This window comes from Nostoc sp. ChiQUE02, assembly GCF_034531305.2.
Taxonomy (GTDB): Bacteria; Cyanobacteriota; Cyanobacteriia; order Cyanobacteriales; family Nostocaceae; genus Nostoc.
The window spans coordinates 57672-115342 of the sequence record NZ_JAVRBN020000007.1 but is presented as its reverse complement, the minus strand read 5'-3'; the positions used below and the strand labels follow the sequence as shown (position 1 = coordinate 115342).

Here is a 57671-nt window from a genome sequence, read left to right as displayed (position 1 = left end):
AGAAACCTGAAGGTAAAGCGCGAAATCACCCGAAAGACCGTGGTAGTATGCTCTCGGTAAATGTGAAGATTGGGAGAAAGACCTTTGACACTACGGGTTGCTGTTATTGGGTCAGGCCCTGCTGGTTCATCTGCCGCTGAAACACTGGCAGCCTCTGGGATTGAAACCTACCTGTTTGAGCGGAAGCTAGACAATGCAAAGCCTTGTGGGGGTGCAATTCCTCTATGCATGGTGAGTGAATTTGACCTACCACCAGAGATTATCGATCGCCGAGTACGGAAGATGAAAATGATTTCACCTTCCAATCGGGAAGTTGATATCAATCTGATAAATGAAGATGAATATATAGGAATGTGCCGCCGGGAAGTGCTAGATGGCTTTTTGCGCGATCGCGCGGCAAAAGTAGGCGCAAATTTAATTAATGCCACTGTTCATAAACTTGATATACCAGGAAACAATACCGATCCCTATACCATCCATTACATTGACCATACAGATGGGATATCACAGGGTATTGCCAAAACCCTGAAAGTGGATCTAATTATTGGGGCGGATGGAGCTAATTCCCGCGTTGCCAAAGAAATGGACGCTGGGGATTACAATTATGCGATCGCTTTCCAAGAGCGGATTCGCTTACCCGAAGACAAAATGGCTTACTACAACGACCTCGCCGAAATGTATGTCGGTGATGACGTTTCTACCGATTTCTACGCTTGGGTTTTCCCCAAATATGACCACGTAGCTGTCGGTACTGGTACAATGCACATCAATAAAGCCAGCATCAAACAGTTACAAGCTGGCATCCGTGCTCGTGCTTCCGAGAAATTGGCAGGCGGTAAAATCATCAAAGTAGAAGCCCACCCCATTCCTGAACATCCCCGTCCCCGTCGTGTTGTCGGTCGCATCGCTTTAGTGGGAGATGCTGCTGGTTACGTAACCAAGTCCTCTGGTGAAGGTATTTATTTTGCCGCTAAATCTGGGCGGATGTGTGCCGAAACCATTGTAGAAGCATCTAATAGTGGTAGCCGTATTCCTACAGAAGGCGACCTCAAGGTTTACCTGAAGCGTTGGGATAAAAGATACGGACTCACTTACAAGGTGTTGGACATTCTGCAAACCGTGTTTTATCGTTCCGACGCTACCCGCGAGGCGTTTGTGGAAATGTGTGATGACCTCGATGTGCAGCGGCTAACATTCGATAGCTATCTGTATAAGACGGTTGTTCCAGCTAATCCCATCACCCAACTAAAAATTACTGCCAAAACCATTGGTAGCCTGATTCGAGGTAACGCCCTTGCACCTTAACTGAGTGTGGAATACAGGGACTTTCAACAAATAAATTACCCAATTTTGTGGGGTGGACATCCTGCACGCTCATCAATCAGAGTAGGCAAGACGCCCACCCCACAACATATATGTTAATTAAAGCTTTTTCTATTTGGAAGTCGCTGCTCCTAAAAATTGTGTGTACTTTACGCCATTGAAAACTGCTAAATTTAGCCTTTCTCAACTGCATCGAACGTTTTTGGTTTAGTGCGATTTCTGATAAAACAGATGTTGAACTGAATCTGCTGGGGCAAAATAGAAAACATGACGATTGAATCCAATTCCTCTAATCTACCAACCCCAGAACCAGACCCCGAAAATGATTTGCAGCCGGATGACTTTGACGGGAGTGCAAATGAGAAAAACCTAGCCTCAGAAGCACTAGCGACACAACAAGCACTAGCAGCAATCGCATCTTTGAGATCTCCGCAATATACAACTGCTCTACAACAAGCCCGTTCTGAGGTCAAGCAACCCACTAGCAAGCAATTTATAGTTAAGCCAAGGGCATTGCTGATTACTCTAATCGCGATCGCCATCACCTTCATTGGAGTTATCCTCAATAACTGGATCATCGGCATTATCGGAACGCTGATAACTTTGTTGTTATCCCTAGCGATATTATTGCCTTGGTTGCAAGAAGTTTTAGACGAGTGGTTTTCAGCTCAAGAACGCACACTGTTTGTTGCCTTTTTGGGACTAATAGTAGCAATCATTGGCTTGATCAGATTCACAGGTATAGGCGATCGCTTGCTGCTTTTAGGACGCCAGATTAACTGGGATATTGCTGGTAGCCTAGCAGAATGGTTTGGCGCTTTGGGGCAAATTCTCATCGCGATCATCGCCGTTTACGTGGCATGGCGGCAATATGTAATTTCCAAAGACTTGACAATTCAGCAAAACCTGCTCACAGTTCAGCAAAATATTATCACCCAGCAACAGACAATTGATTCTTATTTCCAAGGCATTTCAGACTTGGTGTTAGATGAAGAAGGATTATTAGAAGATTGGCCTCAAGAAAGAGCGATCGCTGAAGGACGCACTGCGGCAATTTTAAGTAGCGTTGATGGTAGTGGTAAAGCGAAAATTCTCCGCTTTCTCTCACGTTCCAAGTTGTTGTCACCCCTAAAACGCGATCGCCTATTAGGTCGAGCCATTCTCGACGGAACTGGCGGATATGCAGAAGACCGCCTCGAAGGTGTGCGCGTCATCGATTTAGGCGTAATGCTAGCCGCAGCAGACCTTTCTGGTACTGATTTACGTTGGACTGACCTCAGCGAAGCTAATCTTGTCCGCGCTAACCTGGCCGGTTGTGACTTAGTAAAAGCCAACCTCTCACGCACAATTTTATATAATGCTAATCTCAATGGTGCCGATATCAACGGGATTCGCCTATTCTATGGCGTAGCAGATAAAGCCTCACCCCGCAGTCGCACTGAACCACCAGATTATGAAACCGGCGAACAAACTGGCGCTGTGGTGGAAAATGCCGATTTCAGCAATGTGCAACGGATGTCTGAGTCTACGCGTAACTACTGTTGCACTTGGGGTGGCGAAAAAACTAGAGGTACTATTCCTGGTGGTTGTGAAGGTATTCCCAATAAGTTGGGAAGATAACTATACCAATTTTGGATTATCTTTAACCAATTTAAATACTTCTCCCCAGACAGGGGTAGATGTTCCCTAATGTCTAACTATAGCGGCCCGCAGCAAATATCTGTTCTGCGGTCAAATTCAGGTCTGGAAATGTTTGGGATATGAGGCGTTCTGTTCCCCTAAACTGCTGTCCTTCATAAATTCCATCCACTAACTGATAAATCGTGATTACAGGTTGTTTGGATAAGCCAATGTAGCGTTTGCCTCCTAGCCCTAGATAATCTGCGATCCAATACTCATCAATGCCTAAAGCTTCGTAGTCTTCCACTTTCCGGGCATAGTCATTCTGCCAATTAGTACTGACGACCTCCACGACCAATTTGACAGACTTGCCTAGTGTAATCACTGGCTCAGTTTTCCATAATGGCTCATTCGCCAAAGCCGTCTGATCGAGAATCACAACATCAGGCCTAAAGGCTGAATTTTGACCTAATGGTTTAATCAGGCATTTCATGGGAATAAACCAAGGCAAGTTGAGCAGATCAATTGCTACGTTGAGCTTACGATTAATCAACCCAGCTACCTGTTCATGAAGTCCAGTGGGTTCCAAGTCGATTAGTTCTCCGTCGATTAACTCGTAGCGTACATCATCCAGATAGCCAGCAACGAATGCCTCAGAGCTAAGAGTACCCGTATTAAGAGTGGCTGAGACCATAAAGATTTGTCCTTTCAGGTTCAGAACTAGAGCAGTAATATCTGTTTTTAATTATTCTAGCTAGCTCTACTGATGGGCTATCGCCTCAGACTACTGGCTTTGGTTTATCCCAAGCGAAAGAGGTTTTTTCGTAAGGTGTTATTATACAGCCCAGTAATTCTCGCCTTCTGGTAGGGTGAGGATTTCAACGCCATCTTCAGTTACAGCTAGGGTATGCTCGCATTGAGCAGAAAGCTTGCGATCGCGCGTTACAGCAGTCCACTTATCGCTGAGAACCTCGACTTCGTAAGTACCTTCGTTAATCATTGGCTCAATGGTAAAAACCATCCCTGGTCTGAGGCGCTTGCCCTTACCGCGTGTGCCATAGTGGGGAACATCCGGTGCGGTATGGAAAATGTTACTGATGCCGTGTCCAACGAAATCTCGCACCACAGAAAAGCCTTGTGCTTCAGCATACTCTTGAATGGCTGCACCAATATCGCCAATGCGTCCCCCAGGTTTAACTTCAGCAATACCCAAGCGCAAACACTCTTCTGTCACTTCTACCAGCTTTCTAGTTTTTGGGGAAGGAGTACCAACAAAGAATGTCTTGGATGTATCGCCGTGATAACCCTCAACAATCGGCGTTACATCAATATTAATAATGTCACCTTCTTTGAGGATTTGCTTGGCGTTGGGAATACCGTGACAGATCACCTCATTTACACTGGTGCAAATCGATTTAGGATAACCCTTATAGCCAAGAGGTGCGCTTTTTGCTCCATGCGCTTGCGTCCAACGTTCGGCTTCATCATTTAGTTCCAGAGTGCTAACTCCTGGCTTCACAAACGGTTCCAAATGCTGGAGAAGTTTAGCAGCTAAACGCCCAGCTTGACGCATTTTGTCTAATTCTCGTTGGGATAAAATAACAATTAGTTCGGTTTTCATTAACTTTTATCTAGATATCTTTTATAAACATAGTTAACCCTGTCTGTGCAGCTCTTTGTGCAGCATCAGCAACCTTTAGGGTATACAAGCTCTCCTCTGGAGTAACGTACAAAGGAGTCCCGTCAAAAAGATGGTCTAACACCATACTCGTGTCTTTGGCAAACAAACCCCGGCGAGGGCCAACCTCTATAGGTGTTGTTTCCCCTGGCTGGATGAATATTCCTGTATCGCCATCAAAAATTAAACCACCTTTTTCACCGTGAACTTCAAACTTGCGTTCTGATTGCCAAATACTTTCGCCTTTGCCATACACTACTTGGGCTAAAAGTCCATTGTTAAAGCATAGTTCACTAGTGCAGAAACAGGTTTGGTAGTATTCTGGTTCTATTCCCCAATATCGCTGGTGACAGTTAACAGTAAATACTTTACCAAATAAATCGGTGAGACGATGTAGGCGAGACAGGGCACCAATTAAGGGAAAGCCGAAAAATTCGTGGTTATAAGTCCATTTACGGGGTGCAGGATTTTGGGGATTGATGGTGCTGTAGCGAACATAAAACACTTCACCAATTTTTTCTAAGTTTTGCTTCAAAGCTTGATGCAAACCACCCAAAAGTTCCAGATGTTCAACGTGCAGAAGTTTTTGTTGTGCTTTGGCTAAGGTAATCAGTTCTTCAGCTTCGACTACATCCAATGAAAGAGGATACTCTACAATTACGTGTTTGCCGTTGGTAAGGGCTGCACGAGCGATCGCACCATGATCTCGATTAATAGTAGAGATTACCACTAGGTCTATATCTTCACGCTCTACTAGCTCTTGCCAAGAACTCAACGCTTCAATCTGGTAATCTCTGGCAAAGGTTTCGGTTTTTTCTGGGGTATGACCAACAACTGCGACTAAATGCGATCGCACTTGCTCATTATGGAGAAATGCCTCAGTCCGAAACTTTGCCGCATACCCAGTACCTACCAAACCTACACGCACTCTTGCTTTTTCCAAAGCTGCTTCTGAATTATACATGATCTTCACTAGTTCTATGTTTTGATCCTCCCACGCTTCTAGTAGTGAGATTCTTTGTTCATGGTGAATCCTATGATTTCACCAGTCTAGACTCTACAACATTCGTCTTACTCCCTCAAGGACGCATGAGACTTTATCGAGGAAGGCAGGAGGCAGGGCAGGGCTGTTTATCTCTATAACGTAGGATCTTTATCAAGATGAGGATCAAAAAAATTTGGGAAATTGGGAAAAAGAAAAATTACCGTTTCAACCAGAAAATTTGAGTACGATCTGCGATCGCGGTAGAGCATCTCTATAAAAAAGCGTTGCGATCGCCATACAATTGTCTAATCAGATTTTTTAATGATTTTTTTGCTAATAACGCTTGTAAATCAGCGCCTTTTAGGAAATGAAACAGCCCTGCTTTTTAAGGCAGTTGGAGGATCTCTTGTGCGTAAGTCCTACAAACTATAAGATACATTAATCTTATTCATGTTTCATTTTACATAACATAAATTTTACTAATTACAACCTGATTAGGGCAGAAAGATATATAAATAAAACTTATCGGTATTAAGCAACTAAATTTCATTACTAATCGGGTTCAATTTCCAGTTACATCGTTTAATTTTTCTCGTAGTATCAGAATTGAAGCAAATTTGAACCAGCGGCTAATTCCACAGAACAGCCGTGATCTTTGCCTTAAGATAACTTATACTGCCGTTTGCAAAAGAGAGGATTACTCAATGCCAACTTATAAAGTGACACTCATCAACGAGGCCGAAGGACTAAACAAAACACTTGATGTTGAAGACGATACCTATATTCTAGATGCCGCTGAAGAAGCTGGTCTTGACCTGCCTTACTCTTGCCGCGCTGGTGCTTGCTCGACCTGTGCCGGTAAACTGATATCGGGTACTGTCGATCAGGGTGACCAGTCATTCTTAGATGATGAACAAATAGAAAAGGGATATGTACTGACTTGTGTTGCTTACCCAACCTCTGACGTAACAATCGAAACTCACAAAGAAGAAGATCTTTACTAAGAGTTAAGCGACTCAACCATAAACCTCTTGCAAGAGTTCATAATGTTAACAAAATAGAAGCAGGGCGTTTAGGCTCAACACCCTCCAAATGCCGTGTGTGCTTCCAAAAGCGACTTTGACAAAAAGCCTAATTTTCCTGGCAAGCAGGAACACAGTAGATGTTGTGTTCCTGCTTAATTTTTTAAGTATGAAGTTCCTCTTTGCCAAAGGTAAGATTTATAGCATTGATTTAGGGCTGAAACACTCTTAATGTGGGTAGTTTACAGCTTAATCTCTTTGCTGAGAATTTGAATCTGAGTACCAGGATAGTAAAATTGGAGAATTTTTGGACTTGACCAACCTAGTTTAGCTAAATTTTGAGCGCCAGTTTGACTCAAGCCGACTCCATGACCCAATCCACCACCAATAAAAGCGTATCCCCAGAGTTCCGGTTTGCCTTTGTTCAGGGGTTCTATGTAAAAAAGCGTACTTGTGGGAGCGGCAAAGGCACTGCGAACTTCGTCTTTGTGCAGAATAAAGGTGCTGCGATCAGTTTTAACCGCAAGTTCAAGGATACGTCCACTTTCGCTTCGCTTGACTACTGCCATAGCCTGAATTGTCTTAAATTTGGCATGGGGACTGTTTTTCACCTGCAAAAATTTCTGCAAGTCTTTGGTAATATCCTTTAAAGGGGTTTCCTTGTGCCAACGAAACATATCCCACTTGCTTTCATTAAATCCTTGTTTCGTATTAATAAATTTTTGGAAGTTCTTTTCATCTGCTAAACTCTGCTTAGACAAATTCCAAAAATTAGTTGCAGCATCTAGTACAGGGCGCAGATAGGGACGATCATCGCCATTCCAGACATCGCTGAAGGAAGCGGTGACGCCACCAGTGGTGGAAGAATACAGAGCATCTACTAGTTCATTTTTATAAGTTAGTACTTTACCCCTAGTTGAGGCGATCGCTTGGTCTGTTTTAGCAGCTGCTCCCTTCAGCCCATAATAAACTTGGCAGTGAGTATCAGCACACAACTGATAGTTGTCTGCGGCAAACCTGCGTAAATTTCTCAAGGCATAAGTCCGGGCGAGAATTGCTTGGGCTTCCAGCGCCGCTTTTGGTGCATCTGTGCCTATTTCGTAAGGTACAACCCCACGCAAATAAGTTTCTAAAGGTACTTGATTAACTAGAGTGTATGTGCCGTAGGAATTTGGCTGCAAATTCAGTCGCCCGGCATAAAGACGAGCAAACTCTTGTTTTTCGGTTTTATTTACCCGAATCAAGTTTTTATCAGTGCTAATTTCCAAATCATTCGGGCTATAGCGGTTACCATCCACCACCCAACTCACTCGCGGCACTTGTTTCAAAATCTTAGTATCAAGATATACTTTTTCTTTGGTAGAAGCTTGGATGTTTTGTAATAGCAAGCGTCGCAGTAAAAAAGTGTTGTAAACATCTCGTTTTGCCCAAACCTGCCAGCGTTCTGGCTGGGCTATTTCCACTTCTATTCCCTGAGAACGCCATTTATTAGCACTGTCTTCCGCAGTTTCAAAAGTGCGGTATGTACCCAAAACTACCACTTCTTCGACTGCTGGCTGGGGTAAAGCTTGCATGACTGTTTCCAGCTTTACAGGGTTCTTGGTAACCAGGGTTTGCTGCTTGTTGCCTGCTTTAAATTTTAGCTTTAAGCGATCGCCTTTTATGGGTTCTAGTTGTAGTTTGGCTGTGGGTTGATCGCCAAATCGCTGCACAATCCCAATTTTCAGTTCCATATCCTGGATATTGCTCTCAGGTCCTGATGCAGCAGTCAGCCCCAATAGACAAAATGTTGTCAGCACAGTGTGGGAAAAACGCCAAAACGAAAATTTCATGACTACCTGATAGCGTTCGCGGAGCGTTTCGTAGAAAAGCGATAGCGAGTAATCGTTCGCGCAGCGTCTCGTAGAGAGCGTCTTCTGCCCCTTAATACGGCGTTGGAGCTGTTTTTCCAATTGCTTTGTAGCGCGGTTTTTTTGTCGCATGAGTGCTCCAATGATACCATTACCAATTTTGCCCCCAAATTAGTTGCAAAACGAAGTCATAATGACTATGATTTATTTAGAGGCACAAAACAGAACTAGTTGGATAAACTCCTTATGGTTAGAGTCCAAGAAATTCCATTAAATCAGATAAAACGGCCATTGCCCCGTGCAAACGATCCAAATAAAGTGCAAGCTTTAATGGAATCGATTGCGGAGATTGGGCAGCAAGAACCGATTGATGTCCTAGAAGTAGATGGACAATATTATGGCTTTTCTGGTTGTCATCGGTATGAAGCTTGCCAGCGTTTAGGCAAAGAAACCGTTTTAGCCAGAGTCCGTAAAGCACCCCGCAGCGTTTTAAAGATGCACTTGGCATAGAGAATGGGAGTAGGAACTAGGGAAGAGTTTTTCAAATCCCCAGTACCCAATACTCAATCCCCCATTACATATAACCTAATTAGGAGAAAAATATGTCATCGAAAGTAACAGTCAAAAATGTAAATATCGGCATTGACGAGGCGAGTAGGGCTAAAATTGCCGAGGGTTTATCTCGCCTGTTGGCTGACACTTATACACTGTATCTGAAAACTCATAACTTCCATTGGAATGTAACGGGGCCGATGTTCCAAACACTGCATTTGATGTTTGAGACCCAGTATACAGAATTAGCCTTAGCAGTTGATTTAATAGCCGAGAGGATTAGAGCACTTGGCTATCCTGCACCAGGAACTTACAGCGAATATGCCAAACTGAGTTCGATTGCAGAAACTCCCGGAGTTCCTAAAGCTGTGGAGATGATCGGCTTACTAGTAGAGGGACAAGAAGCCGTAGTCAGAACTGCACGGTCTATTTTCCCCGTGGTAGAGGAAGTTAATGACGAACCTACCGCTGATTTATTGACTCAGCGGATGCAAGTACACGAAAAGACAGCTTGGATGTTGAGAAGTTTACTGGAAGAATAAGAATAGGGAATAGGGCATAGGGAATAGAAAAACTTAATTGCCAATGCCCAATACCCCATGCCCAATACTTCTTTACGAGAGGCTGCGCCCTAAGCGTAGCTATGCCGCAGGCTTTACGGCTTCTCTATGAGACGCTGTTCGCGTTCGCTCAGTACAAGTGCCCAATGCCCAATATTGACTTCACCCAAAAGTTGCAAGATTTAATGCAACAGGTGGGTATTTCTAGTTTTAAAGCGCTGAGTCGCGCTGCTGGTGTCTCAGAACGCCAACTTTTGCGGTTACGCCAAGGAAAGTTAGAGCAGACGCGGTTAGATGTGCTCCTTAAGCTGTCGCCAGTGCTACAGATACCATTGATTGAATTAGTCACAACTTTTTCAGCCGTCAAGTTATTACAAGAGAAAACAGCACCTACTCAGGAATTGTTACAAGAAATTACAGATTTAAGAAAAGAGTATCAGCGATCGCAGCAACAAATAGAACAGCAGCGAGAGATATTACTACAAGAACTCCAGCAGTCGAGTTTGCAACTGCTGGAGTCTTTATTATTGCAATGGCCAACGGCAGCACAGAAAGCGCAAGAAAATCCACAGCTAGCAGCAGTCAAAATAGTACCGTTGGTGCAGAAACCCCTGGAAAAGCTTTTACAGGCGTGGGGAGTGGAAGCGATCGCACCCGTGGGAGCAGAATTACCTTATGACCCCCAACTGCACCAATTGATGGAGGGAACAGCACAACCTGGAGAAAAAGTCAAAGTGCGCTACACTGGCTACCTTCAAGGTGAAAAGCTGCTTTACAGAGCCAAAGTGAGTGCTGTTTGAGGGAGTTAGGAATTAGGGTTGAGGGGTTAAAAATTCATAACTCTTTACTTTTTGTATTGTCTGTTAAGAAATGAGAGATATTGGGAATACTAAAATAGCACAGGCGATCGCCTCAGAGAACTTCTGTTAGAGCGTTGGTGTAGGTTTGAGCTTGCTTGGCGCTGTTGAAAGCGAAATTTTTGGCTCTAGAGCGGCAGTCCAGAGGTAAATTCTTTCAATTATGTAAGTAATTGGACATAAATAAACGTAAATGCTAGTTACTATCATAAATACTCAATAGTCAAGAAATAATTATATCTTCTAATGATTCCGATATGAAACCCTGATAGTTGAGTAATTTTCATAGTATTTTTGCTTGTAGTGCCGAATTGGGGGCTGAAGACTGGCAAAATTTGGTGGGTGATGCAGACCCGCCACAAAATTGCAGATAATCTATACCCACCACCCAGTATTCAGGCAGAGGAACACTGCTGCTAGACTCGGTTTAGCTGCGCTATCGCTCCAACCTGTTGAATTTTTAATTGTTTAATGACGGTTATCATTATGAGGTTTATTGGAGAATCTTAGTTTTGCAAAAATATTTGGGAAATAATCTGAAAAGCAGTAACTTCAACTTGTAGATCAATATATATCTATACCAATCAGATGCAAGCAAGTCGGCGTTAAAAAATCAACCCACATAACGAAATAACAAATCTGTGAACACCTTATAAATCGGTTATTCTACTTTTTTACTAAACATACATGAGTTTTATCGTGCTGACTTACTTACCAGGTTTATTTATAATTGGTTTGTTACTAGTAATAAAGCTATAGTTAACTAAGCTAATATGTTTTTTGTCTTCCCAAAAAACTAGATGAAAATGTTTATAATTAATCTCTATATGTCCTAATTAATTACAAATTATTACTCACTATTTAATCTTCGCTTTTATTTTACAAGCAATTTTAAATGTTCTATGATGGGTATATAATAGCGAAATCAGAGCATCATTTACACAAATTAGCGTGACATAATTATGAAAGAACAAGTAAAAGTTATTAAGCTCAGTGGTAATTTAAACGCCACAACTTCACAAGATTTTCGACAAAATATCACTAATATTTTAGAAAGTGGTGCGAAAATTGTGTTAGTTGATTTTAAAGATGTAACCTTTATGGATAGTTCCGGTTTGGGAGCTTTAGTCTTAGCGTTCAAAACCTTAAGAGCAGCAGATACTAAGCTTGTTCTGTGTTCAATTAATGAGCAAGTCAGGATATTATTTGAACTGACTAATATGGATAAAGTCTTTGAAATATTCCCAAGTCAAGACGCATTTAATCAGGTTTTGGTTTCCAAGACGTAATTAATCAAACTTCATTTGCAAAATAGATAAATCATCATCAAAAGCATCTTTGGAGTTCAGAGCGATTAAATAACTCAGTACGTGATCGAGTTGGCAATCAGCAGGATCTTGTAAGCTAACCAATAGCTGAATAAAAGCATCCAAACTCCAAAGCGTGCCATCTGATTTAGTGATTTCATAAGCGCCGTCACTAAAAATATAAAGCGTACTGAATTTTTCAATATTGCAAAACCCATCAACATATTTTGCCTCTGGAAACATCCCAACTGGCATACCTGGGGTTTTCAAAAGTTTAACTTCAGACTTTCTTGGAGATGTACCGGTCACTAAAACTGCTGGTGGATGACCGGCACTAGCATAAATTAGTCGGCGGTTGATTCGGTTGTAAACTCCGTACCAAATCGTAAAGTATTTATCATTTTGATAATTCATCTGAAAAGTATCATTCAAAGCCTTTAATACATCACTAGGTTGATAATAATTCAGACTTTTAAGCGCACGGGAACGTAATAGATTCAGTACTGAGACAGAGGGAAGAGTCGCTTTGAGTCCATGTCCGGCAGTATCGAGTAAGTAAATTGCGAGATAATCGTCATCGAGCCAATAGTAATCGAAACAGTCACCGCCGAGTTGTCGCGAGGGAATGAATCGGAAATTGATATTGAAGGGTTCGCTCATGGAAAGAGGCAGCAGCGATCGCACATATTCTGCTGCTTCTGACATTTCTGATTCCAAAAGCAACTTTTGAGCCTGCAAATCTCTACTCAACTGATGCAAGCGTAATCCCGCTCTTACCCTTGCTTGTAATTCATTGTGTTCGATAGGTTTGGAGATAAAATCATCAGCTCCAGCATCTAGACCTTTGACGCAATCAGCAACGGAATCTAAGGATGTTAATAAAATAAAGAATGTGGTATAAAATTTGGGGTCTGTCTTAATGCGGTGGCAAACTTCCAGTCCAGTCAAACCCGGCATGATCCAATCACAAATAATTAGTGCTGGACGATAAGCCAGTGCCTTTTCTATTCCTTCCTCGCCGCTACTGGCGGTAACTACCTCATAACCCTGTTTTTCCAACATCCTTTTCAGGAGTATTTTTATTGAATAGTCGTCATCAATTACTAGTATTTGAAACATATAAACTTGCAAGAAACACTCATTAATAATTTTTTGTACAAATAGAGAATAAAAATACGATAGGGGTAATTAGTTAGTAGGATCATCCAGATATACTACTAACTAATTTATCTTTTTATATCAAATTTATGACTGTTTAACAGTCATAAAACATTATGGCGCTGCCAGAGGATTTAGCCACAAGAGGATGCTGCTTTTTAGCTGGTTTAAGTCGCGGTATGCTTCTTGCTTAAACCATTGCCCTAAGGCATCAAAGGGGGTGAAAGATGTCCCAGTTTGCCATTTAATATCTTGACCTAGAGGTGTTGTGTGAGTTCCTGGTAACGTTTTTGTTGTCACCATGTCATCAAAGCGTTCTTGTAAGATTTTGGTTAAAGCTGCCGATTGATCAATGGTGTCATTGCTAAATTTTATTAATAAATTGCGTCGGATATTGTAGCTCTCTTGGACAAGCTTGTTAGTTTCCAATGGTGAAGGGGTAAACTCGATCGCAAAAGTAGAATTGAACTGTTCTACTAGGGGAATAGCTTCTTTTGCGGCGTAGTTGTTGAAGGATATTAAAATATTGCCTGCGCGTTCTACTTTAAAGAGGCTACCAATCAACAGGTGAAGTTTACAGCCCATGCTGTGTCCAATGCCGTAGATGGGGTAGTAAAGCTTGCGTAATGCCCCAGAGTCATGTAGGCGTTCGAGGGTGCGGTCAAAGTTTAGCAGCACAGATTTTGCGATCGCAGTATGATCCAATGTATTGACGAAAGGGGTAGCAATTACAACATAACCTTTACTTGCCAGTTGTTCGAGCAACCAGCGATAAGTGATGTGCGGTGCAGTTGCGACAAATGCACCTCCTAAAAAATGAACGATACCTATGGGATTTCGGGGAATGATTACCCAGTTACCTCTGACTTCTTTCCAGTCCATGCGGATGAGCGATCGCTTTAGGAATATTCTTTATGTTAGACCGGGGATCGCAACCGTGGGAAGGATTATGGAAAAAGCCATTGAGAATATCTGGCGAGTAGCTTGGAAGCCAACCCATTCAGCAGCATCTATCGATTTATTGGAACCATCTACACGTTCTCCAACTCTTACTGAGTGCTGAGTGAATTCAGGAATGCTTTCTAAATCCCCATTACAAAACTTAATTATGTTAGCGATAGCGTAACCCTAGGGGGAAGCAAGCTACGCAAAGCGTCTTGTAGAGAGGAACGAGCGTCCCTAGGAGCGTCATTACGAATTACGAATTATTTCAACGCTGAGTCTGTAATCTTTTCATTTCGTGTTGCACATCTAATGCTATTTGTAATGCTTCATTGAGTAACCTTCCATGCTCGCTAGCCTGTTCAGTTACTTGCATGGCTGTTAAAGTTGCTAAATTGTTGACGAATAGTTCTGTATTACTCAGGATAAAGCTCTTATTCTCCCTCAAAATCTTTTCTGTCTTCAAAGCACGAACTAAATCAGCTTTGGTCAGTTTAAGCGCTTCGAGAACACCCTCTCTTTCCTTTATAACTACTTCTGGATTACCAGCTTCTTCTATTTGATCGTTGATATCTATTACTTTAATAACAGTATTATATCTATTGACCTCATTTAACAAAATTTGCAGAGATTTTGTCATATTGTTTTTGATAATTTTATTTTTAGTTTTCCATATTAAATATAAAATAGTTTGCGTAAGACCACCAACCCAAAGACCTAAAAAAATTAACAATATCCAAGATGGAATTGTTATCCAATTAACAAAAACTTTAATAATTATATCAAATAGAATATAAACAAAAACAAATGTAGAGAATCCAATAAAAACTACAGTTGCTCCTTCAGAGCTTTTAAGTTTTTGTATATATGTTTTTGCTAATATTTGCAAAGGATTTGTAATGATTAAAAGTTCCTCATTGACAGGCAAATTAGTCAGATTTTGCAGTTCTTTCTGACTAATTTCCAAGCCCTGTAAATCATCCCGCACAGCTTTTCAACCCTTGCCAGAATAGTTATTTAATCTAATATAGCAATCAAATTTCTGGAATGCTGGCATTTTGTCTAAACTTTTCAGGCAAGTTAATACTTCTAGACAATGTAAAGATTTTTTGTACAATATGATACTCTTTTGCGAAGATAACTATTTATACTATAAGAGTAACTAGAACGAAACTAAATCAATTGCCTGTAAATGTAATGTAAATGCAACAGGTTATTGTCCTGGTAAACAGCCATTTACAACTACAAGAAAGACTAATGGAAAAGTCCGCAAAAACGAACTTTGTTTGTTTAGTTATAAATAATCGTGTCTCACTAATTACATTAACTTCGCTTTGGAGAAAATTGTTTCTGTTTTGAAACGCCACGCTGAGGGTTTAAAAATGGCGGGATGGGACAGTCTAGCGTCATGGCGATCGCTCTGAGTAAATCTCCTTCTGAAGGAGTAACTTTGTTATCCAGCAGTACTGTGTGGGCGCAAGCATCAACAATAGCTTGCTTGAGTTTGGGACTGGCAAGGCGGAGGCGATCAATACTTTTCTTGAGTTCAGTGAAATTACAAGTAAGTGGTATTTCTGGTTTTTCTTGCTCTCCGGCTTTGGGAAGTCGAAAAACTCCAGAACGAAAAGCATAGGCGATGTCTTCGCTGGACGCATCGGGTTGAGAGTGTCCCACGCGGGCAATTACGGACAGTACTAATAGACTATCTGGCCAAATCTGTTCGATGGAGGTGAATTCTACCGTTGTAGCCGAGGTGGGATTTATACTAGGTTGGAGCCGATGCCACAGTATTAACTGCAACACAAAATGCCACAGCGATAAACTTCCAGTGGCTACAACTAAACCGTGGACGCATTTGCACAGCCTTTGGCATTCTTTGGCAGAATTTTGGCGTAATACGGGTACTGCCAAATCCACAAGTGGCAAGCGAATGCTGGAGTCTAACTGGCTAATTTCGCTACTCAATTCCAGGGTTTTTTCTACCAAATCAGCAGGCTGCACCTCGCGTAACCAAGCAATTTGACGTTCTTGGATCTGGAGATTTTCCGTATCTAAAGCTAGTGCAAAAGCGATCGCCATTGCACTTTGCTGCTCCCGTACACCCAAGCGCAGGGATTCTGGTAACTGCGATAACAGGGCTTGAGCATGGGCAAAATGCTCTGGTGTGACACTTCCAACTTGGTTTATAACCTGTGCTGGTGTGGCGTCGGAACCACCAGCAAAGCCCATTGTTAGAGATTCCTGGGCGGGGGAAAGCATTTGATTGCGAGATGGCATTGCTGCTAAATTGCGAGCGTTCAAACCCCCAACACGGCGGATACGTTCTGCTAAGGGTGGGTGGGTAGAAAACATATTTTCCCAGAAAGAGGGGTTGAGGGCATTGCCAAAAAACATGTGGCTAGCGGCTTCTGCACTCGGCGAAATCAAGCGTGAATCCATTTGTTGGAGTTTTTGGAAGACTCCGGTAAGTCCGTTAGGATTGCGAGTGAACTGTACCGCTGACGCATCGGCGAGAAATTCCCGTTGGCGAGAGACGGCGGCTTTAATCAAGCGTCCGCAAAGTAATCCGATACCGCCAATTGCCATCAGTGCTAAACCAAAAGCCCACAAAGGCAAACCCTTGTCTTCGCGGGAACTACCACGAATGCGCCAGAGCAATTCTCCAGTTAAATAAATGAACAAAATCCCATGCAACAGTCCCACTAAACGCAAATTTAGCCGCATATCTCCATTGAGAATATGACTGAATTCGTGGCCGATGACTCCTTGCAGTTCATCCCGGTTCAGGTGTTGCAAAGTTCCACGGGTAACTCCAATTACAGCATCATTGGGCGTAAATCCGGCAGCAAAGGCATTAATACTGGTTTCTCTTTCAAGGAGATAAACTTCTGGCACGGAAATACCAGAAGCGATCGCCATTTCCTCGACAATATTTAATAGTTGCCGCCCTTGTTCATCCGCCATTTCTGGTAGCAGGAGTCTTCCTCCTAACTCCTGAGCAATTACGCTTCCGCCCTCCCGGAGATAGGCAATTTTATACAGACTTCCAACTGCGATCGCAATTATTGTAATCCCAGCTACATAGAGAAATAACCCTGGATGCCACCAAACACGGGGAGCCATGCGGAACAGAAATAAAGTGGCAATATAAATCGCAATAATCATGACTGCGATCGACAGGGAAAATAATCCAATTAATTGTTGCGTATTTTGGCGTGCCCGATCCTGATGTTCAAAGAAATTCATAGATACCTAAAAAGACACGCGTGGAGCATTTCTCATTTCTGGAGTAGCTTCGGCGAGCAATTCTGCAACAGTAAAGTTAAAAGTATTTGCCACAAGATTGCTGGGGAAAGATTCGCTTTTGGTGTTGTAAAGTGTCACCGCGTCATTAAAAGCCTGACGTGCAAAAGCAATCCGGTTTTCTGTGGAAGATAATTCTTCCATCACCTGAGTCATGGCGCGATCGGCTTTCAATTCTGGATAAGATTCTGAAAGTACCATCAACCGACTTAACGCACCCGTCAGCGCCCCTTCTGCATTGCCCAACTGTTGCATCGCTTGGGGATCGCCGGGATTTTGTGCCGCACGACTGCTAGCATTAATTGCAGAATTCCGAGCCGCAATTACTGCTTCTAGAGTTTCCCGCTCATGTTTCATGTACCCTTTGGCAGTTTCCACTAAGTTGGGAATTAAGTCATAGCGGCGCTGTAATTGAACATCGATTTGAGAGTAAGCATTTTTGTAACGGTTGCGATACTTAACTAAATCGTTGTAAGCATTAATGATAATTACAGCAATAGTTGCGACCAAAGCAAAAGAAAATATTAAAAGCCCCATATTTTTAGATGATTTTCATCAGGTAATTACTTTTTTGCAGATTTACCAATTACGGTAATTTTTATATCCAGCAAAATTTCTGTGGATATAAAGATGAGTCTACTTTTAGCAAGTTAGCTTCGTCGTCTGTAAAATTAATTACGCAAATTTACTGATGGATTCACAACTTGTCTAATAAGCCGAGAATCTGAGCAAATAAGTTATTTATGAATCTGGGTGAATAGGGAATAACCGCTGACAGCAAAAATAAAAAGTATGGCGGCAGGAAAAATTATTACATCCCTGACAAGAAATAAAATCCAATCTTTTCTTAGTTCCTGTTTAAACTTGATCTCTCGCAGTTTTCGATCAAGTTCTACGTCTTCTTTAGACTGTAAATTTACTGTTGAGAGAATTAGTGGATTGTCGCCTTTGTTAGCAATAATTTTTGATAAATCTGTTCTATCTGTCATGCTGTTTAGATACCAATAATTTCAGTTTCAAGATTTTGCTTATCATCTACGATCCAAATATATTTGCCTTTTTGCTTGGCTTCTAGGGCTACTTCTAGGAGTGCGATTGCCTTTAACAGCACATCACCATTATCTCCATTAATCTGTTGCGCCAGATTATTTAGTGTCTCATAAAGTTCTGGCGATAAATCTAAGTTCATTTGAGGTCTTGGGGTTTTATCTTGTGCAGTCATTGTATATTTTCAAGGATACGAGGGTGATACAAACTTAGGGGGATTGTTGGTGTCCGAGTCCATTTGGGTTGAGCTAGAACAAGTACTCGCTCAACCCAAATTTAATCGGTACACCACGTCAGAAGAACGCAACGATTTCCTGGTGGATTTGCCCGAAACTGTACAGTTCATTAAAGTGACTGAACAGATTAACGAATGTCGAGAGCCAAAAGATAACAAATATCTAGAATTAGCAGTCACTGGAAAAGCAGAATGTATTCTGACCGGAGATGATGATCTGCTAGTGCTAAACCCCTAGAGAGGCATTGAAATTCTGATTGTTCAAGAATTTTCAGCAAAGAACTAGTGAAATAGCGGGTTACACGCCAGAGTAGGGTGCTAGGGCTAAAGTTTTCGTCAGATCAGCAAGGAGAAAGCGATCGCAGAGGTTTAACAGTTCTACCTCAGTCTGCGTCTGTCGCATCAGCCGCAGGAAATGACCATCAGCGTCAACACTCAGGGCAATGTAGTTGAGGAACATTTTGAGGTAGCCTACGCGCGATCGCACTGGCATAGTTGCTGCTGTAGGGGTTTGCCATAAACGATCGATATAGTTGCGTACCTCTACTAAAGGAACGGGCGCGATCGGCTCGAAGCGCAAAGCTTGCCGAATTTGATTAAAAAGCCAAGGATTGCCGATCGCCCAGCGTCCCACCATCACACCCGCCGCGCCCGTTTGAGAAAGCACTTTAAGGGCAGTTGTCGCAGAATGGATATTACCATTGGCAAGCACTGGACAATCAACCCGTTTCACCGCTTCAGCGATCAAATCATATTTCACAGCCCCGTGGTACATATCTTTCACCGTGCGACCATGCAAACTCAGCAAATCAATGCTGTGGCGATTGATCGTATCTAAAATTTCGTAAAAGTTATCTGTATTTTCAAAGCCTACGCGCATCTTGACGGTCAAAGGGCGATCGTTCACAGCAGAACGCAGTTCTCCCAAAATCCGATCCACTTTTTCTGGTGAGAGCAGCAATCCACCCCCAACATTTTTGCGATAGATTCTAGGTGCTGGACAGCCCATGTTCAAGTCAACTCCAGCGATATTATAGTTGCAGAGTTCCTTTGCTGTTCTTACTAAGTCTGGAATGCTTTCGCCAATCATTTGAGCAAAAACGGGGCGACCCGTGTCGTTTTCGGTGATTGCTGCCAGAATGCTACGATTTAGCCGTGAGGTATCATTCACGCGGAAATACTCGGTGAAGAAGTAGTCAGGGCTGCCGTAGTGGGCAATGACTTTCATAAACCAGAGGTTTGTGACATCCTGCATGGGCGCAAGAGCCATGAGGGGTAGGTCTGGATGCCGCGATTGAGGGAGCGATACCTGGGACATAGAGATTTTAGCGATCGACAAAACATCACTCTATCAAAAAAGCCATATTTAATGCTTCTTTGCAATCAGGTTAAGCGTTGTTAGGGGACTTGTAAAAAATAAATTATTCCAAATTATTTGTAGATTTGTAGGGGCACAACGCCTTGCTGCCCCTACGATGGGATGTTTCTAATTATTTTACCTGAACAGTATACAAGTACGTCCCATTGGTAGAAGATAAATTGTGCGATCGCGGCTGATAATCTAATTTATAATGGCATACAGCCAAATAATATTTTGAATTTTAAAATATATGCAAATATTTATACAAAAAGTTTTAGTGGATGATTCGTCTGTGTTATTTGATCTTGTAAATGCTCATGTTTTAACTTCTGCATCTCTTCTTTAAAATTTTTCTGAACGATTTTGACGATTAAAGCTTCCAAATCTGCGACTGTCAAACCACTTAGAAGCTGATCTGATGAAGCTTGGAAGTTTTGCATAGAAAATATTTCTGCATCTTGCTGTATTAGCGTGACTGATGGTTTATTCTTTAGCTCAGAGGAATTTAATAATTCACGTTTAATCATATTTTCAGTTATTTTAGGATTTTTTTGATTCCAATTTGACACAATTTCAAAATAACCCGCGGCATCTTCTAAACAATACTCAAACATATTTAATAAAATATCTATCCAACCGCTTTTTCGTAAAAATACTTTTCTGGGATTCTTACGAAAATAACTACCGCCAATCTTTTTATTTACTTTAATTTCAAGGTGTTCAAACAAACCATTTAAACCTTTATAGCCATATAATTGTGAATAATCTCTAAAATCAAATAACTTTATTTCATTAACGTTTGAATGTATGGCTAGAGCTTTTGATCTATTTCTCAACGTTATCAGATCACTATCTTTTATATTGAAGCCAATAAATATTTTATTTTTAAATCTTTCAATATCTTTTATGATTTCCTCAACAAGTTGATTTTCCTCAGATTCAAATTCTAAAAACTTAATTTTTATATATTGTTGCTTACTTGTTTTGAGAAGCCGAGTAATGGTGTATCCATATATTTTTTGTACTGCTTTTCCCTGTACCTGTAAATAATCCGGCCAAAATTCTAAGTCAAGAAAAACCAAATCATAGATAGAACCATTAGAAAAGTTATTGATAAATTGCCCATCAATCTTGACCTCTATCTTATACATAAAATACTTTGGGGATTATTTACATATTAAAAATATACAAAAAAATAATTACAATCAAAACAGGATATACACGTATTGAACCGCTAACCTTTCTGCGTTCATCTGCGTGCATATCCGGTTAAAAATCAGATTTTTCTACCTACAAAACCCAGCTTTAATCCACTAACCCGATAGCACCTTTCCTCAACCCTCCACAGTCAATCTATTAAACGCCATATTTTCCATAAAATGTATCGCGCTTTGTCCTGGCTTGTAAATAAATCAAGTTTTGAACTCGTAAACTAACTTTTGTGACTTGTAAAGCAGCTTTTGCGACTTGTAAAGCAGCTTTTGTGACTCGTAAACTAACTTTTGTGACTTGTAAAGCAGCTTTTGCGACTCGTAAAATTGTTATTGTCAATGAATTTCAGCAAATTTACCCGCATTTATCCTGTCTCCTAAGTTTTCTTCAATAAAAAAACGCAAATATACGCATTGCAACGTTATTTTCAGCGTTTGTATACGTATATTTGCGATAAAATTAAAAACAATTCCAGCTTTAATGCACTAACGCGATCGCACTTTTCCTCAAGTCTCCACATTCCCCACGCTTCCAAATAAAAATATCACCCTTCGTCCTAGCTACAAAAATCAAGTTTTGCAACTTGTAAACTAACTTTTGCGACACCAAAACCAGCTTTTGCGACTCGTAAACTAACTTTTGCGACTCCAAAACCAGCTTTTGTCAAAGAATTTCAGCAAATCTACTCCCATTTTTCCTGCTTGCTAAGTTCTCTTCAATAAAAAAACGCAAATATACGCATTCCGACGCAATTTCAGCGTTTCTATACGTATAAATGCGATAAAAGTAGAAACAATTCCAGCTTTATTTAATGAGCGTTGCTAAATCTAGGGATGAATATCTCACGCAAAGGAAAATTCAAGAAAATTATCCCGCATTTATGCAATATCATTTAATGCACTAACGCGATCGCACGTTTCGTCAACGCTTCAGCAGTCAATCCATTAAACGCCATCAACTCGCCAGCACTCGCGGTAGTCTCCCCACGTTTCCAAGCAAAGGTGTCGCGCTTGGCTGTACTCCGTAACAGAATTGGTTCTAGCATCCCCGCCGCACCACCAGTAACAGCAATTAGCGCATCGCCATCAAATAATTTGGCAAATTTCGCATCATCCAAGAAACCGCCTTCGGGTTCAGAACAGGTATCCCACGCAGTATCATGGCTACGGTACAATTGCCGAGGATTAATCACAGTAACTATCTTCACGCCAATACCTTCAGTTTCTAAGAAAGCAGCAGCTTCAAATACTGGCATTAATGTTAAATCGCCAATCACAGCAAATACAACTTGTCTATCACCAGCAACTTCATGTAATAGCACCGCACCATCGCGCAGCCCTTGACGAGTTTGTTCTAAAGTTGTGCGAATTGGCAATGGTGATTTACTAGCTGTAATCACAACTCCCTTATTCTTAGTTTTCAACGCCCAATCATAACAAGCTTGAATACTATTAGCATCAGGGGGAAATAATGGGAAAATATTTCCATTTCGCATCAACGAAGCAAAGTAAGCTTCAATTTCTGGACGTTGGTGAGTCCAACCGTTGCGCCCTTGCTCTAATGCACCAGCTGTGAATAAAGTAATAGTCGAAGGAGTTTGACGACGCAATTCTGCCATTGCTTGGGTTACAGTTTGCCAAATTGGTAATCCGTTGATGGCAAAAGATTCGTAGGAACACCACAAAGTTCTCGCACCCATTAACGCTAAACCCGCAGCTAAACCGGCACAAGCATCTTCACTCAGTGGTTCATAAACTTGTCCATTTGGTGCTTGATTATATAAATCGTCGGTTGTGGGGTGGATAATCTTTAATGCTTGGTTGATGTTGGCAATTCCTGATGCTTCGTTACCGTCGGCGTTAGTGACGAGGAAATCCCGATCTTTATTTCCAACTATTCCTACTAATCGTCCCATTGCGGTTGTGGAAACTTTGGCTTCGCCTCCAACTGCATATTCTTCTAAAGGTAATTCGCCTAAATCTGGTAATGGAAATTCAAATTCTGTCACCACAGTTTTTGCTGCTGGGCCTCCGCCAGCGCGTTCTGCATTTGTTCTGACTAATTGCCAAGCATCCGCAGATAAAGCACGGGTTTGCAATGCACTGATAATATGGGGTGCATCCAGCGTATCTTTAGGATAAAGGTTGTGAGATTTTGCCCCCCGCGCGTGGACTCCTGCACCTTTAAGTTGTTTAATAATGAAGACGGTAAGCTTACCACCCAATGCCGATCGCGCTGCTTTATCTACACCCGAAAGTACTGCTTGAGTGAATGCTAGGCGTTTCTCAAAAGAAAAGGCGGTACTATCAACGTAATCCCCTGGTTGATCTCGATCGTCGAAATCCTTGGCATCCACTAACACGACTTCATCAAAACCGTTACCTTGCCAATATGCTTGCATCTGTTCGTTGGTTTTGAGAGAAACCATGCTGTGATGTTCTTGGCTGTAACCATTCCACACCAGCACCGGTAAGAAGTTGGTGACAGCAGGATAAGCTGTATGGAAATGTGCGATCGCACTTACAATATAAGGCTCACCCAATCCACCATCACCAACTGTGAAGGGAAATAATTTATCTTTGTGCAACAGTGCAGCCGCCATTGCAAAGTGTTGCCCTTGTCCTAATGGCCCAGCCGGTGCGAGAATACCGGGGATGTAACCAGAAAGATGTCCTAATAATCCATGCTTTTCTCGGAAGCGATCGCGCAATTGTTGGACTGTAAAAATTCCCATATCCTCTAGCGAACGATCCAAGAACATGGCACTATAAAATCCAGGGGCGTGGTGTCCGACTTCGGTAATAATGTTCTTGTATCCCAGCATGACAAGAGATGCATAAGCTTCTGCTTGGCTGGCGAATCCGCCGGGATGCCCAGAAGCCTTACTACCAGTAACTTGTAAAGTCAGGTAGCGCAGGGCATCGGCAGCAAGTAAAGTTTGATATACAGCTGCTTTGTCTGTGGTCGATGCGATCGCTATTTTGCCCAACTCTACAGCAGGTGTTGCACCATAAGTTTCAAAATCTGGTAACGCTTCACCAAAATATTGAATTCCTTCAGAAAAATCGGGAAGCGCTGAAGATGCCTTTGGAGAGATTGCAGTCATGCTGAGTACCTTTTGACGATGAGGTGAAACTGTAGATGCTCGTTGAATTTAACAAAAATTTTACATCTTCGAGGTTGTAACAGTTTATTGCTTTTTTGCAACGTTAGAATAAGTACTTTAAATGGTTACTCAACCAAAATTCCAGTTAGTTGAAGTTGCAAAAAAATATTAACTAGGAAAAAAAATTTATGAAATTCCCAAATGGTCCTCAAACTCCAGCAGTTTTACAGATGATCCGCTGGATTGCTAATCCAATGTCATTTATGGAGGCTTGTGCCAAAAGCTATGGCGAGATTTTTACTCTCAGATTAGACAAAAATCTTCCTCCTTTGGTGATTGTCAGCAACCCCCAAGCGCAACAGCAAATTTTGACAAATGATACCAAGGAATTAGAAGCCCCTGGCGATCTGAATCAGGTGTTTGAACCTTTACTGGGCAAGCATTCTGTGATTAGCATTAGCGGCGCAGAACACCAGCGTCAACGCCAGTTGTTAATGCCTCCCTTTCACGGCGAAAGAATGCGGAATTATAGCCAGGTAATTACCGATGTCACCAAGCAAGTTATCAGCCAATACCAGATAGACAAGCCCTTTAATATTCGGTCTGCTACTCAAGCTATTACTCTGCGGGTGATTATGCAAGCTGTATTTGGTCTACATGAAGGGCCTCGCGCCGAAAAACTACAGCAATTTTTGGGCGATCTTTTAGAAAAGGCCAGTTCTCGGTTAAGTGTGGCTTTGCTTTATTTTCCAGCTTTGCAAAGGGATTTTGGGCCGATTAACTTCTGGGGAAAACAGATGCACCTTCAGCAAGAAGCTGACCAACTCATCTATGAGGAAATTCGGGAACGTCGAGAACAAGCAGATTCATCAGGCACAGATATTCTTAGCTTACTCATGGCTGCTAGGGATGAAGCAGGTCAACCCATGACCGATCAAGAATTGCGCGATGAATTAATAACTCTGTTAGTCGCTGGTCACGAAACCACCGCGACAGCCTTAGCATGGGCATTATACTGGATTCACAAAATACCATCAGTGCGCCAAAAGCTACTGCAAGAATTAGATAGCTTGGGTGATAACCCAGACCCCGGCACCGTTTTCAAGTTACCCTATCTCAACGCTGTTTGTTCCGAGACATTGCGGATTTATCCAGTAGGTATGCTAACTTTTCCCAGAAAAGTAAGAACCCCGATATCGCTGGGCGGTTACGAACTAGAACCGGGTACAGTCTTACTTGGTTCTATTTATTTGACCCACCAGCGAGAAGATATTTACCCAGAACCTAAACAGTTTAAGCCAGAACGCTTTTTAGAACGGCAATTTTCTCCTTATGAATATTTGCCCTTTGGGGGTGGTGCAAGGCGTTGTATTGGTCTAGCATTTGCCCAGTTGGAAATGAAGCTAGCACTCGCCAAAATCCTTTCCAGCCGAGAATTAGAACTAGTTGACAATGGTGAAGTGCGCCCTAAACGCCGTGGTTTGGTGACAGGCCCAGATCGTCCCATCCAGATGGTTGTCACGAGTCAACGTCAGGTGAAATCTCCCATCCTAGAGACAAGCACTGTTTGATGTTGACGGGTTTGATGGTTGCGTTCAGCAAATCTTCAACTTTCATCTATACATTTAGATAGATTTTCAATACTTCCATATAATCCCTCATAGTCCTTTTTTAAAGATGTCTATGGGGGTATTTTAATATATTGCAACTTTTGTAAAAAATAAGTTTTCACATTTTCGACTAACCCTAACTGATAAACATCCATTACATCTAATCCATCGTGTCATTACCATTGTCTCTAGCAGTCGTGTAATATATTTGTTACCAAAAAGGCAAAACTTAAAAGACAAACAATACTTTTTATTTAATTACTCAATCCTCCGAGTTGAATATATCGCAATGTAGATTCGCTCCTTAGGATCTAGCCTTTACAGTAAATAGTAAGAGGACATTTAGGAGATTACTAATTCATGTCTGATGAGCATCGGTTGGAGGAAAAATTTCTATCCCAGGAAGCTGAAAGGAGAATATCCGAAAAGCTAGATGAAGCAGAACAAATAGAAATAGATGTACAAACCGATCTTTTGAAAATAGTTCAGGGACAGGCAGATGGAGTTTCGGTTGCAGGTCAAGGATTAGTGATCCAAAAAGACATTCGCGTACAGGAAATAAGACTGCAAACAGATAGTATTGCCATCAATCCTTTAAGCGCTCTTTTCGGTCAAATAGAACTAAATGAGCCAGTAAATGCCATAGTTCGCATTATACTCACAGAAGTAGATATAAACCGCACTTTGACATCAGATTTTGTTCACAGCCGGATGCAAAATTTTGAGTTGAATGTAGATGGTGAGATTGTGAGTTTTGAGCCGCAACAAATTCAAGTATTTTTACCTGGTGATGGCAAAATAGAATGTCGGGGAAAGGTGCTGTTAAAAGAAATGGGAAATACTCGTCCTTTAGCTTACACTGCGGTGCTTCGCCCACGCACTCATTCACAACCAGCAATGTTGGAAAGTTTTAACTGCACTGACGGAAAGGGTATTTCAATAGAATTAGTTACAGCATTAATGCAGAAAGCCAAAGAACTGATGAACATGCCATTTTTTAAATGGGAGGATATGGCGTTTTCTATTAAAGATATAGAAGTTGAAATCGGTAGTTTGACACTTATGGTAGAAGCTAAAGTAAAGCAAATACCCTCATCAATTACTGAACTATCTCCTTAGTAGTATTTTCCCTAGTTAAAGATAATTTTTGTAACTAGGGAGTGATGTAAATTTATTAAAACTTTTATAAGCTTTTGAAAGCTACTTATTTAAAAATAAGAACTATGCAAGAGTATGATGTTGTGCTTATCGGTGCTGGACACAATGGCCTAGTTTGTGCAGCTTATTTGCTGAAAGCTGGCTATAGTGTCCTGTTACTAGAAAAGCGTTCTGTTCCTGGTGGTGCAGCAACAACTGAAGAATGTTTACCCCAAGAAGCTCCTGGATTTAAATTTAACTTGTGTGCTATTGACCATGAATTTATTCACTTGGGGCCAGTTGTTGAAGAATTAGAACTAGAAAAATACGGCTTGCACTACCTGGAGTGCGATCCTGTTGTTTTCTGTCCTCATCCTGATGGCAAGTATTTCTTAGGACATAAGTCGGTGGAAAAGACTTGTGCAGAAATCGCCCGTTACAATGAACGTGATGCCAAAAAATATGCCGAATTTGTAGACTTTTGGCAGCGATCGCTAGGTGCAATGATTCCTATGTTTAATGCACCGCCAAAGTCAATTATAGACATCCTTGGTAACTACGACATCACAAAACTGAAAGATTTATTTTCGGTTATTGGTTCCCCAAACAAAACGCTGGACTTTATTCGCACCATGTTAACCAGCGCGGAGGATTTACTTAACGAGTGGTTTGATGAGGAATTTCTGAAAGCGCCACTAGCAAGACTAGCATCAGAACTTGGTGCGCCACCATCACAAAAAACCCTTGCCATTGGTGCAATCATGATGGCAATGCGTCATAACCCTGGTATGGCTAGACCTCGCGGTGGAACTGGTGCACTTGTGCAAGCTTTGGTGAATTTAGTCACAAGTAAAGGTGGCGTTATTCTCACAGATCAGCATGTTGAAAAAGTTTTAATTGATGATGGAAAAGCTGTCGGTGTGCGGGTTGCTGGTGGTAAAGAATATCGCGCTAAATACGGGGTTATTTCTAATATTGATGCCAAGCGGTTGTTCTTACAAATGACTGATAAAAGCGATGTTGATGGAGCCGACCCAAATTTATGGGAAAGATTAGAACGCCGCATTGTTAACAACAACGAAACTATCCTCAAGATAGATTTGGCTTTAGACGAACCACTGCGCTTTCCATACCACGCCCACAAAGATGAATATCTCGTTGGTTCTATCTTGATTGCCGATTCGGTGGCTCATGTAGAAGAGGCTCATAGTAAATGTACCTTGGGACAGATTCCTGATGCTGACCCATCAATGTATGTGGTGATGCCTAGCTACTTAGACCCCACATTAGCACCACCAGGCAAGCATACTGTATGGATTGAGTATTTTGCCCCTTATCAAATTGCGGGTGCAGAAGGCACTGGTTTAAAAGGTACTGGTTGGACAGATGAATTGAAAAACAAAGTTGCAGACAGGGTAATTGATAAATTGGCAGACTATGCACCGAATGTCAAAAATGCAACTATCGCCCGTCGTGTAGAAAGTCCAGCAGAACTAGGAGAAAGATTAGGTGCGTACAAAGGAAATTATTACCATGTTGATATGACCCTAGATCAGATGGTATTCTTCCGTCCCTTACCAGAAATAGCAAACTACAAAACGCCAATTGAGAATCTATTTTTGACTGGTGCGGGAACTCATCCAGGTGGTTCGATTTCTGGAATGCCAGGACGAAATTGTGCCCGTGCATTTTTACAGGCAAAGCATCCCATTAGCCAAACTTTGAAGGATGCACGCGATTCGATTAAGTCAACTGTAGAGTCGGTTTTCGGCATTATTTAGGCATTGCAAAAATAGACCCTATTATCATTTGTCTTATACCTTTATGTCTTTGTGCTGAAGATTATGATTTTGGATTGCAAAGACATGAAGGTATTATTTAAAACATCCTCTTATAGAAATTAAATAGCTTTATGTCATCCGCTGTTGTCAATAATTAAATAGCAGTCCATCCTTGTTAAAAGCGACTTAACAGCGACATCTTGTAAATGTATTAGACACTATTGCCAAAATAAACAAAAGCCAGCAGCGGGATTTGAACTCGCGACCTTCCGATTACAAGTCGGATGCACTACCACTGTGCTATGCTGGCAAGTTTAGCGATTACTCTCAAAGAGCAACCACAATTTCTTATTGTACCATAATCTATTTATTTGTCTAGCTGCGATCGCTAAAAAATATCTCCCTCTGACTAATTAGGCTAGAAAACCGGAGAGAGATTTTGGCAATATCGCTGATTTGGTGCGCCTAGATGGTTGAGTTGGCGTTGCAATTGTGATGAAACAGAAAAAAATCAGCGATCGTAATCACTGATAAAGTTGATAAATTAATATTTATAGCAAAAATTCATAGCAAAAACTAACTCAAATCCTGGGCTGGACACAAAAATATCTGGTACAGTTCTAAAACTGTATTTTTTTGATCCGGCTGGTAAAGCAACAGAAATATATAATTGTTCTTTACACATCGGAAGCATGGCAGCGTTGATCGGACGAGATTTATTAAGTCTGGCGGACATCAGTCCAACGGAACTTCAAGAACTCCTGCAATTGGCAACTCAACTTAAATCACAACAGTTGAAGTTGCAGTGTAACAAAGTTTTGGGGTTGTTGTTCTCCAAGGCTTCAACTCGCACGCGGGTAAGTTTTACTGTGGCGATGTACCAACTGGGTGGACAGGTAATTGATCTCAATCCCAACGTCACTCAAGTTAGTCGTGGAGAACCTTTGCAGGATACGGCGCGGGTGTTAGATCGATATTTAGATATTTTGGCAATTCGCACTTTTGCACAACAGGATCTGGAAACTTTTGCTCACTATGCCAAGATTCCAGTGATTAATGCGCTGACTGATGCAGAACATCCTTGTCAGGTATTAGCGGATTTATTGACGATTCAAGAAGGCTTTGGCACTCTTGCTGGGTTAACTTTAACCTATGTAGGTGATGGGAATAATGTAGCTAATTCTCTGATGTTAGGCTGTGCTTTGGTGGGAATGAATGTCAGAATTGCTACTCCTAGCGGCTATGAGCCAAATCCTAAGGTTGTAGAGCAAGCAAGAGCGATCGCTAATCACAAAACTGAAGTCCTCCTCACTCACGATCCAGAATTAGCAGCTAAGGGTTCTGCTGTACTTTACACTGATGTTTGGGCAAGTATGGGGCAAGAAGCAGAAGCAGACAACCGTCTGCCAATTTTCCAGCCTTACCAAATTTCAGAGCAGCTATTAAGCCTTGCTGACCCAGAGGCAATTGTTTTACACTGCTTACCAGCCCATCGTGGTGAAGAAATTACTGAAGCAGTTATTGAAGGTTCCCAATCACGAGTTTGGGAACAGGCAGAAAATCGCTTGCACGCCCAAAAGGCTTTGCTTGCCAGTATCTTAGCGGCAGAATGAAAGAAGTTAGGAGACCCGATTAATCGTGTCTGTACAAAAGCTAAGAGTCAGAATGGCGAGTCTGCGGCTGGCTCTTAACTACTTAATTTGTAAAATATCAAGAATGAATGGCTAAAAGAAAAGAAAATATTCTTGCTTTTGCCTTTCATATTTTTACTTTTCTCTTGTTATGGGGAGTTTTTTGTAGTACTAATGTTCTAGAGACATTTATAATTACTTCCCGCAAATTTATGGAACGTCTAACAGAAGCTCAACAAGAACTTTACGAATGGTTGGCAGAATACATCAGATCGCACCAGCATTCGCCTTCAATTCGGCAAATGATGCAAGCGATGAACTTGAAGTCACCAGCGCCAATTCAAAGCCGTTTAGAACATTTACGCACAAAAGGATATATCGAATGGACTGAAGGACAAGCGCGAACGATTCGGATTTTGCGTCCTGTTAAGCAAGGTGTACCAATTTTGGGGACGATCGCTGCTGGTGGTTTAATAGAACCGTTTACTGATGCTGTAGATCATTTAGACTTTTCTAATTTCGATTTACCTCCCCAAACCTACGCTTTGCGCGTAGCTGGCGATAGCATGATTGAAGATTTAATTACTGATGGTGATGTGGTATTTCTGCGTCCAGTAGCAGAACCAAATCATTTAAAAAATGGCACCATTGTCGCCGCTAGAGTAGATGGATTTGGTACTACATTAAAACGTTTTTATCGCCAAGGCGATCGCGTTACCCTCAAACCAGCAAATCCTAAGTACAATCCCATTGAAGTCAGCGCTATGCAAGTGCAGGTGCAAGGTTCACTCATTGGTGTTTGGCGTGGTTACAACTGAGTAATGGGGAATGGGGAATGGGAACTGGGAAAGATAAGTATCAATGACTAATGCCCAATGCCCAATAATTAGGGTTCATGACTACCTTTGTGCTTAACATATGTACCTGACGCAAAATTCAGTGCAGCAACTGCCCACTTTCCGATTAAAATTGCCATTTGCAAGGGAAAGTAAGGGCAGTTATCACACTTCGCAACCATTACCAGGATGCCCAAGAATGCATCCATCTCTGCAATTGCGGCAATATCAGCGCCAAGCGATCGCTAGCTGGTTTACCAACAATGGCAGAGGGACGCTGAAAATGGCTACTGGTAGTGGTAAAACTATTACTGCATTAGCGATCGCCTGTGAACTCTACCAACAGATTAATTTACAAGTCTTGTTGGTAGTGTGTCCCTATCGTCATCTCGTCACCCAATGGGCGCGAGAATGTGAAAAATTTAATTTGCAACCCATTTTAGCTTTTGAGAATTTACGCACTTGGCAAAGTCAACTTTCTACCCAAATTTATAATCTGCGTTCTGGTTCTCAACGATTTGTCACTGTAATTACTACGAACTCCACTTTAATTGGAGATGGGTTTCAGTCTCAACTCAAATATTTTCCCGCCAAAACTTTAATTATTGGGGATGAAGCGCATAATTTAGGCGCACCCAAGTTAGAAGAAAGTTTACCGCGCAACGTTGGGTTGAGACTAGCTTTATCTGCCACACCGGAGAGATATTTTGATGATTTTGGTACGCAATCTTTATTTGATTATTTTGGGCCAGTTCTCCAGCCAGAGTTTACTTTGAGGGATGCGATCGCTCAAGGTGCTTTGGTACATTATCTGTATTATCCGGTGCTGGTGGAGTTAACTGAAGCAGAAAGTATTGCTTATTTAAAGCTAACTAAAAGAATTGGGCGATCGCTACTATATAGAGAACGAGAAAATGGACAAACAGGAAACTTTGAAGACAATGAAGATTTAAAGCCGTTGTTGATGCAAAGGGCAAGGTTGATTGGTGCGGCGGAAAATAAATTAAATGCTTTACGGGATTTAATGGCAACTCGCCGCGAAACTACTCACACTCTTTTTTATTGTAGTGATGGTTCTCAAGAGGCGGGACAACGTTCATCGTTACGCCAACTCAAAGCTGTTGCTAAAATCCTGGGGGTGGATTTAGGGTATAAAGTCAGTACCTATACAGCACAAACAACTTTACAAGAAAGGGAAATTTTACGGCATCAATTTGAAAGTGGAGAGTTGCAAGGTTTAGTCGCAATTCGTTGTTTAGATGAAGGTGTCGATATTCCAGCAATTCAAACTGCGGTGATTCTATCAAGTTCTGGTAATCCCCGCCAATTTATCCAAAGACGGGGGCGAGTTTTACGTCCTCATCCGGCTAAAGAACGCGCGACAATATTTGACATGATTGTTTTACCACCAGATTTAGATAGAGAAACTATAGAAGTTGAGCGCAATCTGTTAAAAAAGGAATTACGGCGCTTTGTGGAGTTTGCTGATTTAGCTGATAACGCTGGGGAAGCAAGAATGAAGTTACTTGATTTACAAAAGCGATATGGTTTATTAGATATTTGATGAGCAATTGTAAAATTTTTTGAGTTTTGAAAAAAGAAGCATTAAGTATGAAATAATAAAATTATGAAGTTGATAATAATGGGATGTAAGTCAAAATTTTAAAGTTACTTACATTCCATTATTATCTAGGTTAGTTAAAATATATAATAACGGAAAACAATTAAATAATAAAGCATTTTTTAAATAAAATTAGCATTTTAAAGATAACGCAAACAGTGGCTTTACGGAGGCTATTTTAGCACTAGAAAAAGTTAAAATATAGGAAAAGTTTATTTCAAAATCCGATATGTTACAAGAGGCAAATATCGATGATGTGCAGGAGCCAATAACCAGCGCTCCGCCGGAGGTGCGGCGAATTATTGAGCGGGTATGGAAGCTGGAAAAAGGCAGGCTAGATAAAAAGATTAACAGCCATATAAATGATAATATTTTGGACATTATTAAGGAAGAGGTGCGATGAAGCTGACTTCAATCAAGCTATGCAACTTTCGCTCCTTTTATGGTACTACACCAGATATGATCATCGCTGGGGGAGAGGCTCAGAATACAACGATTATTCATGGCAATAATGGCTCTGGAAAAACCAGTTTACTAAATGCCTTTACTTGGGTATTATATGAGAAATTTAGTGCAGCATTTGCGTCGATAGACCAGTTAGTTAATAAGCGTGCGATCGCAGAAACTCAAAAAGGTCAAGCTGTAGAATGTTGGGTAGAAATAGGTTGGGAACATGAAGGTAAACGCTATCGAGTTAAACGCGCCTGTCGGGGTTATAAAAACGAAGGTGATTTTGACACTGGCAAAACTCAATTAACCATGTGGGTTGGTGCAGATGATGGCAAATGGAATATACCAACTCAGCAACCAGACGATATAATTAATCAAATTTTACCCGCTACTTTACATCAATATTTTTTCTTTGACGGCGAACGAATTGAAGAAATAGTCCGTTCTGACAAAAAAGCTGAAATTGCCGAAGCTACAAAAATTTTCTTGGGTGTGGAAGTAATCAACCGTTCCATCAGACATTTAGGAGATGCTAAAAAAACTCTAGAAAATGAGTTAAAAGCGATTGGTGATTCTGAAACTAAACAGTTATTACGACAGCAAGAAAAGATAGAACGAGAACGTGAACGCATTACCAAACGCCAAACTGAAATTAAAGAAGAGTTAGAATATCAACAAACTTTTAAAAAAGAGACAAGTAACCGTTTGCGAGAATTGAGTGCTGCTAAGGAATTGCAAGAAAGATGGCAGGATTTAGAATCGCAGAAGACGGCGAATCAAGAAGAATATAAAAAAACTAAGGAAGCGCTAAAAAAAGTTATTTCGGCGCGGGGTTATACCGTCTTACTTTCAGAAACTACATCCCAGTTTCGAGAGATTATCAATGATTTAAAGCAGCGAGGCGAGTTAACATCAGGGATTTCGCGGGAATTTGTGAATGATTTACTCAATTCTCAGCGCTGTATTTGTGGCGCAGAATTACACGAGGGTAATCATTCTCATATTCATGTGAGTACTTGGTTAAATAAAGCAGGTTCATCGGCGGTAGAAGAAACTGCAATTCGGATGCTAGCACAAGTAGATGAAATTGATAAGCAAGCAATAGGTTTTTGGGAAGAAGTTGATAGAGAACAAGCCAGAATTAATCAGTTAAGGCAAAGCATATCTCAAATTGAAGGCGATTTAGACAATATTCAAGAACGGTTGCGAAAAGATGCTAATGAAGAAATTAGCAGTTTACAAAAACGCTTAGATGAAATTGAAAGTAAAATTGATGAATTAAATCGAGAACAGGGTGCAAATCAGCAGCAAATTGCTCAACTCACAACTGAAATTGAAGGTTTAAACAAACAAATCGCCAAGCAAAAGTTGAATGAAGATAAGCAAACCTTAGCACAGCGACGAATTAACGCCACTCAAGATGCAATCGAACGGCTAACGGAAGTTAGAAATCGTCAAGAACAACAATTTCGCCTGCAACTAGAAAAGCGAGTACAAGAAATATTTACTGAGATTTCTGTGACTCCATACATTCCTAAAATTAGCGATAAATATGAACTGACATTAGTAGAAAATACTACAGGTGTGGAAGCGCCAGTTGCAGCTTCTACTGGGGAAAATCAAATTCTCAGTTTATCTTTTATAGCCAGCATCATTGACAAAGTACGGGAATGGAGTGAAAAGCGTAAAATGATGATGATTCCCGATAGTAGTACTTTCCCAATTGTCATGGATTCGCCGTTTGGTAGTTTGGATGAGAATTCGCGGCGACATATTGCGAAGACAATTCCCCAATTAGCGAATCAGTTGATAGTTTTAGTTACTAAGACTCAGTGGCGGGGTGAAGTGGAAGCAGAAATGACAAATAGAATTGGTAGAGAATATGTGCTTACGTATTATTCCTCTAAGCCGGATTGCGAACAAGATTATATTGAGTTGGGTGGGGAAAGATATCCTTTGGTGAAACAAAGTCCGAATGAGTTTGAGTATACGGAAATTATCGCAGTTGAACGGAATGGGTAATTACTCAAGCAGAGACGCAGAGGCGCGGAGGTTTTTTAGTTACAGTTGAGAAAAGGAATGAGGTGATGGTGGCGAATCCAGACAGAAATTATATGTCTCCACAGGAATATCTGAAATGGGAAGAAGGCCAAGAAATTAAATACGAATATATTGATGGTGAAGTTTTCGCCATGACTGGGGGTACTATTCCTCACAATAGTATTGCTTTAAATTTGGCTTCAGCATTAAAAAGCCACTGTCGAGGAGGTTCATATCGTGTCAATATGGCAGGTGCAAAAGTAGGTGTATCTGAAAATGGGGCTTTTCATTATCCTGATGTTGTGGTGAGTTGCGATGAACGAGATAAACAAGCTATTCAATTTCTCCAATATCCTTGTTTAATTGTTGAAGTTCTATCCCCAAGTACGGAAGCTTATGATAGAGGCGGGAAATTTAGGCGGTATCGTCGCATTCAGACTTTGCAAGAATACGTCCTAATTGATGCCGAAAAGATTAGTTTAGATTGCTTTAATATAAATGACAAAGGGATTTGGGAGTTACATCCTTTTGAAGAGGGGGATGAAGTTCATTTAACCAGTGTTGATTTTCACTTTCCTATTTCTTTCGTTTATGAGGATATTCAATTGTAAATTTAAATTTCACGCAGAGGCGCAGAGAGAAGAGAAGATATGAGTATTAAAACTGAAGCAACTATTGAAGATTTGTACGAATTACCAGACAATTGTAAGGCAGAGATTGTCAATGGAAAATTGGTGCTGATGTCTCCAACTGGATTTTTCCCAGGACGTGCAGGTGGTGAAATTTATGCAAGTTTACGGGATTATGAACGTCTGACAAAAAGCGGCTATGCTTTACCTGATAATGTCGGTTTTATTGTCAATCTCCCTCATCGTCGTTCTTTAAGTCCTGATGCCGCATTTTATACTGGCAAACCTACAGGTGGGAAGTTTCTTAATGGTGCGCCTGTGTTTGCTGCTGAGGTAAGAAGTGAAAATGATTATGGTGAGACAGCAGAGAAAGATATGGCTAGCAAACGCCGTGATTATTTTGCGGCTGGTACTTTGGTAGTTTGGGATGTGGATGTACTTAAAGAGGAAGTTATCAGAGTATATCGTGCTGGTAATCCTGAAGAACCCCAAATTTATCGCCGTGGTGAGGTGGTGGAAGCTGAACCTGCGTTACCAGGATGGAGTATGTTGGTGGATAATTTGTTTGTTTAGCGATCGCCCACCTACTATCATAAAATCATACCTTGGCAATTGCGTAAACCTAGCGATCGCCCACATACTATCATAAAATCATACCTTGGCAATTGCGTAAACCTAGCGATCGCTTTTCGCTGTCGGTTAAGATGGCAACAATGTAAATATTAATATCATGGCTGAAACTGGCAGAATCAGGGTTGCTAAAGATAAGGCTGAGTTGGTGAAAGGTTTAACATCTTCAGATGGTGGAACAGGGCCTTTTAATACTTTTGCTGATGTGATTGTATTTGCAGCAGCTTTGGGTGCAAAGCATAAAAAACGGGTGGCTTTGGGAGAGATTTCTAAAAGGGAACCATCGCCAATCAGGATAGAGTATTTTGCCTCAATGGGAAATGATATTTTAATAAAATTATTAGCAATTAATGAAACTAAAGATATAAAAACACTATCTATTAATGAAGAAGAATATGAAAGACAACGCAATCATATATTTGAAGAGTACGCTAATGGTGGATTGGAAATATTGCAAAATGAATTGCGTGGGTCAGTAGATTATTCAGAGCGAATTTTATTATTTCTCAGTTATGAACGAACTACTAGGGAGAAACAAGATGAGGAATTTGATCTGACCAAATTCCTCTCTTGATTTTTAAGTGGTACTTGTAAGTAATGATTTACATCCACCCTAGCCTGATTTTTACTGTCTTGACTGCATCTGCTATAGGAGTTGGTTTATTTAAAATTTCGTAGTCACCACTAGCTGATTTCCTCACTAGATTAGTTTCCCAAAGACTGTTCTTTCGTGACCAGTCTAGCTGTGCTAGCTGTGAAATTTTTTGTTCATCAAAATAATTATTATCCTTGTTATAAATGGAGTATAGCAATCGCCCTAATACTTCGAGTCCAGCACTTACCCCTAACACAGAAGATTCCCTAAAAGCACCTGATTGATGAGGAGTAAGCTTGTCAATAGGTGTTTCAGAAATATCTTTTGTGTCTTTACATTCTGAGAAAAACTTATTTAAACACTTTGCTAAAGCTTCTGACAGTTGTTCAACATCATACCCTTTAAGTTCATCTTTTGTATTATCAGCAAATACACAACTGACAAAACGGGCTATAAAATTAGTTGTATAAATTAGTTTTTGACTAGCATTTTTACCAATTTTATTTGTTTTTTCATTAAACATTCCTACTTGTTCTATTAAGTTTTTAGTGATGCCAACCCTACCTTCAAACTCACCAAATGATAATAACAACGAATTATCTAGTTGTTTTGTTTGAGCCATATCTCGGAAGTCAGTTTGGCACTGGCGCTTGTCTCCCTCTAAAATCAGCGTAATAGCAAACTGGTCACGACCAATTAAGTGGCTTTCATTACTAAAAATCAATTCATGAATCGCCGTTTTACGGTGCTGTCCATCTGTAATATCTAGTTTAATTCCATTAGGAATAACGACTATACAAATTCCCCTACCTAATTCATGTATTTTTATATTTTGTTCATCAACATTAGCTGTAATTGTTCCTAAAACCCAGGGTTTGCCGGCTTGAGCGCGTTCAACAACATAGTCTTTTATTTCTTTAGCATGACCTTTGACCTCTGGACGGTTCTTACCCGAATCAGGATCATTTTTAGTAGAAGGTTTAGCTTGAAGAAGAGCGGGCAAATCTTTGGCAGGTACATTAATTTGCAGCATTTTCCGCTTTCCCTGATGAAAAATCAGCCCTGGATAGCATGACTCTATATGGTTTTCCGAAAAAAGCGGCGCAACTAAGGTAATAAAATTAGCTTTAATCTCTGGGGAAACATTATTGTTATTATCTTGGTTTGTTTGAGTCATACAGATACCTGTAAAGTGGTAGATTACACTATATGCTCTTATTATACTTAAACCCCAGTAATAACCACAATAAAAAGTCTTGAAAACTGTGTCAATTATAAAATAGGTGGAAGTCCTACAGCTTTTGGATCAACAAACTCGCCATCAAAACTTATAGTTTTATCTTCCACAGTTCTAGCATCCGCCAAAGCCTTACGAAGTTCAGCACGTTCCATCTGTTCCTGAATTCCACCCAGGATATAAACCAATAACTTCGCCGCTAAATCTCGTCCAGCAACCTGCACCCGCTTTTTATTTGGGTCATACAAAACCCCATACCAAAGAGATTGGGGATATTCCATACCACTAAAGCCGCCTTGCTGGTCAAACTTCCGCAGCTTCTTAAAAATATCTGCTAGGGAAAAACCTTTTTTAAATACCAAAATTCCTAAAGCTTGGGCTAATGCAACTTGAGCAACCGGACGGAAAAGCATATTTCCTTCACCTCCATCCTTCTCAAAGCTGAAGCGCCGTAAAGCTGGTGTATCTTCGTGTTCTAAAATTTTATAACTGGAAAGACTAGCTAAATTATCAAATAGCTTGCTAAATTCCTCAATCCCCTGCTCAAGTTCTTCATCCTCTGGACGCATGGGAATTAGACCTTTCTCCAAGGGTTTCCAGTGGGGGAACTTTTGAGCCAAATATCGCTCAGACATATCTTGTAGAGCTTGCAAAGTCGTCAAAACTGTAGAATTGGAGGCTACTGTTGCACTATTCCAATTGACGCGGGGATTACGTTCTTGTCGTTGTTCTAATAGTGGATGTGTAACTGCAATTTTTCTAGCAACGATCGCAAAACCATCATCCTCATTCAACTGTGTTAGTTGCCCTTTAGTCAACGGTGCAGCCATCAGGTTGACATGAACAAAAATCGATCTCACCCTCCGCCTTGCCTGGGTGCGAGTTTCCCCAGCCGCTACCGCACAGATAAACTCAATACCAATTTTTTCCTTGGGTAAATTTTGCAAGTAAGCAAGGTCTACTTGGTACTTTTCTATCAAATCATTGACTGTAATAAAACTGTCATCAGCACCTTTATCTTTTTTATAGCGCTGGAGTTTACGAGTTTTGATTAACTCCATCAACCCCTGAACCCCCATCAGTCGATGTTGTCCATCTAGTGCATAAATGGTTACATCATCCTCAGAAATATTTAGCAGACCTACCTTACCGTCTTTATCTAGGGGTATAAAATCAGTCGTAGACTTTGTGGCGCGTCCTTCGCTATCCCACTCAACAGCTTTGGGATTATCCACCCACGATTGATTAATCACCACCAGCACCGGCGGAAACTTATGGTTGTCTCTAGCCGCTAAATACTGGACTAGCGGTGCTTGACGTGACCAATCAAGGGGACGTTGCTGAATTTCATCAATACTATCTGCGTCAATCTCGACATTATCAGTTTCAGGATTGTACTTTTTCTGAAATAAAGGTAAACCAGAGGCGAAGTGAACCCGACCTGCGAACCATTCCAATGTAACAGAGCTAACATAAGCTTCAGTACCACCCATCTCGGTTTTTTGAACGAGAATCTGATCTTTTCTCCCTAAAAACTTCTCTAGGAGTAAAGCTAGTACCTGTTTTTCTTTATTTTCTCGTTCCAGATATTCTCTAGCGATATCAGCAGTTGGGTCAGATGCACTATCTTTCATGTTAAATTTTAAAAACAGAATAGTATTATGTAGTTTAATTATCCAAAAAATTGGATATTAGTAGTAAAGTTTTTAAAAACTTTTCTTTAACCTACAGAGGTGGGTTTTGTCTGTGTAGCCGCGAATTCTATTCGCCCTATTTTCCCAGATATTATGCCAGTGTTTCCAGAGATTAGGAGAAATGACTACAGCACAACAACCAGAAAATCAAGTTCAGCAAGCGAATACTGTAGCAGATTTAGTGGCAGATATCCAAGCTCTCACTACTGAAATTCAAGAATTGTATTGCTTAGATGAAATACCTTGGGTTGTGGGTTACTCAGGGGGAAAAGACAGCACCGCGATTTTGCAGCTTGTGTGGAATGCGATCGCCGCACTCCCTGACGTAAAGCGAACTAAAACAATCTACGTAATCACCACAGACACACTGGTAGAAAATCCTATTGTTGCTGCTTGGGTACGCAATTCTCTAAAACAGATGAAATCTGAAGCCCAAACCCAAGGATTACCATTTGAACCCCATTTGCTACAGCCAGAGTTTAAAGAAACATTTTGGGTAGGTTTGATTGGTAAAGGTTATCCAGCACCCAAAGGAAAATTTCGTTGGTGTACAGAACGCCTGAAAATTAATCCCTCTAACCGCTTTATTCGTGATGTGATTCGAGCGAGTGGAGAAGCGATCGTTGTGTTGGGGACTCGCAAAGCTGAAAGTACAAAACGTGCTAGCCGAATGAGAAAATTGGAAGCCCAACGGCTACGCGATCGCCTTAGTCCTAATATGAACTTGCCAAATTCTTTAGTTTATAGCCCTATTGAAGACTGGCAAAATGATGAAGTCTGGATTTATCTCATGCAATGGGAAAACCCTTGGGGGTACAGCAATAAAGATTTATTTACCATGTATCGAGGTGCTTCTGCTGATAATGAATGTCCTTTAGTCGTCGATACATCTACCCCTAGTTGTGGTAGCTCTCGTTTTGGTTGCTGGGTTTGTACGCTCGTTAGTCAAGATAAATCGCTGGCGGCGATGATTCAAAATGACGAAGAGAAAAAGTGGATGCAACCTTTACTTGATTTCCGTAAAGAATTAGATTCTGAAGAAACCCGTGATAAAAGAGATTTTCGACGTAGAAATGGTGGTGTCCAACTTTATGAACGTAACTTAGAAGATGGGACATCTATTGAACCTATTCCTGGCCCATTTATTAAAGAAGCGCGGGAGGAATGGTTAAGAAAGTTGCTTACAGTTGAAAAACAAATTCGTCAAACAGCGCCAGAAAATATGCGCGACATAACCCTAATTACTCTAGAAGAAATGAGCGAAATTCGCCGCATTTGGCTAGAAGAAAGACACGAATTTGATGATAGCTTACCCCGGATTTATCAAGAAGTGACAGGCGAAGAATTTCAAGACCCCCGTCCTGGCGCTGACTATAGCTTACTAGGTCGTGATGAATGGATAGTATTAGAAGAAATCTGTGAAGGTGACGCGATGCACTTGGAACTCATGGCGAAATTGTTAGACACAGAACGCCAGTATCGCAAAAAGACTCGTCGCGTGGGAATATACGAAACTTTAGAAAAATGTTTTAATACGAGTTCCCGTTCCCCGGAAGATGCGATTAAAAATGCTCGTTTGAAACGCGAATTAAGCGAAGCAGTTAGTCAAGGTGACGTTGCTAAAGTCAAGCAGATGACTTTGGGCGATGTTGCAGCAATCAATGAAGTAGATGAAGGTAAAAGTGAAAGTGATGAAGAGGTAACTTGGGCAAGTATGAAATTTAAAAAGTAAAAAAATAGAATAATAGAAGATAGGAGTCAACAAACTACTTAAAGAACGCTTGACAAAGTTTGATTATCTTAAAACAAGCGAGGTTCTATGATTCAAGCCATACACAAATTAGTAACTTTTGAAGATTTTGCAGCTTGGCGGCCTGAAGGTGGAAGATACGAATTACATGATGGCATGATTGTTGAAATGGCTCAACCAGTTGGAGGTCATGAGGATGTTGTTGGTTTTTTGGCGCTAAATATATCTATCGAAATTGGGCGACAAAAACTTCCTTACTTCATTCCAAAAACTGTATTAGTCAAGCCATTTGAAAGTGAATCAGCTTATTCACCAGACATCTTAATAATCAATAGACCAAATTTAGTGAATGAGCCTTTATGGAAAAAAGAATCAACTGTATCTCAAGCTGCATCTATTCCATTGGTTATTGAAGTTGTTAATACTAATTGGTGAGATGATTACTACAAAAAATTAGCTGATTATGAAGCTATAGGTATTCCCGAATATTGGATTATAGATTACGCGGCTATAGGTGCTAGGAAGTTTATTGGCAATCCTAAACTGCCTACTATATCCATTTATGAATTAATTGATGGTGAGTACCAAGTTACTCAATTTAAAGGCGATACCCATATTGTCTCGCCTACTTTCCCAGAATTGAATTTAACCGCCGAACAGATTTTTCAAGCTGGAGGTGTGCAAATCTAGCCACGCTTACCAACACCCAAACAGATGTAATCGCATTTATTAACAGTTAGTGATGGTATTATCTATATTTCATAGACAATATTTTTTCTCAATGCGTCAGACAAAATCATCTAATTAATTTTATCTGATTCCTTTGATCACAAAGTTTCTGCTTCTGCGATCGCTGTCTAACTCATGTTCATTTTAAAAACTAATGATATTTCTTGAACTCGTATTACAAAACTTTGGCCCGTATAGTGGAAAACAAGTAATCAACCTTAACCCAAAAATTGATGAGGAAACCTCACGTCCAATTATCCTTTTAGGTGGGATGAATGGCGGCGGAAAAACTACCCTTATGGATGCCATTCGTCTTGCTCTTTATGGCCCCCGCGCTCAATGTTCTACCCGTGGTAATTTAAGTTATAGCGATTTTCTAAACCAATGTGTTAACAACAAAATAGATCCAGTTGCAGACACTCGTATTGAATTACTTTTTGAACATATTGAAAATGATAAACCAATAAAATACCGTGTTGTCCGTAGTTGGACAAAAAATCCTAAAGACGGTAAAGATACATTAGGTATTTTAGGTGATAGTGATACATGGCCTGATGCTTTAGTTAATATCTGGGATGAATATATTGAAAATCTTCTGCCATTAGGCATTTCTAACTTATTTCTCTTTGATGGTGAACAGGTTAAAGAACTCGCAGAACAGGAAACACCACCACCAGTTGTAGTAGATGCAATTCGCGGACTTTTAGGTTTAGAGTTAGCAGATCGTTTAGCAGTTGATTTAGATATCTTAGCTAACCGTAAACTTAAAGAAGTTGGTAATAGTAAAGATTTAGCAAACCTAGAGGAAATTGAAACTAGGTTAACCCAACAGCAAGAAGATTATCAAACCACAGAAGAGAAATTAGAAATTCTCAAAAATCAGGTAGAAGATTTAGAACAAAAGCAGCAAGAAGCCTTTGATAAATTCATTTCTGAAGGTGGGAAGATTGCAGCAGAACGCAATCAACTAGAACTACAACAGGATACAAAAACTGCGGAAATTGAACAAGTACGTCAATCGATGTGTGAATTGGCGGCTGATGTTTTACCTCTGGCATTAATTCCTAATTTGCTTAATCAGGTGCAAGCACAGGGAGAAAAGGAATTTCGCCATCAACAGATACAAATTTCTAAAGATTTGTTAATTGAACGAGATCAGCGTTTACTCACTTGGCTAAATCAAGTAGACATTTCTCCGATACAAGTTGAAAAAATCCAATCATTTTTAATCCAAGATGTAGATAATTTATATGCAAAGACTCTTAAGACGGAAGTACCTTGGTTATTAGCTGATGATGAAACTTTAAGTCAGCTAGATAATCTCATATATCACTTACAAAATTCTCAGCTTTTTGCCAAAGAAAAATTAACTATTCTCAAAAATAAAGAAGAAGAAATTCATACTTTAGAAAGGCAAGTGCAAACAGCAGCAGCACCAGAAGATTATACAAAGCTGCGTCAAGCATTAGAATCGGCACAAAATCAAGTCGTTGAAGCTAAAGCAAATTACGAAACAATCCGCCGTCATTTAGCTGAATTAGAAACTCTTATTGCTAAGTCAAAAAGAGAATTAAGTGATTATACTGTAGAAAATATTAAACATAAAAATAGTGAACATATTATTACCTCTGCGGCTAAAGTTCAAAATACACTCAAGATTTTTCGTGAAAAATTAACCCTGCGAAAACTCAATAAATTAGAGGAGGAAGTTAAAAACTGCTTTCTTTATCTCCTCCACAAATCAGACTTAGTGCATCGCATCACGATTGACACTAAGACTTTTAGTCTTTTGCTTTACGATTTAAATGGTAAACCTGTTCCTAAACATCGTTTATCAGCAGGCGAAAAACAACTACTTGCGATCGCATTCCTCTGGGGTTTAGCCAAAGTCTCTGGACACCGCCTACCAGTTGCAATCGATACGCCACTAGGTAGACTAGACTCTTCCCACCGCAGCAACTTAGTTGAACGTTACTTTCCATCCGCCAGCCATCAAGTGATTTTGTTATCTACGGATACTGAGATTGGAAAGAAAGAAGTCGAAACACTGCGAGAAAATGAAGCGATCGCCCGCGAATACCTGCTCAAATACGACTCCTCCACCCGCCAAACAACTATCCAACCAGGATATTTTTGGTAGTAGATATTATTAAAAAATTGAGCAATGTCTAACGACAAGCTGCTATGCGTCTACACAATTTTTTGAGGACTACATCTTTACAATATATCTAACGACCTTTGGAAAAGAGATCAATTATGAACTCACCACATTTAATAAAAATAGAGCATGACCTACGTGTTTTGTCTTTAGAAGAATTAGAATGGCTATTAGAACGTATCGAAAAGCAAGTTCAAGAAAAAAAGCAAATATCAAATAAATTCACTGATATTAAATATATTAATGAACAACTAGTTGCAATGGCTAGTGATTTATATATACAGCTAGAAATTGCCGCTATTAATAATGAATTGGGGTTATAAAAAATTTCATATCTGCCATAGCCCTTTTCTAACTAACTCTGGTAAGTAGTCGAAGGACTTGGATGCGCTATGGCTTTTACCAATAAGATATGTTGCATCTTCATTGGCAATTCTGGGGTGATACTCTTTTATTGGTTTCCGTCCACAAGCATTTTGTCCGGCTTCAGCTGTTTTAAATATATATTTTAATATTTTCTCATCAGAGCTATATACATTGATTAAGTTTCCTCTGATGTGGGAAGCTACATATCCCCAATTTTTGCTACTATCTCTACGAACAGCACTAGCAAGAAGAATCACATTTTCTAATAAATGTTGTTTTTCTGTCCAAACTTCCATGCAATAATAAGCAACACGCGCCCCTAATGAATGAGCCATAAGAGAGACATTTTTTTCAGGGATTTGATTACAAATTAAATGAGGAAAGTAATCTCTCCCAACTCGTTCTGCACGATATTTGGTTTTATGCCAGTGACCAAGACCCAAACCCATAATAGAACTTTCAAAAAGACCAGAATCCCACGATAAATGATATACAGAATGTCGCCAACCAGTATTACTCAAGGCATAAAGCAAGTTATTGTTTCTTACTTTTTCTTCGCTTAAATATCCATCTATAAAAACTAAGGCTTTTGAACTGTCTGCTGGGCGTGAGAGAAGTCGCAGTTCAGGGCTTTCCATTAATTATTCCTTGGCAAAAACTTAAGACATACTCTTAGTTTTCCCAGCAGTATGATTTCTATATCACTTTTTATAAAAACTATGGAATCCCCAATCGAAAGAATAAAACTTTCCCAAACAGCCAAAGACCAACTTACCAAACTGAAGCGCAGCACCAAAATCGACCAATGGAATATCTTATGCCGTTGGGCATTTTGTCGTTCCCTCGCAGAATCAACCACACCCTCCCCCGTCCCAATTCCCCAGGATAGCAATGTCGAAATGAGTTGGCGCGTTTTTGGCGGCGAAATGTCTGATATACTCCTCCTCGCCCTCAAGCAACGCTGTCACAATGACGGTTATCCCACCGATAAAGAAACCCTCGCCACACAATTCCGCTTACATTTGCATCGCGGTATTGGCTACTTAGCAGGCGATCCAAATATCAAGAAAATTGAAGATTTAATTGAACTGGCGGTTAAAAATTGAAAGGATATTAGTTGACTGTTAACTGTTCACCGTTAACTGACAACTAATATTATGCCTGAAGCGCTAGAAATTGAGCGTCATAGAGCTGCGATCGCTCGCACTGACATATCTCGCCCCGTTCGATTGGCAATAGAATGGGCAATCCTGAATCCAGATACCACTTTTTTTGACTACGGCTGCGGCTACGGTGGTGATGTGCAGCGAGTCAAAAACTTAGGCTACACCAGTACAGGCTGGGACCCTTACTACTATCCGGATGTACCACGCACCCCCGCCGATGTGGTCAACTTGGGTTATGTCCTTAACGTTATTGAAGACTCAGAAGAACGCCGTCAAAGCCTGATCCAAGCTTGGGAACTCACTGGAAAAGTTTTAATTGTCGCGGCTCAAATCCTGATTAACGCTCCTAGCAAAACCCAACTTGCTTACAATGATGGCATTGTGACGCGCCGCAATACTTTTCAGAAATATTACGAACAACAAGAACTCAAAACTTATATTGATGAAGTACTAAATGTAGATGCAGTACCGATCGCACTAGGCGTTTACTTTGTTTTTCGAGATGAAGCTGAAAAAGAAAGCTACAAAGCTATCCGCTTTTTTTCTACCACTTCTACACCGCGAGTCCGTATCCCCATCAAGCGGTTTGAAGACTATCAAGAACAGCTGCAACCATTAATGGCTTTTTTTACCAAGCGCGGTAGACTACCCGTGAAAGGCGAATTGGAAAATGAACAGGAATTACTGAGCGAATTTGGTAACTTTCGCCGCGCCTTTGGTGTAGTTTTGCAAGCTACTGATGAGGCTGAATGGGATGCGATCGCTTATCGTCGTTCTCTTGATATCCAAGTTTATCTCGCCCTCACCCACTTTGATAAACGTCCTGCATGGCAAAAGCTAGCGCCAGAAATGCGTCACGATATCAAAGCCTTTTTCAGTAGCTACGAGGAAGCTTGTCAAGTAGCCGACCAAAAGCTTTTCAGTTTAGGTAAACCTGGGGTAATTCAAACTGCTTGCGAAAAAAGCAAAATTGGTAAACATACACGTGGTGCCCTTTACGTCCATGTTTCCGTACTAGCAGCACTTGATCCCTTACTGCGAATTTGTGAAGGTTGCGCTAGCCGTACCATTGGGCGTGTAGATGAAGCCACATTAATTAAATATCACACCGATAAACCGCAAATATCCTATTTGTCTTACCCTGAATTCGACACTGATCCTCACCCGACGTTAAAAGCCAGCATAGGTATTGATTTAAAAACCCTAGTCGTCACTCATCGAGACTACCAAACTAGGGCAAATCCACCGATTTTGCACCGTAAGGAAACATTTGTTACCAGCAACTACCCACGCTACGAAGAATTTGCTAAACTCACCCAACAAGAACAGCAATTAGGATTACTCAATAGTAAAAGTGACATCGGTACGCTTGAAGGTTGGGAAAAATGCCTTGCTGCACACAGAGTAGAAATCAGGGGGCATCAGGTTTATCCAATTCAGGAAAGTTAAGAAAACGCTGACGCTATAAGGTTATCCTGAATTTGTATTTAACCCAAGTAAATCTTGGTAGTTTGTCATGTTTGCGGGAAATCACATAGCAGCGATGATGAGTTTCAATCCCCGATCGGGATTATATATGGAAGTGCTGCCGCTCCGATAATTCAAACCCTTATAGGTAATGTTACATGATATACTTTTGGATTTCCTCATTGTATTTTATTGATATTTCCTCAAAAGAGGCAAAAAGTTGAGAATATGAGGAAAATTAAATCGCTGCTGGAAGTTTTCGGTAGTCGCAAGATGGCGGCTTTATTATTTTTAGGTTTTTCATCGGGTTTACCGTTATTGTTAATCGGTAATACCTTAAAAGCTTGGATGACCGTAGAGAAGGTAGATTTAGCCGCTATTGGTTGGTTTAGCCTTGCTAGTTTGCCTTATTCCTTGAAGTTTTTGTGGTCGCCGTTGGTGGACAGGTTCACCCTACCAGTTTTAGGACGACGACGGGGTTGGTTAATTTTGACGCAGATTGCTTTGATTGTAGCGATCGCAGTCATGGCTTTTCAACAACCCAAACAAGCATTACAGCTACTCGCAATCAACGCCATAGTGATTGCTTTTATCAGTGCAACTCAAGATATTGCTGTTGATGCCTACCGTACCGATGTTCTAGAAAAACTAGAAATGGGGGCTGGTGCAGCAGTTTTTATCTTAGGTTATCGAATTGCCTTGTTAGTCGCAGGTGCTTTAGCCTTGATACTTGCTGACAAACTGCCTTGGTCATCAGTTTACTTGTTTATGGCAGGGACAATGGTAATTGGTATTCTTGCTACCTTGTTCGCACCAGAACCCAAGGAAATTAGCCCTCCAGGTTCTCTAGCTGATGCTGTAATCTTGCCCTTTCGGGAATTTTTTCAGCGTCAAGGGATTATCAAAGCTATTCTAATGCTTGCATTCATTACTCTCTACAAGCTGGGTGATGCTTTGTTGAGCAATATGACCACGCCTTTTTTGCTGCAAACTGGTTTTACCAAAACCGATATTGGGGCAATTCAAGTGGGGATGGGGTTAATTGCTACGATTGTTGGCGCTTTAGCAGGTGGTTCTATTTTGAGTGCTATTGGCATCAATCGATCGCTTTGGGTTTTTGGTATTCTACAAGCAGTAAGTAATTTAGCTTACTTTTTTTTAGCATACATCGGTCAAAACTACCAAGCTATGGTACTTGCCATCAACGTAGAACAATTTTGTGGTGGATTGGGGACAGCAGCTTTTGTTGCCTTTTTGATGAGTCTTTGTAACCAGCGGTTTTCTGCAACCCAATATGCTTTGTTATCCAGCTTAATGGCTGTCAGCCGCGATATTCTGGCGGCTCCTGGAGGTGCGATCGCCCAAAGCACGGGTTGGCCTATATTTTTCTTAATTACCATCGCCGCCGCTGTACCAGGATTACTCCTATTGCCAGTATTTGCCCCCTGGAACCCTCAGCCAGTGGCAGTATCCAGACCAGGACTTGAGGACGAAGAAGAGGATATATGGGGAATCAAGTAGTTATTGCTGTCGGCACATTTATTCTCTTACTCACTGGTTTATTGCTTGGCTATGTTCTCTCACAGTTAGTTCTAGGATTTCTAGCATTTAATCTCCTAACTTTTTTCGGAACACTCAGCCTAATTTTAATTTTTGGTACACTTTATTACGTTTTATTTTGGCAGTTGCGGAGAGATCAGTCCCGGCCATCAACTATAAATGAAAGGATACCAAACCAGGTAGACGATGGTGTATCTGATAGCTATCTCAAAAATAGGCTAATCGCTAAATTATCAGGTGATGTTGCCGCTGCCGAACGGTTAATTGAACAGGCAAAAGAGACTTATCCTGGAATGCCGGAGAATTGGTATTGCGAAAGAGTGCTCGACGACTTGGAGCGCGATCGCCAATAAATACTACAAAAGTACGGAAATGGAGGATGAGGCAAATAATCAATGCTCATCCTCCATTCCTGTGCACAGAAAATCGCTAAAATAAATCAAGAATACTTCACAAATCTTCAGCTAGGTTCTCATAAAAGTTCCTAGCTTCTTGCAATTAAAATATGGCTATTTTCCGTCAGTACATCGCTCCCTTGCTTGTAGTTTTGGTATTTGTCTTTGCCCTAGTGGCAGTCAGCGCCCGCATCTTTTTACCCTCCGATATGGCAGCACCTGCACCAATTGAAGAGGTGGGGATAAGTTCTCAACCCACTCCTGCTAATTTGCCACCAGCAGTACAAAACTCAGCTAGCTAAGTTAATAAACATCAGAAGTGTCTGAGCAACTACTACCGGGGTATATTATTCGCCGTGGTTCCACATTGGATCGATCGCTGCTATTTAAGTTCATGCAGCGAACTTACCAGGATCTTTTTCCCAATGAGGATTTTTCTCACCTAGAGCAAACAGTTAAGCAATACTTTTCTAGCGATACGCCCTTGTGGTGGGTAGAAGAGGAGGGGGAGCAGGGGAGCAGGGGAGCAGGGGAGCAAGGGAATAATAAAAAATTTCTCTCCTCTGCCCCCCATCCCTCCATCGCCTGCCTTTGGGTGGGTAATGCCATAGATCAAGTACATGGTAACCGTCATGCCCACATCTTTATTCTCTACGTTTTGCCAGAACATCGGCGGCGAGGTATTGGTACAGCCTTAATGCGATATGTAGAAAATTGGGCTATTCAAAGAGGCGATCGCCAGATTGGACTGCAAGTTTTTCAATCAAACAAACCCGCATTAAATCTTTACAATCAGTTAGGTTATCAAACACAATCCCTGTGGATGGTAAAATTCCTGAGTGCAGAAAAATAAACTCAAGGATAGCAGTAACATACTTTAGCGTCTAAGTTATGGCGGTTCTCGTTTGGATAAAACTCAACGAGGAAGAAGGGAAAATGTATAAGAACCCAACTAATATATATAAAGCTTTAACTGATTGGCGCGGGGGATTATGTGTTAATCCCTTTTCGGGATTGAAATGAAATTATGTATGACGAAGACGATCTAAGCCTACTCGATATTGAGGAGGAGCTAGAAAGCCCCTTAGATAAAATAGAGCCGCTAACTGCCGAATCAGTTGTGGCAAAGCCAGATCCAGAAGTGATGCTAGCCCTGCTGGAAAATCCCCAGCCCCAGCAAAGAATGTTAGCGGCACGTGCTTTTTGTGATATAGAAGATGCGCGTGCTACGCCACATCTGATTCGCCTGTTAAGTGATACCTGTCCCTTAGTGAGGGTGAGTGCAGCTTATGGCATTGGACGCAATCCCAGTTTAGAAGCAGTGAGTCCATTAATTGCTCAATTAAACAGTGATTGGAATGGCTATGTGCGTAAAGGTGTTGTTTGGGCTTTAGGAAACTGTCGCGATCGCCGTTCTTTAGCACCCCTGGCAGACGCCTTAAGAACTGACATTTCCGCAGTGCGTTTGTGGGCTGCTAGCGCTTTAGCACAGATGGCTGAAGTGGGTTATGAAGCAGTTATAGGGGCAATACCACCATTAATTGAAGCCTTAGTCCAAGATCCCGTGGCAGCGGTGAGGAGTAACAGTGCTTGGGCAATTGGTCAACTGTGCCGCGAACTGCCTTCTAATGTAGTTTATGCCACAGCGATCGATGCCCTAATTCAAGCCTTTGCCGAAGACCAAGATTTGGGAGTCCGCGAAGACGCCAAAGCCTCACTGTTAGGAGTGGGCGATCCCCGTGGCTTACAGCTGATTGAAACCCTCGAACAAGAAGGGTGGTTTTGATTTGGGCATTGGGCACTTGTACTGAGCATACCCCTGCGGGGAAGCAAGCTACGCGTAGCGTCTCGTAGAGAAGCCGTAAAGCCTGCGGCATAACTACGCTTAGGGCGCAGCCTCTTGTAGAGAAGTATTGGGAATAGTTACTCTCCTTGTCCCCTTGTTCCCCCTAGCCCAGCTTTTACTGACCTTCAGCTACAGGTTTGACCAAATTTAAGTCATAAGGACGCTCAGTATCATCTTCGCCCAAATATTCACCATTTTGAATTTCCAGAATAACTAACGGAATATGTCCAGGATTTTCTACCTTATGTAGGGTTGCTGCGGGGACATAAGTTGACTCATTTCGATTCAGTAATATTTCAGCATCACCACATGTCACTTTCGCTACACCGGAGACTACAACCCAATGTTCATTGCGGTGATAATGGATTTGTGGTTTAATGCCGTGCCTGGGCTTGATTTCAACACGGCTAATTCTATAGGTTTCTCCCTCTTCGATTACCTGCACCTCACCCCAATATCGTGTACCTGAATGTGGAGAAAATTCGTTGATATTGGACTGGGTATTATTTTCATTGGGAGTCATAATCAATTTCTCAACCAGATGAGTATTAGTATTTTTAAGTAATCTAGCGTAAACACAATAAATCTGGGGATGGAAATATTAGCAACATCTCTATTGATGACAAGTGCTCTAACTTAACCCCTGGTAATGGATTCTATCCCTGAATTTCTTAATAATGAACTTTGAATTATTCACTCCCCCGTATACTGAATCCGATAAATCCGATTATTGGCTTCTTCTGTTAGTAGTAGACTACCATCTGGCAATACGAGTAAACCTACAGGTCGTCCCCAAGTGGTTGGTACAGAAGGATTTAGCAAAAATCCTGTGAGAAAGTCTTCGTAGTAGCCAAGCGATCGCCCTTTAGCATCGAAGGGAACAAATACAATTTTATAACCAGTGCCGCGATCGCGGTTCCAAGAACCACGAAAAGCAGCAAAAGCACCGTTCCGGTATTTTTCTGGAAACGTTTTACCATCATAAAACTGCAAACCCAATGCTGCTGAGTGCGCCTGAAACAGCACATCTGGTGTTTGGGTACGGGCTGCTAAGTCGGGGCGTTTACTTTTGTCATCCGTCTTTTGGCGCGGATCGAGGTTGTTTGGTGTCAGATAAGCATAAGGCCAACCGTAAAATGCGCCCTGTTTAACGCGTGTCAGATAATCTGGAACCAAGTCATCACCGATTCCATCGCGTTCGTTGACAGTGGCGTAAAGTTCCTTAGTTACAGGATGAAAGTCTAAACCAACAGGATTACGCAAGCCGGAAGCAAAAGTTTGCTGCTGGGAACCATCCAAATTCATTACCTGTACTGAAGCCCGTGGTAGGGGTTCCTCATCCACATTGGTTCCTGAACCAACTGAAACATATAATTTATTGCCATCGGGCGAGACAACGACATTGCGCGTCCAATGGTTGTTATAACCTTGAGCAGGTAAATCGGCGATTTTTTCCCCTTTACCTGTTATCTGATTTTGACCTTGGTTATAGGGAAAACGCACCACAGCATCAGTGTTTCCCAAAAAAAACGAATTCCCTGCAAAAGCCATACCGAAGGGTCTATTGAGTCCGTTATCCCTACTAGCAAAGGTTTTTCGAATGTCGGCTACGCCATCGCCGTTGCTGTCACGCAACAGACGAATGCGGTTTTGCCCGGTTTCAGTCACTAAAACATCACCATTGGGGGTTAAAGCTAGCCAGCGTGGGGCATCTAACCCTTCAGCAAAGATGTTTACTGTAAAGCCTGGTGGTACGCGCAACACTGGGTTTTGCGGAATGGGTACAACCTCTGGACGTTTGGAGGCGCTTTCTGTTGCGAAGGGTGCTGGTAAATTCTTCAGGTTGATCCGGATGGGTGTGGGTGAAAGTGCTTCAGTCCGGACGATATTTTTTGGCTGTGTGGGATTCTGTGTCAGTTGGGCAGAAGGTACAGATGTTTGTGGTGTGGGATTATCTGAGGAAGCGCGAGTCTGGTTACAGGCTGCTGCCAAGGTCAGTAAAAAAACTGGCAGCAAGAAACGCGCAGGGAATTTCATGGTGGTAGACACTATACACAATTTTCTTACTCTAGACTTGAGACTTAATAATTGTCGCCAGTCTAAAGTTTGATTTTTATTAGTTAGTTAAGCTCCTAATGTACTGCGGGCTGGGAACTAGGGACTAAGGACTAGGGAGACAAAGAAGATGGAGATAAGCAATGCCCAATGCCCCATTCCCAATGACTAATGACTAATGACTAATAAATATTTACACATACAAGCATTTATTAGTTAACAAAAAATTTTCAAACTCTGCTGCTGGCAATGGACGACTAAATAGAAAACCTTGCATAGAATTACAGTTGTATTGACGCAAAAAATTCAGTTCTGCTTCCGTCTCTACACCTTCAGCAATTACATCTAGATTGAGATTATGAGCCATTTGAATTAATGCCTTGGTAATGGCTGACTTCTGTGGATCATTAGCAACATTGTGGATGAAATAACGGTCTATTTTTAATGTATTAATTGGTAAATTTTTCAGATAAATTAAAGAAGAGTAGCCTGTTCCAAAATCATCGATCGCAATTTTTACGCCCAAGGATTGCAATTTGTTCATAGTAGCGATCGCACTATTTACATCTTGCATAATCATACTTTCAGTTAGCTCTAGTTCTAAGTAATGTGGTTCCAAATCATTGACAGCTATAAAATTGACTATTTTATGAATAAAATCTGGTTGATTAAATTCGATTACTGACAGATTTACAGCAAGAATCAAGGAATGAATTCCGGCATCGCGCCAGCTTTTAATTTGTTGACAGACTCTTTCTAATACCCATTTACCAATAGGAACAATTAAACCTGTAGACTCCGCTAACGGAATAAATTCTGTTGGGTAAATCATCCCAAGTTCTGGACTTTGCCAGCGCAATAAACTTTCAGCAGCTACTATTTTTCCAGAAGCAATATCGACTATTGGTTGATAATAAATTTCAAATTCTTGAAAATTGTGTTGTTTGATAGCTCGATGTAAGCTAATCTCTAACAACTGCATTTTGGGAGACAAGTTGTTAATTACATTCTGAGGAGATAAATACCTTTTTAAAGTAGCGTGCTTTTCCAACCTGTTCATGATGGCGCTTAATAACTCAGCCCGAGTGAATGGCTTAGTTATATAGTCATCTGCACCCATATCCATACCTTGACGGAAGTCAGATTTGGCAGATTTTGCAGTGAGAAAGATGAAGGGAATTGTTACCGTTGATGGATCTCGGCGTAACGCTGTTAGCACGCCATAACCGTCAATTTCTGGCATCATCATATCACAGAGAATTAAATCGGGAACTTCGGAGATAGCCAAATGTACCCCGATTCTGCCATTAGCCGCAGCAATAGTTTCAAAATCTTCAGCTTCTAGCAAATCTAAAATGTTTTCACGGACTGCTTCCTCATCTTCTATTATTAAAATTTTGGGCATAATATACCTCAATTTATATTTTATTTTTTAATCAAAAACTGACAGTAAGTTTTTTACCAAATTCTAGGTACTTGGGACAAATATTTCAGTTTCGTCGATATTTATAGGCTTTTTTAAAATTGCCATTCCTAATCCAGTGCCTAGTATATTACCGACATTACTGGCGCGATAAAAGGATTCAAACAGACATGGTATATCTTCTTCTGTAATGCCAATTCCCCAATCTTGAATTTCAACTACTGCTTGCCCATCCTGACAAAGGAGACTAAACTTGACAATGCTATCATCTGGAAAATATTTAATCGCATTTAAGAGGAAGTTAGTCAAAATGTGTCCCAGCAATTTTTCATCCATGCAGCAGGTTATAGATTGATCTTGACTGGTGAAATAAATCAAGCGCCGATAGGCCAGATTCATCTGTACTTCTTCTAGCAATTTTTGGCTATATTCGACCAAATTGAAGGGTGTTGGTCTATGTTCTAATTTTCCCGCTTGTGACTTACTGATAATCAACACATCATTCAATATCTCAGTCATGATTATGTGAGATTTAGGCGCAATCGTCTGCATCACCCTAACATTACACTTATGGTAGAAGTCCAAATCCTCCTGAGAAACTCCAATGAGGTGAGCGGGTTTGCCTGTCGTATCTTTACGTACTATAGCGTGTGCTAGTAACCATTTGTACTTGAGTAATTGTCTCTCAACCAGAATCTGGCGTTCTACCTCAAAATAAGCAATACTAACTTTGCCTCTAGTTTTCTCTGTTTCTTGTGTCAGTGTTTGACAGATATTTTCACGGTTAATAAATCCGATAATGTGACCTTGGTTATCTACAACTGGCAATAGATCCAACTGCTGCTGGTGCAACAGTGATATCACTGAGGCTATCTCAGAGAATTCTGACACATTCAATGTTATGACGTTATCTAAAGCTGGTTATTTAAGTATTTTCCAATATTTTGACGCCAAATAACTAGTAATGTTTGGGATATAAATACTACAAAAAGTGTGTTAAGAATTACAAACCAGCTTATATGCAGCTAGTTGGAAATTGGGCATTGAGTATTGGGTACAAGAGGCACAAGAGGCAGAGGGAAAAGATTTACTGCAACTTCCCCTCTGCCCCTCTTGTGCTCCTCTGCTTCCCCTGCCTTTTCACTAAGGACGCAACTGCACCCGCCGTTCGCCGTAACGTAATAGCCTTTCTATAGTTACGAGCCGATTTTCCCAAACTTTGACTTGATAGGAATTAGACTTAAGTTCTTGGCTCATCAATACCCGGAATTGAGACTGGAACCGAGTTAGAGAGGCTCTCGCTACTAGTAACTTACTAGGAGAAGGGGAAGCGGCAAGCTGATTTAAAGCACTGCGTAAAACTTCTGCCTGGTTGTTAAAATCTGAAATTGTCTGAGCAGGCCTTTGTAGTTGGTCATTTTGGAAAACAAATTTCCATTCTCGTTGCAGCGCGGTGTAACGGATAGCGGCAGTTTGAAAAGGCTGGCGGTGAGGAATTGGTTCACTTTTTGTGGATTCAATCCTACCTTGCGTGCTACTAAAGAGTTTTTGTAAATCGTTGTTAAAATTCTCGGCGGCAAAGAGTGCATAACCACTAACTGGCAAGTCTCTTACCAACTGGAGTTGATCGAATGCCCCGATTGTTGGCAAAGAAAGTAAGCGAATTCCCGGCACTAACAAGGTTGCTCCCAATTGTTTAGAGACAATCCAGGGTTGGGCCAGTCGTTGGAAGCGAGAAGTATCCAGAGCATAAGTCATGGGAACAATTAAATCTACATCCCCCCGCCTTGCCCAAGTTTCCCAGTTTTGTTGAATTTTCTGAATCCGCTCTATTTCCGGCAAAGGAAATACTGCAACCGACAAAATCAAATTCGGTTGCTTTTGTCGCAACTGCTGTGATACTTGAGCGACAAAGCTATCAACTTGCTCAGTGCGAAATTTTGTCCACTTTTGCCATAAGTCTGGTTGGCTAGGGGAAATATTTATCGGATCTACACCAGTAAGTTGCTGAAATTGCGCTCTTGCAGCTTTGCCATAGCCATAGATTCGACCTGCTGATGGGTCTTGGAAAGGGTAGCGAATGTAGTCTAGCTGTAGACCATCCACGTTATAGCGAGTCACAATTTCCTCATACAGCTTGAGCAAGTACTGCCGCACTTCGGGGTTGGCTGGGTCGAAGAATGGCTTGCTCTGACCAACGGGAATCATGTTGCCCAGGTTATCGTAGTTTGCCCAATCGGGATGAGCCGCTAGTACTGGCCCTGGATAATCAGGATTAAGGTTGAGAATTTCATTATGACGTTGATTGCCAGCAGCAAAAGTCCACACCCAAGCGTGTAATTCCATGTCTCGCTCATGGGCTAATTTCACCGCCTCTGCTAGTGGATCCCACCCACGAATTAATGGGTTTTGCTCTTTTGCGACTTGGCTCGGATAAATGGTATAGCCAGCGTTAACAGTTTCGAAGAAGACAGTATTAATCCCGGCTTGGGCGAGGCGATCAAAAATTTGGGCTAGTCCCGCCTTGCTGCCAGCACGAACAATCGTCCCCCGATCTAACCAAACTGCCCGAATTTCTGGTTGAGCTAGTCTTTGATCGACAGGAAACTGCTGCCACAAAGTCGTTTTAGCGACCAGCCACTGCTGACGAGCCAGAGAGTAGTTTTTTTGGGCAATCAATTGGGGTAAATTTTTGGCAATTACCCTTGCTTGTGCTAAGGCTTGGTCTTTACTCATGACTAGCGCCCC

General features: G+C 41.1%; 53 protein-coding genes, 1 tRNA gene and 1 pseudogene (1 of these 55 only partly in view). 30 read left to right on the top strand and 25 right to left on the bottom strand.

What is annotated here, in order from left to right; all coding sequences use genetic code 11:
* Window positions 1-84 precede the first annotated feature (84 nt).
* Window positions 85-1305: a geranylgeranyl reductase gene (chlP, locus tag RM347_RS09810; protein ID WP_322720788.1), complete on the top strand. Its 1221-nt coding sequence runs from the start codon at window positions 85-87 to the stop codon at window positions 1303-1305.
* A gap of 285 nt (window positions 1306-1590) precedes the next feature.
* Window positions 1591-2943, top strand: coding sequence for a pentapeptide repeat-containing protein (locus RM347_RS09805; protein WP_322720789.1), 1353 nt, complete (start codon window positions 1591-1593; stop codon window positions 2941-2943).
* Window positions 2944-3016: 73 nt separating this feature from the next.
* Here the strand turns inward: RM347_RS09805 and RM347_RS09800 are convergent, their stop codons facing one another.
* The 3 genes from RM347_RS09800 to RM347_RS09790 all read right to left on the bottom strand — a co-directional run bounded on the left by RM347_RS09800 (window position 3017) and on the right by RM347_RS09790 (window position 5585).
* The gene (locus RM347_RS09800) at window positions 3017-3637 is read right to left on the bottom strand and encodes a Uma2 family endonuclease (protein ID WP_322720790.1); all 621 of its coding nucleotides are present in this window, start codon (window positions 3635-3637) and stop codon (window positions 3017-3019) included.
* 141 nt (window positions 3638-3778) lie between these two features.
* The gene (gene map / locus RM347_RS09795; protein WP_322720791.1) at window positions 3779-4564 is read right to left on the bottom strand and encodes a type I methionyl aminopeptidase; all 786 of its coding nucleotides are present in this window, start codon (window positions 4562-4564) and stop codon (window positions 3779-3781) included.
* A 10-nt stretch (window positions 4565-4574) separates the two neighbouring features.
* On the bottom strand, window positions 4575-5585 hold the full coding sequence (locus tag RM347_RS09790; RefSeq protein ID WP_322720792.1) for a Gfo/Idh/MocA family protein: 1011 nt from the start codon (window positions 5583-5585) through the stop codon (window positions 4575-4577).
* A gap of 725 nt (window positions 5586-6310) precedes the next feature.
* Between RM347_RS09790 and RM347_RS09785 the strand changes: the two genes are divergently transcribed.
* Window positions 6311-6610 (top strand): ferredoxin, encoded by a 300-nt coding sequence (locus RM347_RS09785; protein ID WP_322720793.1) that lies wholly within the window; start codon window positions 6311-6313, stop codon window positions 6608-6610.
* Window positions 6611-6870: 260 nt separating this feature from the next.
* On the opposite strand, the gene RM347_RS09780 is transcribed toward RM347_RS09785, so the two are convergent.
* A complete protein-coding gene (locus tag RM347_RS09780) occupies window positions 6871-8610 on the bottom strand; it encodes a SpoIID/LytB domain-containing protein (protein WP_322720794.1) in 1740 nt (579 codons plus the stop codon).
* A gap of 114 nt (window positions 8611-8724) precedes the next feature.
* Between RM347_RS09780 and RM347_RS09775 the strand changes: the two genes are divergently transcribed.
* From RM347_RS09775 to RM347_RS09760, 4 genes are all read left to right on the top strand, one after another.
* The gene (locus RM347_RS09775) at window positions 8725-8988 is read left to right on the top strand and encodes a ParB N-terminal domain-containing protein (RefSeq protein WP_012410090.1); all 264 of its coding nucleotides are present in this window, start codon (window positions 8725-8727) and stop codon (window positions 8986-8988) included.
* A 92-nt stretch (window positions 8989-9080) separates the two neighbouring features.
* On the top strand, window positions 9081-9572 hold the full coding sequence (locus tag RM347_RS09770; RefSeq protein WP_322720795.1) for a Dps family protein: 492 nt from the start codon (window positions 9081-9083) through the stop codon (window positions 9570-9572).
* Window positions 9573-9736: 164 nt separating this feature from the next.
* Window positions 9737-10390 carry a nucleotide exchange factor GrpE gene (grpE, locus tag RM347_RS09765; RefSeq protein ID WP_322720796.1) on the top strand — a complete coding sequence of 218 codons (654 nt, stop codon included), beginning with the start codon at window positions 9737-9739 and terminating at the stop codon, window positions 10388-10390.
* A 1019-nt stretch (window positions 10391-11409) separates the two neighbouring features.
* The gene (locus RM347_RS09760) at window positions 11410-11736 is read left to right on the top strand and encodes an STAS domain-containing protein (protein WP_322720797.1); all 327 of its coding nucleotides are present in this window, start codon (window positions 11410-11412) and stop codon (window positions 11734-11736) included.
* Here the strand turns inward: RM347_RS09760 and RM347_RS09755 are convergent, their stop codons facing one another.
* The 8 genes from RM347_RS09755 to RM347_RS09720 form a co-directional block, all read right to left on the bottom strand.
* The gene (locus tag RM347_RS09755) at window positions 11737-12873 is read right to left on the bottom strand and encodes a PP2C family protein-serine/threonine phosphatase (RefSeq protein WP_322720798.1); all 1137 of its coding nucleotides are present in this window, start codon (window positions 12871-12873) and stop codon (window positions 11737-11739) included.
* A 153-nt stretch (window positions 12874-13026) separates the two neighbouring features.
* Complete coding sequence (locus RM347_RS09750) at window positions 13027-13794, bottom strand: DUF1350 family protein (RefSeq protein ID WP_322720799.1); 768 nt, start codon at window positions 13792-13794, stop codon at window positions 13027-13029.
* A complete protein-coding gene (locus tag RM347_RS09745) occupies window positions 13769-13912 on the bottom strand; it encodes a hypothetical protein (RefSeq protein WP_322720800.1) in 144 nt (47 codons plus the stop codon). The genes RM347_RS09750 and RM347_RS09745 overlap by 26 nt, the downstream gene beginning before the upstream one ends.
* Window positions 13913-14122: 210 nt before the next feature.
* The gene (locus tag RM347_RS09740) at window positions 14123-14842 is read right to left on the bottom strand and encodes a hypothetical protein (protein ID WP_322720801.1); all 720 of its coding nucleotides are present in this window, start codon (window positions 14840-14842) and stop codon (window positions 14123-14125) included.
* 335 nt (window positions 14843-15177) lie between these two features.
* On the bottom strand, window positions 15178-17100 hold the full coding sequence (locus RM347_RS09735; protein WP_322720802.1) for a M48 family metallopeptidase: 1923 nt from the start codon (window positions 17098-17100) through the stop codon (window positions 15178-15180).
* A gap of 6 nt (window positions 17101-17106) precedes the next feature.
* Window positions 17107-17694 (bottom strand): LemA family protein, encoded by a 588-nt coding sequence (locus RM347_RS09730; RefSeq protein WP_322720803.1) that lies wholly within the window; start codon window positions 17692-17694, stop codon window positions 17107-17109.
* 200 nt (window positions 17695-17894) lie between these two features.
* Window positions 17895-18146, bottom strand: coding sequence for a hypothetical protein (locus RM347_RS09725; RefSeq protein ID WP_322720804.1), 252 nt, complete (start codon window positions 18144-18146; stop codon window positions 17895-17897).
* Between the two features lie 5 nt (window positions 18147-18151).
* Window positions 18152-18379, bottom strand: a complete 228-nt coding sequence (locus tag RM347_RS09720) for a DNA-binding protein (protein ID WP_322720805.1) — start codon at window positions 18377-18379, stop codon at window positions 18152-18154.
* 49 nt (window positions 18380-18428) lie between these two features.
* Between RM347_RS09720 and RM347_RS09715 the strand changes: the two genes are divergently transcribed.
* Entirely contained in the window at window positions 18429-18677 is a 249-nt protein-coding gene (locus tag RM347_RS09715) for a putative toxin-antitoxin system toxin component, PIN family (RefSeq protein WP_322720806.1), read from the top strand.
* 60 nt (window positions 18678-18737) lie between these two features.
* Here RM347_RS09715 and RM347_RS09710 read toward each other — a convergent pair whose 3' ends face one another.
* From RM347_RS09710 to RM347_RS09695, 4 genes are all read right to left on the bottom strand, one after another.
* Complete coding sequence (locus RM347_RS09710; protein ID WP_322720807.1) at window positions 18738-19757, bottom strand: tRNA-dihydrouridine synthase family protein; 1020 nt, start codon at window positions 19755-19757, stop codon at window positions 18738-18740.
* A 302-nt stretch (window positions 19758-20059) separates the two neighbouring features.
* Complete coding sequence (locus tag RM347_RS09705) at window positions 20060-20950, bottom strand: hypothetical protein (protein ID WP_322720808.1); 891 nt, start codon at window positions 20948-20950, stop codon at window positions 20060-20062.
* A 205-nt stretch (window positions 20951-21155) separates the two neighbouring features.
* Window positions 21156-21350 (bottom strand): hypothetical protein, encoded by a 195-nt coding sequence (locus tag RM347_RS09700; RefSeq protein ID WP_322720809.1) that lies wholly within the window; start codon window positions 21348-21350, stop codon window positions 21156-21158.
* A gap of 553 nt (window positions 21351-21903) precedes the next feature.
* Window positions 21904-24117 (bottom strand): phosphoketolase, encoded by a 2214-nt coding sequence (locus tag RM347_RS09695; protein WP_322720810.1) that lies wholly within the window; start codon window positions 24115-24117, stop codon window positions 21904-21906.
* 188 nt (window positions 24118-24305) lie between these two features.
* On the opposite strand from RM347_RS09695, the gene RM347_RS09690 reads away from it, so the two are divergent.
* The 3 genes from RM347_RS09690 (at window position 24306) to crtO (ending at window position 28645) form a co-directional block, all read left to right on the top strand.
* Window positions 24306-25688, top strand: a complete 1383-nt coding sequence (locus tag RM347_RS09690) for a cytochrome P450 (RefSeq protein ID WP_322720811.1) — start codon at window positions 24306-24308, stop codon at window positions 25686-25688.
* 399 nt (window positions 25689-26087) lie between these two features.
* Window positions 26088-26846 (top strand): LmeA family phospholipid-binding protein, encoded by a 759-nt coding sequence (locus RM347_RS09685; RefSeq protein ID WP_322720812.1) that lies wholly within the window; start codon window positions 26088-26090, stop codon window positions 26844-26846.
* Window positions 26847-26950: 104 nt separating this feature from the next.
* Window positions 26951-28645 (top strand): beta-carotene ketolase CrtO, encoded by a 1695-nt coding sequence (crtO, locus tag RM347_RS09680; RefSeq protein WP_322720813.1) that lies wholly within the window; start codon window positions 26951-26953, stop codon window positions 28643-28645.
* Between the two features lie 238 nt (window positions 28646-28883).
* On the opposite strand, the gene RM347_RS09675 is transcribed toward crtO, so the two are convergent.
* Window positions 28884-28955, bottom strand: a tRNA-Thr gene (locus tag RM347_RS09675).
* A gap of 382 nt (window positions 28956-29337) precedes the next feature.
* On the opposite strand from RM347_RS09675, the gene argF reads away from it, so the two are divergent.
* From argF to RM347_RS09635, 8 genes are all read left to right on the top strand, one after another.
* Window positions 29338-30258: an ornithine carbamoyltransferase gene (gene argF, locus RM347_RS09670; protein WP_322720814.1), complete on the top strand. Its 921-nt coding sequence runs from the start codon at window positions 29338-29340 to the stop codon at window positions 30256-30258.
* Window positions 30259-30488: 230 nt separating this feature from the next.
* Complete coding sequence (gene lexA / locus RM347_RS09665; RefSeq protein ID WP_163929533.1) at window positions 30489-31094, top strand: transcriptional repressor LexA; 606 nt, start codon at window positions 30489-30491, stop codon at window positions 31092-31094.
* Between the two features lie 100 nt (window positions 31095-31194).
* On the top strand, window positions 31195-32676 hold the full coding sequence (locus tag RM347_RS09660; protein WP_322720815.1) for a DNA phosphorothioation system restriction enzyme: 1482 nt from the start codon (window positions 31195-31197) through the stop codon (window positions 32674-32676).
* Between the two features lie 286 nt (window positions 32677-32962).
* Window positions 32963-33136: a hypothetical protein gene (locus RM347_RS09655; RefSeq protein WP_322720816.1), complete on the top strand. Its 174-nt coding sequence runs from the start codon at window positions 32963-32965 to the stop codon at window positions 33134-33136.
* On the top strand, window positions 33133-35205 hold the full coding sequence (locus tag RM347_RS09650) for an AAA family ATPase (protein ID WP_322720817.1): 2073 nt from the start codon (window positions 33133-33135) through the stop codon (window positions 35203-35205). The genes RM347_RS09655 and RM347_RS09650 overlap by 4 nt, the downstream gene beginning before the upstream one ends.
* 65 nt (window positions 35206-35270) lie before the next feature.
* On the top strand, window positions 35271-35834 hold the full coding sequence (locus tag RM347_RS09645; protein ID WP_322720818.1) for a Uma2 family endonuclease: 564 nt from the start codon (window positions 35271-35273) through the stop codon (window positions 35832-35834).
* Window positions 35835-35873: 39 nt separating this feature from the next.
* Complete coding sequence (locus tag RM347_RS09640; RefSeq protein ID WP_322720819.1) at window positions 35874-36425, top strand: Uma2 family endonuclease; 552 nt, start codon at window positions 35874-35876, stop codon at window positions 36423-36425.
* Window positions 36426-36582: 157 nt separating this feature from the next.
* Window positions 36583-37056, top strand: coding sequence for a DNA phosphorothioation-associated protein 4 (locus tag RM347_RS09635; RefSeq protein ID WP_322720820.1), 474 nt, complete (start codon window positions 36583-36585; stop codon window positions 37054-37056).
* A 28-nt stretch (window positions 37057-37084) separates the two neighbouring features.
* On the opposite strand, the gene RM347_RS09630 is transcribed toward RM347_RS09635, so the two are convergent.
* The gene (locus tag RM347_RS09630) at window positions 37085-38254 is read right to left on the bottom strand and encodes a DNA sulfur modification protein DndB (protein ID WP_322720821.1); all 1170 of its coding nucleotides are present in this window, start codon (window positions 38252-38254) and stop codon (window positions 37085-37087) included.
* 95 nt (window positions 38255-38349) lie between these two features.
* Window positions 38350-39948: a DGQHR domain-containing protein gene (locus tag RM347_RS09625; protein ID WP_322720822.1), complete on the bottom strand. Its 1599-nt coding sequence runs from the start codon at window positions 39946-39948 to the stop codon at window positions 38350-38352.
* Window positions 39949-40129: 181 nt separating this feature from the next.
* Here RM347_RS09625 and dndC point away from each other — a divergent pair, with 181 nt between their 5' ends.
* The 4 genes and pseudogenes from dndC to RM347_RS09605 all read left to right on the top strand — a co-directional run bounded on the left by dndC (window position 40130) and on the right by RM347_RS09605 (window position 44968).
* Window positions 40130-41740, top strand: coding sequence for a DNA phosphorothioation system sulfurtransferase DndC (gene dndC, locus RM347_RS09620; protein WP_322720823.1), 1611 nt, complete (start codon window positions 40130-40132; stop codon window positions 41738-41740).
* A gap of 87 nt (window positions 41741-41827) precedes the next feature.
* A pseudogene (locus RM347_RS09615) lies at window positions 41828-42448 on the top strand (Uma2 family endonuclease).
* A gap of 193 nt (window positions 42449-42641) precedes the next feature.
* Window positions 42642-44627 (top strand): DNA sulfur modification protein DndD, encoded by a 1986-nt coding sequence (gene dndD, locus RM347_RS09610; protein WP_322720824.1) that lies wholly within the window; start codon window positions 42642-42644, stop codon window positions 44625-44627.
* A gap of 116 nt (window positions 44628-44743) precedes the next feature.
* Window positions 44744-44968: a hypothetical protein gene (locus RM347_RS09605; protein ID WP_322720825.1), complete on the top strand. Its 225-nt coding sequence runs from the start codon at window positions 44744-44746 to the stop codon at window positions 44966-44968.
* 6 nt (window positions 44969-44974) lie between these two features.
* Here the strand turns inward: RM347_RS09605 and RM347_RS09600 are convergent, their stop codons facing one another.
* The gene (locus RM347_RS09600; RefSeq protein ID WP_322720826.1) at window positions 44975-45649 is read right to left on the bottom strand and encodes a DUF726 domain-containing protein; all 675 of its coding nucleotides are present in this window, start codon (window positions 45647-45649) and stop codon (window positions 44975-44977) included.
* Window positions 45650-45730: 81 nt separating this feature from the next.
* Here RM347_RS09600 and dndE point away from each other — a divergent pair, with 81 nt between their 5' ends.
* The 7 genes from dndE to RM347_RS09565 all read left to right on the top strand — a co-directional run bounded on the left by dndE (window position 45731) and on the right by RM347_RS09565 (window position 51385).
* On the top strand, window positions 45731-46117 hold the full coding sequence (gene dndE, locus RM347_RS09595; RefSeq protein ID WP_094345020.1) for a DNA sulfur modification protein DndE: 387 nt from the start codon (window positions 45731-45733) through the stop codon (window positions 46115-46117).
* Window positions 46118-46168: 51 nt separating this feature from the next.
* Window positions 46169-47626 carry a DNA phosphorothioation-associated putative methyltransferase gene (locus tag RM347_RS09590; RefSeq protein ID WP_322720827.1) on the top strand — a complete coding sequence of 486 codons (1458 nt, stop codon included), beginning with the start codon at window positions 46169-46171 and terminating at the stop codon, window positions 47624-47626.
* A gap of 246 nt (window positions 47627-47872) precedes the next feature.
* On the top strand, window positions 47873-49165 hold the full coding sequence (locus RM347_RS09585) for an AmpG family muropeptide MFS transporter (protein WP_322720828.1): 1293 nt from the start codon (window positions 47873-47875) through the stop codon (window positions 49163-49165).
* Window positions 49150-49557, top strand: a complete 408-nt coding sequence (locus tag RM347_RS09580; protein WP_322720829.1) for an ABC transporter permease — start codon at window positions 49150-49152, stop codon at window positions 49555-49557. The genes RM347_RS09585 and RM347_RS09580 overlap by 16 nt, the downstream gene beginning before the upstream one ends.
* A 152-nt stretch (window positions 49558-49709) precedes the next feature.
* Window positions 49710-49901 carry a hypothetical protein gene (locus RM347_RS09575; RefSeq protein ID WP_322720830.1) on the top strand — a complete coding sequence of 64 codons (192 nt, stop codon included), beginning with the start codon at window positions 49710-49712 and terminating at the stop codon, window positions 49899-49901.
* A 17-nt stretch (window positions 49902-49918) separates the two neighbouring features.
* The gene (locus RM347_RS09570; RefSeq protein WP_322720831.1) at window positions 49919-50452 is read left to right on the top strand and encodes a GNAT family N-acetyltransferase; all 534 of its coding nucleotides are present in this window, start codon (window positions 49919-49921) and stop codon (window positions 50450-50452) included.
* A 174-nt stretch (window positions 50453-50626) separates the two neighbouring features.
* Window positions 50627-51385: a HEAT repeat domain-containing protein gene (locus RM347_RS09565; RefSeq protein ID WP_322720832.1), complete on the top strand. Its 759-nt coding sequence runs from the start codon at window positions 50627-50629 to the stop codon at window positions 51383-51385.
* A gap of 175 nt (window positions 51386-51560) precedes the next feature.
* Here the strand turns inward: RM347_RS09565 and RM347_RS09560 are convergent, their stop codons facing one another.
* The 5 genes from RM347_RS09560 to RM347_RS09540 all read right to left on the bottom strand — a co-directional run.
* Window positions 51561-51968, bottom strand: coding sequence for a phosphomannose isomerase type II C-terminal cupin domain (locus RM347_RS09560; RefSeq protein ID WP_322720833.1), 408 nt, complete (start codon window positions 51966-51968; stop codon window positions 51561-51563).
* Window positions 51969-52138: 170 nt separating this feature from the next.
* On the bottom strand, window positions 52139-53482 hold the full coding sequence (locus RM347_RS09555; RefSeq protein WP_322720834.1) for a PQQ-dependent sugar dehydrogenase: 1344 nt from the start codon (window positions 53480-53482) through the stop codon (window positions 52139-52141).
* Window positions 53483-53693: 211 nt separating this feature from the next.
* Window positions 53694-54905 (bottom strand): EAL domain-containing response regulator, encoded by a 1212-nt coding sequence (locus RM347_RS09550; RefSeq protein WP_322720835.1) that lies wholly within the window; start codon window positions 54903-54905, stop codon window positions 53694-53696.
* 63 nt (window positions 54906-54968) lie between these two features.
* The gene (locus tag RM347_RS09545; protein ID WP_322720836.1) at window positions 54969-55814 is read right to left on the bottom strand and encodes a sensor histidine kinase; all 846 of its coding nucleotides are present in this window, start codon (window positions 55812-55814) and stop codon (window positions 54969-54971) included.
* 252 nt (window positions 55815-56066) lie between these two features.
* Window positions 56067-57671, bottom strand: the 3' portion of a protein-coding gene (locus tag RM347_RS09540; protein WP_322720837.1) for a family 10 glycosylhydrolase. Its footprint extends 1227 nt past the window's final position; only the last 1605 of its 2832 coding nucleotides appear in the window; the start codon falls outside the window, past its right edge; it ends in the stop codon at window positions 56067-56069.

Bases quoted from the DNA above. Each gene is read 5' to 3' on its own strand.
- RM347_RS09805 (WP_322720789.1), top strand. From the start codon at position 1,591: ATGACGATTGAATCCAATTCCTCTAATCTACCAACCCCAGAACCAGAC.
- RM347_RS09800 (WP_322720790.1), bottom strand. From the start codon at position 3,637: ATGGTCTCAGCCACTCTTAATACGGGTACTCTTAGCTCTGAGGCATTC.
- map (WP_322720791.1), bottom strand. From the start codon at position 4,564: ATGAAAACCGAACTAATTGTTATTTTATCCCAACGAGAATTAGACAAA.
- RM347_RS09790 (WP_322720792.1), bottom strand. From the start codon at position 5,585: ATGTATAATTCAGAAGCAGCTTTGGAAAAAGCAAGAGTGCGTGTAGGT.
- RM347_RS09785 (WP_322720793.1), top strand. From the start codon at position 6,311: ATGCCAACTTATAAAGTGACACTCATCAACGAGGCCGAAGGACTAAAC.
- RM347_RS09780 (WP_322720794.1), bottom strand. From the start codon at position 8,610: ATGCGACAAAAAAACCGCGCTACAAAGCAATTGGAAAAACAGCTCCAA.
- RM347_RS09775 (WP_012410090.1), top strand. From the start codon at position 8,725: ATGGTTAGAGTCCAAGAAATTCCATTAAATCAGATAAAACGGCCATTG.
- RM347_RS09770 (WP_322720795.1), top strand. From the start codon at position 9,081: ATGTCATCGAAAGTAACAGTCAAAAATGTAAATATCGGCATTGACGAG.
- grpE (WP_322720796.1), top strand. From the start codon at position 9,737: ATGCCCAATATTGACTTCACCCAAAAGTTGCAAGATTTAATGCAACAG.
- RM347_RS09760 (WP_322720797.1), top strand. From the start codon at position 11,410: ATGAAAGAACAAGTAAAAGTTATTAAGCTCAGTGGTAATTTAAACGCC.
- RM347_RS09755 (WP_322720798.1), bottom strand. From the start codon at position 12,873: ATGTTTCAAATACTAGTAATTGATGACGACTATTCAATAAAAATACTC.
- RM347_RS09750 (WP_322720799.1), bottom strand. From the start codon at position 13,794: ATGGACTGGAAAGAAGTCAGAGGTAACTGGGTAATCATTCCCCGAAAT.
- RM347_RS09745 (WP_322720800.1), bottom strand. From the start codon at position 13,912: ATGGGTTGGCTTCCAAGCTACTCGCCAGATATTCTCAATGGCTTTTTC.
- RM347_RS09735 (WP_322720802.1), bottom strand. From the start codon at position 17,100: ATGAATTTCTTTGAACATCAGGATCGGGCACGCCAAAATACGCAACAA.
- RM347_RS09730 (WP_322720803.1), bottom strand. From the start codon at position 17,694: ATGGGGCTTTTAATATTTTCTTTTGCTTTGGTCGCAACTATTGCTGTA.
- RM347_RS09725 (WP_322720804.1), bottom strand. From the start codon at position 18,146: ATGACAGATAGAACAGATTTATCAAAAATTATTGCTAACAAAGGCGAC.
- RM347_RS09720 (WP_322720805.1), bottom strand. From the start codon at position 18,379: ATGACTGCACAAGATAAAACCCCAAGACCTCAAATGAACTTAGATTTA.
- RM347_RS09710 (WP_322720807.1), bottom strand. From the start codon at position 19,757: ATGTCCCAGGTATCGCTCCCTCAATCGCGGCATCCAGACCTACCCCTC.
- RM347_RS09705 (WP_322720808.1), bottom strand. From the start codon at position 20,950: ATGTATAAGATAGAGGTCAAGATTGATGGGCAATTTATCAATAACTTT.
- RM347_RS09695 (WP_322720810.1), bottom strand. From the start codon at position 24,117: ATGACTGCAATCTCTCCAAAGGCATCTTCAGCGCTTCCCGATTTTTCT.
- RM347_RS09690 (WP_322720811.1), top strand. From the start codon at position 24,306: ATGAAATTCCCAAATGGTCCTCAAACTCCAGCAGTTTTACAGATGATC.
- RM347_RS09685 (WP_322720812.1), top strand. From the start codon at position 26,088: ATGTCTGATGAGCATCGGTTGGAGGAAAAATTTCTATCCCAGGAAGCT.
- crtO (WP_322720813.1), top strand. From the start codon at position 26,951: ATGCAAGAGTATGATGTTGTGCTTATCGGTGCTGGACACAATGGCCTA.
- argF (WP_322720814.1), top strand. From the start codon at position 29,338: ATGGCAGCGTTGATCGGACGAGATTTATTAAGTCTGGCGGACATCAGT.
- lexA (WP_163929533.1), top strand. From the start codon at position 30,489: ATGGAACGTCTAACAGAAGCTCAACAAGAACTTTACGAATGGTTGGCA.
- RM347_RS09660 (WP_322720815.1), top strand. From the start codon at position 31,195: ATGTACCTGACGCAAAATTCAGTGCAGCAACTGCCCACTTTCCGATTA.
- RM347_RS09655 (WP_322720816.1), top strand. From the start codon at position 32,963: ATGTTACAAGAGGCAAATATCGATGATGTGCAGGAGCCAATAACCAGC.
- RM347_RS09650 (WP_322720817.1), top strand. From the start codon at position 33,133: ATGAAGCTGACTTCAATCAAGCTATGCAACTTTCGCTCCTTTTATGGT.
- RM347_RS09645 (WP_322720818.1), top strand. From the start codon at position 35,271: ATGGTGGCGAATCCAGACAGAAATTATATGTCTCCACAGGAATATCTG.
- RM347_RS09640 (WP_322720819.1), top strand. From the start codon at position 35,874: ATGAGTATTAAAACTGAAGCAACTATTGAAGATTTGTACGAATTACCA.
- RM347_RS09635 (WP_322720820.1), top strand. From the start codon at position 36,583: ATGGCTGAAACTGGCAGAATCAGGGTTGCTAAAGATAAGGCTGAGTTG.
- RM347_RS09630 (WP_322720821.1), bottom strand. From the start codon at position 38,254: ATGACTCAAACAAACCAAGATAATAACAATAATGTTTCCCCAGAGATT.
- RM347_RS09625 (WP_322720822.1), bottom strand. From the start codon at position 39,948: ATGAAAGATAGTGCATCTGACCCAACTGCTGATATCGCTAGAGAATAT.
- dndC (WP_322720823.1), top strand. From the start codon at position 40,130: ATGACTACAGCACAACAACCAGAAAATCAAGTTCAGCAAGCGAATACT.
- dndD (WP_322720824.1), top strand. From the start codon at position 42,642: ATGATATTTCTTGAACTCGTATTACAAAACTTTGGCCCGTATAGTGGA.
- RM347_RS09605 (WP_322720825.1), top strand. From the start codon at position 44,744: ATGAACTCACCACATTTAATAAAAATAGAGCATGACCTACGTGTTTTG.
- RM347_RS09600 (WP_322720826.1), bottom strand. From the start codon at position 45,649: ATGGAAAGCCCTGAACTGCGACTTCTCTCACGCCCAGCAGACAGTTCA.
- dndE (WP_094345020.1), top strand. From the start codon at position 45,731: ATGGAATCCCCAATCGAAAGAATAAAACTTTCCCAAACAGCCAAAGAC.
- RM347_RS09590 (WP_322720827.1), top strand. From the start codon at position 46,169: ATGCCTGAAGCGCTAGAAATTGAGCGTCATAGAGCTGCGATCGCTCGC.
- RM347_RS09585 (WP_322720828.1), top strand. From the start codon at position 47,873: ATGAGGAAAATTAAATCGCTGCTGGAAGTTTTCGGTAGTCGCAAGATG.
- RM347_RS09580 (WP_322720829.1), top strand. From the start codon at position 49,150: ATGGGGAATCAAGTAGTTATTGCTGTCGGCACATTTATTCTCTTACTC.
- RM347_RS09575 (WP_322720830.1), top strand. From the start codon at position 49,710: ATGGCTATTTTCCGTCAGTACATCGCTCCCTTGCTTGTAGTTTTGGTA.
- RM347_RS09565 (WP_322720832.1), top strand. From the start codon at position 50,627: ATGTATGACGAAGACGATCTAAGCCTACTCGATATTGAGGAGGAGCTA.
- RM347_RS09560 (WP_322720833.1), bottom strand. From the start codon at position 51,968: ATGACTCCCAATGAAAATAATACCCAGTCCAATATCAACGAATTTTCT.
- RM347_RS09555 (WP_322720834.1), bottom strand. From the start codon at position 53,482: ATGAAATTCCCTGCGCGTTTCTTGCTGCCAGTTTTTTTACTGACCTTG.
- RM347_RS09550 (WP_322720835.1), bottom strand. From the start codon at position 54,905: ATGCCCAAAATTTTAATAATAGAAGATGAGGAAGCAGTCCGTGAAAAC.